This is a genomic window from Ferrimonas sediminicola (assembly GCF_005116715.1).
In the GTDB taxonomy this organism is placed as follows: Bacteria; Pseudomonadota; Gammaproteobacteria; order Enterobacterales; family Shewanellaceae; genus Ferrimonas; species Ferrimonas sediminicola.
The window spans coordinates 284,159-340,418 of sequence record NZ_SWCI01000003.1; the positions used below are offsets into that span (position 1 = coordinate 284,159).

56 protein-coding genes and 1 tRNA gene (2 of these 57 cut by a window edge) are annotated in these 56,260 nt (G+C 58.2%); 27 read left to right on the forward strand and 30 right to left on the reverse strand.

The annotated features are described in order from the left end of the window. The 9 genes from FCL40_RS07150 to FCL40_RS07190 form a co-directional block, all read left to right on the forward strand. A protein-coding gene (locus FCL40_RS07150) for a class II fumarate hydratase (protein WP_136852469.1) crosses the window boundary here: on the forward strand, positions 1-1,093 show its 3' portion. It extends 287 nt beyond the left edge of the window; the window shows 1,093 of its 1,380 coding nt (coding positions 288-1,380); its start codon lies beyond the left edge, outside the window; the stop codon is at positions 1,091-1,093. 869 nt (positions 1,094-1,962) lie between these two features. After that, positions 1,963-3,198: an iron hydrogenase large subunit HydA gene (gene hydA, locus FCL40_RS07155; protein ID WP_136852470.1), complete on the forward strand. Its 1,236-nt coding sequence runs from the start codon at positions 1,963-1,965 to the stop codon at positions 3,196-3,198. A 10-nt stretch (positions 3,199-3,208) separates the two neighbouring features. Further along, a complete protein-coding gene (gene hydB / locus FCL40_RS07160) occupies positions 3,209-3,526 on the forward strand; it encodes an iron hydrogenase small subunit HydB (RefSeq protein ID WP_136852471.1) in 318 nt (105 codons plus the stop codon). A gap of 13 nt (positions 3,527-3,539) precedes the next feature. Next, entirely contained in the window at positions 3,540-4,226 is a 687-nt protein-coding gene (locus FCL40_RS07165) for a cytochrome b/b6 domain-containing protein (RefSeq protein WP_136852472.1), read from the forward strand. An 87-nt stretch (positions 4,227-4,313) separates the two neighbouring features. Beyond that, positions 4,314-5,750: a [FeFe] hydrogenase H-cluster radical SAM maturase HydG gene (gene hydG / locus FCL40_RS07170; protein WP_136852473.1), complete on the forward strand. Its 1,437-nt coding sequence runs from the start codon at positions 4,314-4,316 to the stop codon at positions 5,748-5,750. Further along, entirely contained in the window at positions 5,750-6,388 is a 639-nt protein-coding gene (locus tag FCL40_RS18570; RefSeq protein WP_169307031.1) for a hypothetical protein, read from the forward strand. The genes hydG and FCL40_RS18570 overlap by 1 nt, the downstream gene beginning before the upstream one ends. Next, complete coding sequence (gene hydE / locus FCL40_RS07180; RefSeq protein WP_136852475.1) at positions 6,385-7,401, forward strand: [FeFe] hydrogenase H-cluster radical SAM maturase HydE; 1,017 nt, start codon at positions 6,385-6,387, stop codon at positions 7,399-7,401. Before FCL40_RS18570 ends, hydE begins: the two co-directional genes overlap by 4 nt. 1 nt (position 7,402) lies before the next feature. Beyond that, positions 7,403-8,644, forward strand: coding sequence for a [FeFe] hydrogenase H-cluster maturation GTPase HydF (hydF, locus tag FCL40_RS07185; protein ID WP_229360286.1), 1,242 nt, complete (start codon positions 7,403-7,405; stop codon positions 8,642-8,644). Positions 8,645-8,831: 187 nt separating this feature from the next. Then, positions 8,832-10,706, forward strand: coding sequence for a DUF262 domain-containing protein (locus FCL40_RS07190; RefSeq protein WP_136852476.1), 1,875 nt, complete (start codon positions 8,832-8,834; stop codon positions 10,704-10,706). 165 nt (positions 10,707-10,871) lie between these two features. Here FCL40_RS07190 and FCL40_RS07195 read toward each other — a convergent pair whose 3' ends face one another. Next, positions 10,872-11,813, reverse strand: coding sequence for a nuclease-related domain-containing protein (locus tag FCL40_RS07195; RefSeq protein WP_136852477.1), 942 nt, complete (start codon positions 11,811-11,813; stop codon positions 10,872-10,874). Between the two features lie 336 nt (positions 11,814-12,149). Between FCL40_RS07195 and FCL40_RS07200 the strand changes: the two genes are divergently transcribed. The 8 genes from FCL40_RS07200 to FCL40_RS07235 all read left to right on the forward strand — a co-directional run bounded on the left by FCL40_RS07200 (position 12,150) and on the right by FCL40_RS07235 (position 22,922). Next, complete coding sequence (locus FCL40_RS07200) at positions 12,150-13,499, forward strand: tyrosine-type recombinase/integrase (RefSeq protein WP_136852478.1); 1,350 nt, start codon at positions 12,150-12,152, stop codon at positions 13,497-13,499. Further along, positions 13,465-14,268: a hypothetical protein gene (locus FCL40_RS07205; protein ID WP_136852479.1), complete on the forward strand. Its 804-nt coding sequence runs from the start codon at positions 13,465-13,467 to the stop codon at positions 14,266-14,268. Before FCL40_RS07200 ends, FCL40_RS07205 begins: the two co-directional genes overlap by 35 nt. 71 nt (positions 14,269-14,339) lie before the next feature. Continuing rightward, complete coding sequence (locus FCL40_RS07210) at positions 14,340-14,576, forward strand: helix-turn-helix domain-containing protein (protein ID WP_136852480.1); 237 nt, start codon at positions 14,340-14,342, stop codon at positions 14,574-14,576. A 51-nt stretch (positions 14,577-14,627) separates the two neighbouring features. Next, a complete protein-coding gene (locus tag FCL40_RS18895) occupies positions 14,628-14,873 on the forward strand; it encodes a primase-helicase zinc-binding domain-containing protein (protein ID WP_407644144.1) in 246 nt (81 codons plus the stop codon). Between the two features lie 8 nt (positions 14,874-14,881). Further along, complete coding sequence (locus FCL40_RS07220) at positions 14,882-16,543, forward strand: AAA family ATPase (protein WP_136852482.1); 1,662 nt, start codon at positions 14,882-14,884, stop codon at positions 16,541-16,543. Positions 16,544-16,713: 170 nt separating this feature from the next. After that, positions 16,714-18,282 carry a class I SAM-dependent DNA methyltransferase gene (locus FCL40_RS07225; RefSeq protein WP_136852483.1) on the forward strand — a complete coding sequence of 523 codons (1,569 nt, stop codon included), beginning with the start codon at positions 16,714-16,716 and terminating at the stop codon, positions 18,280-18,282. Continuing rightward, positions 18,272-19,663 carry a restriction endonuclease subunit S gene (locus FCL40_RS07230; RefSeq protein ID WP_136852484.1) on the forward strand — a complete coding sequence of 464 codons (1,392 nt, stop codon included), beginning with the start codon at positions 18,272-18,274 and terminating at the stop codon, positions 19,661-19,663. The genes FCL40_RS07225 and FCL40_RS07230 overlap by 11 nt, the downstream gene beginning before the upstream one ends. 25 nt (positions 19,664-19,688) lie before the next feature. Then, positions 19,689-22,922, forward strand: a complete 3,234-nt coding sequence (locus FCL40_RS07235) for a type I restriction endonuclease subunit R (protein ID WP_136852485.1) — start codon at positions 19,689-19,691, stop codon at positions 22,920-22,922. A gap of 169 nt (positions 22,923-23,091) precedes the next feature. Here the strand turns inward: FCL40_RS07235 and FCL40_RS07240 are convergent, their stop codons facing one another. The 4 genes from FCL40_RS07240 to FCL40_RS07255 form a co-directional block, all read right to left on the reverse strand. Then, positions 23,092-23,289, reverse strand: a complete 198-nt coding sequence (locus tag FCL40_RS07240; RefSeq protein ID WP_136852486.1) for a hypothetical protein — start codon at positions 23,287-23,289, stop codon at positions 23,092-23,094. After that, positions 23,286-23,621: a hypothetical protein gene (locus FCL40_RS07245; RefSeq protein ID WP_169307032.1), complete on the reverse strand. Its 336-nt coding sequence runs from the start codon at positions 23,619-23,621 to the stop codon at positions 23,286-23,288. Before FCL40_RS07245 ends, FCL40_RS07240 begins: the two co-directional genes overlap by 4 nt. Before the next feature lie 269 nt (positions 23,622-23,890). After that, a tRNA-Arg gene (locus tag FCL40_RS07250) sits at positions 23,891-23,966 on the reverse strand. A 90-nt stretch (positions 23,967-24,056) separates the two neighbouring features. Next, entirely contained in the window at positions 24,057-24,965 is a 909-nt protein-coding gene (locus FCL40_RS07255) for a LysR family transcriptional regulator (RefSeq protein ID WP_136852488.1), read from the reverse strand. A 92-nt stretch (positions 24,966-25,057) separates the two neighbouring features. Here FCL40_RS07255 and FCL40_RS07260 point away from each other — a divergent pair, with 92 nt between their 5' ends. Beyond that, positions 25,058-25,657 carry a short chain dehydrogenase gene (locus tag FCL40_RS07260; RefSeq protein ID WP_136852489.1) on the forward strand — a complete coding sequence of 200 codons (600 nt, stop codon included), beginning with the start codon at positions 25,058-25,060 and terminating at the stop codon, positions 25,655-25,657. Positions 25,658-25,722: 65 nt separating this feature from the next. On the opposite strand, the gene FCL40_RS07265 is transcribed toward FCL40_RS07260, so the two are convergent. Next, positions 25,723-26,370, reverse strand: a complete 648-nt coding sequence (locus FCL40_RS07265) for an energy-coupling factor ABC transporter permease (protein ID WP_136852490.1) — start codon at positions 26,368-26,370, stop codon at positions 25,723-25,725. A 194-nt stretch (positions 26,371-26,564) separates the two neighbouring features. On the opposite strand from FCL40_RS07265, the gene FCL40_RS07270 reads away from it, so the two are divergent. Continuing rightward, positions 26,565-26,831 (forward strand): hypothetical protein, encoded by a 267-nt coding sequence (locus FCL40_RS07270; protein ID WP_136852491.1) that lies wholly within the window; start codon positions 26,565-26,567, stop codon positions 26,829-26,831. Between the two features lie 48 nt (positions 26,832-26,879). On the opposite strand, the gene pflA is transcribed toward FCL40_RS07270, so the two are convergent. After that, entirely contained in the window at positions 26,880-27,620 is a 741-nt protein-coding gene (gene pflA / locus FCL40_RS07275; protein WP_136852492.1) for a pyruvate formate lyase 1-activating protein, read from the reverse strand. Positions 27,621-27,714: 94 nt separating this feature from the next. Then, the gene (gene pflB / locus FCL40_RS07280) at positions 27,715-29,997 is read right to left on the reverse strand and encodes a formate C-acetyltransferase (protein ID WP_136852493.1); all 2,283 of its coding nucleotides are present in this window, start codon (positions 29,995-29,997) and stop codon (positions 27,715-27,717) included. Between the two features lie 689 nt (positions 29,998-30,686). Between pflB and FCL40_RS07285 the strand changes: the two genes are divergently transcribed. From FCL40_RS07285 to FCL40_RS07295, 3 genes are all read left to right on the forward strand, one after another. Further along, the gene (locus FCL40_RS07285; RefSeq protein WP_229360287.1) at positions 30,687-30,893 is read left to right on the forward strand and encodes a hypothetical protein; all 207 of its coding nucleotides are present in this window, start codon (positions 30,687-30,689) and stop codon (positions 30,891-30,893) included. A 1-nt stretch (position 30,894) separates the two neighbouring features. Continuing rightward, the gene (gene panF / locus FCL40_RS07290; protein WP_136852494.1) at positions 30,895-32,307 is read left to right on the forward strand and encodes a sodium/pantothenate symporter; all 1,413 of its coding nucleotides are present in this window, start codon (positions 30,895-30,897) and stop codon (positions 32,305-32,307) included. Between the two features lie 479 nt (positions 32,308-32,786). Beyond that, entirely contained in the window at positions 32,787-34,295 is a 1,509-nt protein-coding gene (locus tag FCL40_RS07295) for a DUF3360 family protein (protein ID WP_136852495.1), read from the forward strand. A gap of 67 nt (positions 34,296-34,362) precedes the next feature. Here the strand turns inward: FCL40_RS07295 and FCL40_RS07300 are convergent, their stop codons facing one another. The 5 genes from FCL40_RS07300 to FCL40_RS18830 form a co-directional block, all read right to left on the reverse strand. Continuing rightward, complete coding sequence (locus tag FCL40_RS07300; RefSeq protein ID WP_136852496.1) at positions 34,363-34,860, reverse strand: glycine cleavage system protein R; 498 nt, start codon at positions 34,858-34,860, stop codon at positions 34,363-34,365. Positions 34,861-35,117: 257 nt separating this feature from the next. After that, positions 35,118-35,444, reverse strand: a complete 327-nt coding sequence (locus FCL40_RS07305) for a helix-turn-helix domain-containing protein (RefSeq protein WP_136852497.1) — start codon at positions 35,442-35,444, stop codon at positions 35,118-35,120. Between the two features lie 336 nt (positions 35,445-35,780). After that, entirely contained in the window at positions 35,781-36,587 is an 807-nt protein-coding gene (xthA, locus tag FCL40_RS07310) for an exodeoxyribonuclease III (RefSeq protein WP_136852498.1), read from the reverse strand. 16 nt (positions 36,588-36,603) lie between these two features. After that, positions 36,604-36,903, reverse strand: a complete 300-nt coding sequence (locus tag FCL40_RS07315) for a YciI family protein (RefSeq protein WP_136852499.1) — start codon at positions 36,901-36,903, stop codon at positions 36,604-36,606. A gap of 31 nt (positions 36,904-36,934) precedes the next feature. Beyond that, a complete protein-coding gene (locus tag FCL40_RS18830) occupies positions 36,935-37,360 on the reverse strand; it encodes a tyrosine-type recombinase/integrase (protein WP_267873504.1) in 426 nt (141 codons plus the stop codon). Here FCL40_RS18830 and FCL40_RS07325 point away from each other — a divergent pair. The 5 genes from FCL40_RS07325 to FCL40_RS07345 all read left to right on the forward strand — a co-directional run bounded on the left by FCL40_RS07325 (position 37,242) and on the right by FCL40_RS07345 (position 39,580). Next, entirely contained in the window at positions 37,242-37,508 is a 267-nt protein-coding gene (locus FCL40_RS07325; protein ID WP_205729108.1) for a hypothetical protein, read from the forward strand. The two genes, FCL40_RS18830 and FCL40_RS07325, sit on opposite strands and share 119 nt — an antisense overlap. Positions 37,509-37,743: 235 nt before the next feature. Continuing rightward, on the forward strand, positions 37,744-38,052 hold the full coding sequence (locus FCL40_RS07330) for a hypothetical protein (protein ID WP_136852502.1): 309 nt from the start codon (positions 37,744-37,746) through the stop codon (positions 38,050-38,052). 9 nt (positions 38,053-38,061) lie between these two features. Continuing rightward, a complete protein-coding gene (locus FCL40_RS07335; RefSeq protein WP_136852503.1) occupies positions 38,062-38,295 on the forward strand; it encodes a hypothetical protein in 234 nt (77 codons plus the stop codon). A 366-nt stretch (positions 38,296-38,661) separates the two neighbouring features. Then, the gene (locus FCL40_RS07340) at positions 38,662-38,853 is read left to right on the forward strand and encodes a hypothetical protein (RefSeq protein WP_136852504.1); all 192 of its coding nucleotides are present in this window, start codon (positions 38,662-38,664) and stop codon (positions 38,851-38,853) included. A 13-nt stretch (positions 38,854-38,866) separates the two neighbouring features. Then, positions 38,867-39,580: a hypothetical protein gene (locus FCL40_RS07345; protein WP_136852505.1), complete on the forward strand. Its 714-nt coding sequence runs from the start codon at positions 38,867-38,869 to the stop codon at positions 39,578-39,580. A gap of 450 nt (positions 39,581-40,030) precedes the next feature. On the opposite strand, the gene FCL40_RS07350 is transcribed toward FCL40_RS07345, so the two are convergent. The 17 genes from FCL40_RS07350 to FCL40_RS07430 all read right to left on the reverse strand — a co-directional run. Further along, positions 40,031-40,399 (reverse strand): DUF2493 domain-containing protein, encoded by a 369-nt coding sequence (locus FCL40_RS07350; RefSeq protein WP_136852506.1) that lies wholly within the window; start codon positions 40,397-40,399, stop codon positions 40,031-40,033. A gap of 364 nt (positions 40,400-40,763) precedes the next feature. Continuing rightward, entirely contained in the window at positions 40,764-41,789 is a 1,026-nt protein-coding gene (locus FCL40_RS07355) for a tetratricopeptide repeat protein (RefSeq protein WP_169307033.1), read from the reverse strand. A 13-nt stretch (positions 41,790-41,802) separates the two neighbouring features. Beyond that, a complete protein-coding gene (locus FCL40_RS07360; RefSeq protein WP_136852508.1) occupies positions 41,803-42,780 on the reverse strand; it encodes a type II secretion system F family protein in 978 nt (325 codons plus the stop codon). A 2-nt stretch (positions 42,781-42,782) separates the two neighbouring features. Beyond that, positions 42,783-43,757, reverse strand: a complete 975-nt coding sequence (locus FCL40_RS07365; protein WP_136852509.1) for a type II secretion system F family protein — start codon at positions 43,755-43,757, stop codon at positions 42,783-42,785. A gap of 9 nt (positions 43,758-43,766) precedes the next feature. After that, entirely contained in the window at positions 43,767-45,092 is a 1,326-nt protein-coding gene (locus tag FCL40_RS07370; protein WP_136852510.1) for a CpaF family protein, read from the reverse strand. 3 nt (positions 45,093-45,095) lie between these two features. Beyond that, the gene (locus tag FCL40_RS07375; protein ID WP_136852511.1) at positions 45,096-46,352 is read right to left on the reverse strand and encodes an AAA family ATPase; all 1,257 of its coding nucleotides are present in this window, start codon (positions 46,350-46,352) and stop codon (positions 45,096-45,098) included. A 23-nt stretch (positions 46,353-46,375) separates the two neighbouring features. Further along, complete coding sequence (locus tag FCL40_RS07380) at positions 46,376-46,861, reverse strand: TadE/TadG family type IV pilus assembly protein (RefSeq protein WP_229360288.1); 486 nt, start codon at positions 46,859-46,861, stop codon at positions 46,376-46,378. Next, positions 46,858-47,316 (reverse strand): TadE/TadG family type IV pilus assembly protein, encoded by a 459-nt coding sequence (locus FCL40_RS07385; RefSeq protein ID WP_136852512.1) that lies wholly within the window; start codon positions 47,314-47,316, stop codon positions 46,858-46,860. The genes FCL40_RS07380 and FCL40_RS07385 overlap by 4 nt, the downstream gene beginning before the upstream one ends. Before the next feature lie 2 nt (positions 47,317-47,318). Beyond that, positions 47,319-48,659, reverse strand: a complete 1,341-nt coding sequence (locus FCL40_RS07390; protein ID WP_136852513.1) for a pilus assembly protein TadG-related protein — start codon at positions 48,657-48,659, stop codon at positions 47,319-47,321. A gap of 42 nt (positions 48,660-48,701) precedes the next feature. Next, on the reverse strand, positions 48,702-48,977 hold the full coding sequence (locus FCL40_RS07395) for a hypothetical protein (protein WP_136852514.1): 276 nt from the start codon (positions 48,975-48,977) through the stop codon (positions 48,702-48,704). A 10-nt stretch (positions 48,978-48,987) separates the two neighbouring features. Continuing rightward, a complete protein-coding gene (locus FCL40_RS07400) occupies positions 48,988-50,427 on the reverse strand; it encodes a type II and III secretion system protein family protein (protein ID WP_136852515.1) in 1,440 nt (479 codons plus the stop codon). Between the two features lie 30 nt (positions 50,428-50,457). Then, entirely contained in the window at positions 50,458-51,297 is an 840-nt protein-coding gene (gene cpaB / locus FCL40_RS07405; RefSeq protein WP_136852516.1) for a Flp pilus assembly protein CpaB, read from the reverse strand. 37 nt (positions 51,298-51,334) lie between these two features. After that, complete coding sequence (locus tag FCL40_RS07410; protein ID WP_136852517.1) at positions 51,335-52,645, reverse strand: AAA family ATPase; 1,311 nt, start codon at positions 52,643-52,645, stop codon at positions 51,335-51,337. 478 nt (positions 52,646-53,123) lie between these two features. Next, positions 53,124-53,660, reverse strand: coding sequence for an A24 family peptidase (locus FCL40_RS07415; RefSeq protein WP_136852518.1), 537 nt, complete (start codon positions 53,658-53,660; stop codon positions 53,124-53,126). Between the two features lie 90 nt (positions 53,661-53,750). After that, on the reverse strand, positions 53,751-53,948 hold the full coding sequence (locus FCL40_RS07420) for a Flp family type IVb pilin (protein WP_136852519.1): 198 nt from the start codon (positions 53,946-53,948) through the stop codon (positions 53,751-53,753). A 181-nt stretch (positions 53,949-54,129) separates the two neighbouring features. After that, positions 54,130-55,509: a L,D-transpeptidase family protein gene (locus FCL40_RS07425; protein ID WP_169307034.1), complete on the reverse strand. Its 1,380-nt coding sequence runs from the start codon at positions 55,507-55,509 to the stop codon at positions 54,130-54,132. After that, a protein-coding gene (locus tag FCL40_RS07430; protein ID WP_136852521.1) for a helix-turn-helix transcriptional regulator crosses the window boundary here: on the reverse strand, positions 55,509-56,260 show its 3' portion. The gene runs 22 nt beyond the window's last position; only the last 752 of its 774 coding nucleotides appear in the window; the start codon falls outside the window, past its right edge; it ends in the stop codon at positions 55,509-55,511. Before FCL40_RS07430 ends, FCL40_RS07425 begins: the two co-directional genes overlap by 1 nt.

Below are 56,260 nucleotides of genomic sequence, written 5' to 3' on the forward strand. Positions count from 1 at the left end.
GACCGGGTCCGGCACCAGCTCCAACATGAACGCCAACGAGGTGCTGGCCACCCTCGCCGGTCGTATCCTCGGCCGGCCGGTCAGCCCCAACGACCACGTCAACTGCGGCCAGAGCAGCAACGACATCATCCCCTCCGTTATCCACATCAGCGCCAGCCTCGAGGTTCGCGACGTCCTGTTGCCGGCGCTGACCCACCTTCAGCAAACGATTAACGACAAGGCGGCCAAGGTGGGACACCACATCAAGACCGGCCGCACCCATTTGATGGACGCCATGCCGGTGAGCTTGGGGCAAAGCTTGGGGGGCTGGGCCAGCCAGATTGAGCTGAGCAGGCAGCGGCTGCAGCAGGCGCTGCCTGGGCTGCAGGCCCTGGCCCAGGGGGGGACCGCCGTCGGCACCGGCATCAACGCCCACCCGCAGTTCGCCGAACGCTTTTGCCAGGCGCTCAACGCCGACAGCGGCATGGCGTTTCGCCCGGCGGACAACTTCTTCAGTCACATCGGCGCCCAGGAACAGGTGGTGGCCCTCTCCGGCCAGTTGAAGGCCACTGCGGTGGCGATAATGAAGATCGCCAACGACCTGCGCTGGATGAACTCTGGTCCACTGGCGGGACTGGGGGAGATCGAGCTGGAGGCGCTGCAGCCCGGATCCTCGATCATGCCCGGCAAGGTCAATCCGGTGGTGCCGGAGGCCGCCGCCATGGTGGCGGCCCAGGTGATGGGCAACGACACCGCCATCACCATTGGCGGCCAGTCCGGCAACTTCGAGCTCAACGTGATGTTGCCGCTGCTCGCCCACAATCTGCTGGAGAGCATCGCCCTGCTGGCCAACGTCAGCGGGCTGCTGGCCGACAAGGCCATCGCCGGTTTCAGGGTGAATCAGGGACAACTGCAGCAGGCCCTGGCCAGAAACCCAATACTGGTCACCGCCCTCAATCCGGTCATCGGCTACCTCAAGGCGGCGGAGATCGCCAAGCTGGCCTACCAGCAGGGGCGTCCGATCATCGAGGTGGCGGCCGAGCACACCGATCTGTCCACCGAGGAGCTGACCCGGCTGCTGGACCCGGCCAGGCTGACCCGGGGCGGCCTCTGACTCAGGTGGCCCGGGGCCGGTTACCGCTGCTGTTCCCCACTGACCCCCCGGTGGGGCTGGCCGCGCTGAGGCGGTTCGAGGCTGGCGTAAGGCCATTAATTTGGCCTCAGTTGGCCAATGGGGTGGAGCTGTGGTGAAAATAATGCGAATTTTGCCGGCGCCATTTTTTAAACCTGTTGATGTTCATTGTTACTGATCGAACTTTGCGTCCTCGAATTAAAAATTTCGGCAACATGACACCTTGTCGCCGGTGACCCTGTGGCGTGGACAAACAGGGGCGTATTTTTTCTTTTCATCTAGGGTTAATGGTGCCGCCGCTTTGCGGGGAGGGTTAATTACGCTCCGCCCGGCAACGGTGAGCCGAAGTGGCGAACCCCTGTCTGGCGCGGGTTTCGTGATCGTGATGGTTTCTGATAACCAAGGGGAATCGACCGATAACGGTTCAGGTATGACGTGCGGCTAAAATATAATGGTGCACAGTATAGGTATCTTATTATTTCGCACCTTGGTTGTTTGTTTTTTATTCGCCCGAGTGTTAATTCAGTGATCAGATTTATCTTGTTGTCGGATTCATAAATGGCCGAAACTTGGGCTCGATGCAGGTTCATTGCGCCAAGCGCAAAAAGAATCTGGCGATATTTGAAATTTCAATAAATGCAATAAATGCTTTGGGTCATAACTTTTAATAAAAGTTGTGAGATCTGGGTCCTCTTTATTTGTGAACTTGATTTAAAGCAAATTTCCACTGTGATCTTTTTCCTATATTCCCCGCCGTTTTTTCAGAACTACGTCTCACGGTGCTCTCAATAAGCCGAACGACATCGATTAACCGAGTTGCCGAGGGTCGTTAACAAGGAACGCAAATCCCTATGACTGCTACCACCTATCAACCCGGTGAGATCCAGGGTCTGATTGAGATCGACGCATCCAAGTGCAAAGGATGTGACGCCTGCAAGAAGTTCTGTCCCACCCAGGCCATTGTTGGCGCCTCAGGTGCGGCACACGCCATCGACAAGGACCGCTGCCTCAGCTGCGGCCAGTGCATGATCAACTGCCCCTTCGGTGCCATCAAAGAGACCCACAGCGCGCTGGACAGGGTTATCCGCAAGCTGGCGGACAAAGACACCACTGTGGTGGGCATCATCGCCCCGGCGGTGCGCGTTGCCATCGGCGAAGAGTTTGGCCTGGGCACCGGCGAGCTGGTGACCGGCAAGCTCTACGGCGCCATGAACAAGGCGGGCTTCAAGATCTTCGACTGTAACTTCGCCGCCGACCTCACCATCATGGAGGAGGGCAGTGAGTTCATCCACCGCCTGCACGCCACCGTGAAGGGTGAGGAGCACGCCGGCGCCCTGCCTCAGTTCACCTCCTGCTGTCCCGCTTGGGTCCGTTACCTGGAAGGCAACTTCCCGTCGCTGCTGCCCCACCTGTCCACCGCCAAGTCGCCTCAGCAGATGGCCGGTGCCGTGGCCAAGACCTACGGCGCCAAGGTGTACGACATGGAGCCGGAGAAGATCTTCACCATCGCCGTGATGCCCTGCACCGCCAAGAAGGTGGAGGCCTCCCGGCCCGAGTTTAACTCCGCCTGGCACTACAACCATGAGCATGGCGCTCACGCCGCCGAGTACCCGGATGTGGACGCGGTGCTGACCACCCGCGAGATGGCTCAGCTGCTGAAACTGCTGAAGATCGATCTGGCCACCACCCCGGCCTACGAAGGCGACAGCCTGTTTGCCCAGTACACCGGCGCTGGCACCATCTTCGGCACCACAGGTGGCGTAATGGAAGCGGCCCTGCGCACCGCCCACAAGGTGCTGACCGACACCGAGATGGCCAAGCTGGATTTGGAGCCGGTGCGCGGCCTGGAGGGGGTCAAGGAAGCCGAAATCACCCTGTTTGACAAGCAGCTGGGCCAGGAGGTCACCGTTAAGGTGGCGGTGGTTCACGACATGGGCAACAACATCGAGTCCATACTGCGTGACGTGGCGGCGGGCACCTCCCCCTACCACTTCATCGAGGTGATGAACTGCGCCGGCGGCTGCGTCAACGGCGGCGGCCAGCCCATTCAGGGCGGCGGTTCATCCTGGATTGGCAACATCGGATAAGGAGACTCTCATGACCAAGAAGACCCATCTGTTCGCCGAAGACAGCTTCTTCCTGTCTCGTCGCAAGTTCATGGCCGTGGGCGCCGCCTTCGTTGCCGCCATGGCCATCCCCATGAGCTGGTTTGCCAGCAAGCTGGCCCGTCGCAACGACTACATCAAGGCCCGCAGCGCCGGCCTGTACCGGGACGACGCCATCGCCAAGGTGCGCGTCAGCCACCGTAACCCGGCCATCGAGAAGTACTACAGCGAGTTTGGCGGCGAGCCCCTGGGCCACCTGTCCCATGAGCTGCTGCACACCCACTTCGTTGACCGCACCAAGCTGAGCTAAGGGAGAGACGACAATGCATCATGACCAACATGATATGAGGCCGATCCTCAAGCACCCCCTGAACGTTCGGGTGTTCCACTACATCCTGCTGATGAGCTTCCTGCCCCTGGCGGCCACCGGCCTGCTGCTGCTGTTCAAGCCGCTGATCGAAGAAGGCATGCAGCTGACCTACAACATCCACATCGTCGCCGGTGTGGTGATGACCCTGGACGCCGTGGCCTTCACCGTGATGGCCTTCGACCGGGTGGTGCTGTTCGTGGCCCGGGTATTCAGCCTGTCTGAGCGCGACCTCAAGTGGTTCATGGTCCTGGGCGGCTACCCGCAGAAGTTCCTGCTGGGCAAGAAGGTGCCCGTACCGCCGATGAACAAGTACAACTCCGGCCAGAAGCTGTTCGGTGCCTGTGTGCTGATTGGCGGCACCGCGCTGATCCTCTCCGGCCTGGTGCTGTGGCTGATCCCCCACGCCGCCCCCCGCGACGTGGTGTGGCTGCTTGGGATGGTTCACCTGGCCAGCGGCCTGCTGCTGACCGCCTTCCTGCCGGTGCACCTGGTCCTGGCGGTGTACCGCTTCGATGACTTCAAGGCGATGATGATCCACGGCAACGTGCCCTATCACGACGCGGCGGAGTACACCCCGCTGTGGGTGGAGCAGGAGATCGCCCCGGTGGCCACCAGCGGCGAAGAGCTGGCCCAGAAGTAAGCTCTTGCTTCCCCCTTAACTCAAACACAAGCAGCCCTCGCCAGGGGGCTGCTTTTAACGTCTGAAACCACCCGACTTGGACCCGACATGAGCACACATCACCATCCACTGAAGCAGCCTGTCTACGATCCTCAAACCAGCTTCATCTACGACGACGGCCTGTGGGCCATCATCGACCAGAGCGCCAACCCCAGCATCGAGCAGGTGAGGGCGGTGCTGGAGAAGGCCCGCCAATGCCAAGGCCTTACCCTGGAGGAGACCGCGGTTCTGCTGCAGAACACCCACCCGGAACTGGATGAGGAACTGTTTGCGGTGGCCAGGGAGATCAAGGACACCATCTACGGCAACCGCATCGTGCTGTTTGCCCCGCTGTACGTTTCCAACCACTGCGCCAACAGCTGCAGCTACTGTGGCTTCAATGCCGACAACCATCAGCTCAAGCGCAAGACCCTTAATACCGACGAGCTGCGCCGCGAGGTGGAGATCCTTCAGGATATGGGCCACAAGCGGATCCTGGCGGTCTACGGCGAGCACCCGCGCAACAGCGTTAAGGCGATTGTCGACAGCATCAACACCATGTACGACGTTAAACATGGCGACGGCGGCGAGATCCGCCGCATCAACGTCAACTGCGCCCCCATGAGCGTGGAAGATTTCCGCGTGCTCAAGAGTGCGGCCATCGGCACCTACCAGTGCTTCCAGGAGACCTACCACAAGGCCACCTACGAGAAGGTCCACCTCAAGGGCAAGAAGAAGGGGTTCAACTACCGGCTCTACGCCATGCACCGCGCCATGGAAGCGGGCATCGACGACGTGGGCATCGGCGTGCTGTTCGGCCTCTACGACCACAGGTTCGAGTTGCTGGCGATGCTGGCCCATGTGCAGGAGCTGGAGCAAAACTGCGGCGTCGGCCCCCACACCATCTCCTTCCCGCGCATCGAGCCGGCCCACGGCTCCGAGCTCAGCGAGCGCCCCCCCTATGAGGTCAACGACGACTGCTTCAAGCGCATCGTCGCCATCACCCGCCTGGCGGTGCCCTACACCGGTCTTATCATGAGCACCCGGGAGAGCGCCGCCATGCGCAAGGAGCTGCTGGAGCTGGGGGTTTCCCAGATCAGCGCCGGCTCCAGCACCGCTCCCGGCGGCTACCAGCAGGCCCAGGAACAGCAGTACGACATCGAGCAGTTCTCCTTAGGGGACCATCGCCCCATGGACGAGATCATCTACGAGCTGGTGACCGACTCCCACTCGGTGCCCTCTTTCTGCACCGGCTGCTACCGCAAGGGGCGCACCGGCGACCACTTCATCGGTCTGGCTAAGCAGCAGTTCATCGGCAAGTTCTGCCAGCCCAATGCCCTGATCACCTTCCGCGAGTACCTCAACGACTACGCCAGCGAGCGCACCCGCGAGGCGGGCAACGCCCTGATTGAGCGCGAGCTGTCGCGGATGAGCCCGGCCCGTGCGCGCAACGTGCGCACCTGCCTGGCCAAGACCGACGGCGGCGAGCGGGACATCTACCTGTGATGACTGCCATGATTCCACCGATGGCAATGCCCCACACCAGGGGCGTGCGCCCCAGCCCCGGCCTGGACCGGGTCGCCCTGCTGGCGGCCCTGGAGGAGGCCAGCGAGGTGGTGCTGCACGCCGCCGTCTACGACAACTTCGCCGGCTCGCCGGTGGAGGCGCTGCTGCGCCGTCGCCTGGCCGAGGGCAGCCTTAAGCGCCTTACCATCCTGTCGGTGTTACCTCCCAACTGCTGGCGTCAGGAGTTCTCCCTGGTGCTGCGTCAGGGGATGACCCCGGCACAGATCTCCCGGGTGTACGCCGCCTCGCGCCAGTGGTGTAACGACCTGGCCGAGGCGTTTCCCAATCAGGTGAAGTTAGTGCTCACCAGCGCCCTGCCGCTGCAGCCGCTGCTGTTGGTGGGCGACACCCTGTTTGTCGGCCACTATGCCCACAGCCCGGAGCCCGCTGCCCTGGGCCTGTGGCTGCAGCTGGACGCCTGCGCCCTGGGACTGGCCCCCGGCGCCCTGTGCCAATGGTTCAACCTGGGCCAGGTGCCCCGGCAGAGTGACCCTTGGGCCATCGCCCTGGGCCGCTATGTCGAGGAGTGCATCGCCGCCGCCAAGGTCAGCCCCCGGGCAGGGGAGTGCGGCCTGTGAGCCCGGTGATCGCCCCCGAATCGTTGTTCAGCGAGCGGCAGATCCTGGAGCTGCTGGGCGGCGGCGATGACGACTGGCTGTTCAGCCGCGCCCGCCTGGCCACCCAGCTGGCGTTCGGCGATCAGGTGTTTATGCGCGGCATCGTCGAGTTCTCCAACCACTGTCGCAACGACTGCCACTACTGCGGTTTGCGCAGCGGCAACCGCGAGCTGGGCCGTTACCGCCTCAGCCAGGCGCAGATCCTCGAGGCGGTGGACCAGGCGGCCGCCTTCGGCATGGGCACCCTGGTGCTGCAATCCGGCGATGACAACAAGTACCGCTGCGATGACATCAGCCAGCTGATCCATCAGATCAAGGCCAAACACAAGCTGGCGATCACCCTGTCCCTGGGGGATCGCAGCCTGGAGGAGCTTGCGCAGTGGCGCCAAGCCGGGGCGGATCGCTACCTGCTGAAGATGGAGACCTTCGACCGCCGGCTGTTCGCCGAGTCGCGTCCCAGGGCCAACTTCGATGAGCGCCTGGAGAGGCTCAGGGGGATCCAGGCCCTGGGCTATCAGACCGGCTGTGGCATCATCACCGACCTGCCAGGGATGACCGACGAAATCCTGGCCCGGGATATCATCCAGCTGACCCGGCTCAAACTGGACATGATCGCCTGCGGCCCCTTCGTGGCCCACCCGCAGACCCCCATGTCCCTGTCCGGCAACGGCAGCGTGCTTAAGAGCCACAGGGTCAGCGCCATCCTTCGGCTGATGAACCCCGGCGCCAACATCCCCGCCACCAGCTCCCTGGAGGCACTGGAGCCCGGCGCCCGCGCCCTGGCGCTGCTGAGGGGCTGCAACGTGGTGATGCCCTCGTTCACCCCGCAGAACGTGTTTTCCCAGTACGACATCTACCCCGGCAAGAACGCCGCCAAGGCGTTCCTGCGTGAGCGGCTGGAGGTCATACGCAACCAGATAAGACAGCACGGCCTGGAACCCTCCAGCGCCCGTGGTGATGCCAGGAGTCATTGACATGTGTACCGGAATGCAAAACGCCGCCGATGGCAACGCCCAGGCCACCCCCCGTGGCATGCGCTACCAGATCGCCCTGGTGGGCCGCCGCAACGTCGGCAAATCCTCGCTGCTTAACGCCATGACCGGCCAGCAGATCGCCATCGTCTCCGAGACCCGGGGCACCACCACCGACGCGGTGGCCAAGCCCTATGAACTGCTGCCCCTGGGGCCGGTGACCCTGTTCGACACCGCCGGCATCGACGATGAGGGGGATCTGGGCGCCCTGCGGGTGGGCGCAACCCACAAGGTGCTGTGCCGCGCCGACATGGCGATGCTGGTCGCCGACGAGCAGGGGCTGGGTGAGCACGAGCTGGCGCTGATTGAGCAGATGCGGTCGCTGGCGCTGCCGTTCCTGGTGGTGTTCAACAAGGGCGACAGCGGCGAGCCTGCCCGGGCAGACCTGGCGCTGTGCCAACAGCAGGGCCTGCCCCACCTCTGCGTGTCCGCCGCCACCGGCAGCAACATTTCGGCGCTGAAGCAGCGGCTGTATGAGCTGGCGCCGGAGGAGCTCAAAGCCGAGCCGGTGCTGGCGGGGGATCTCTACCGCCGCGGCGATCTGGTGCTGTGCGTGGTGCCCATCGACCTGGCCGCCCCCAAGGGGCGGATCATCCTGCCTCAGGTGCAGGTGTTGCGTGAAGCCCTGGACCGCAACGCCATGGCCGTGGTGGTCAAGGAGACCGAACTGGCCGATGCCCTGAAGCGCTTTACCGTCCCGCCCAGGCTGGTGATCACCGATGCCCAGGTGATCAAGTTCGTCGACCGGGTGGTGCCCAAATCGATCCCGCTGACCACCTTCTCCAGCTTGTTTGCCCGCTTCAAGGGCGATCTGCCGCCGATGGTGGCCGGGGCCGAGCGCTTCGACAGCCTGAAGGAGGGGGACAAGGTGCTGATCGCCGAGGCCTGCAGCCACAACGTGCAGGAGGACGACATAGGCCGGGTCAAGTTGCCCAACTGGATTCGCAAGTACACCGGCAAGAGCCTGCAGTTCGATGTGGTCTGCGGCCATGACTTCCCCGACAACCTGGAGGAATACGCCCTGGTGATCCACTGCGGCGCCTGCATGTTCAACCGCACCGAGATGCTGCGCCGGGTACGCGAGTGCCAGCGCCGCGGCGTGCCCATCACCAACTACGGCGTGGCGATCTCCAAGCTTCAGGGTGTCCTGCCCCGGGTGATCGCGCCGCTGATGGCCAACCCGTAATCGACCTCCCCGTCATCGGCCTTCGGGCCGGTGGCGGGGTTTTTCTCTCTCTGTCACCTCGTCCCTCTCGTTTGACCCTAGACGTGACCCGCCCACTACTCAAAGGGTAAGTCACCATGGTATAAGGCTTTATTGCAATGCCTCCGGCACCCCGAACACCGCCCCAGATCAGCCAGGACCCCGCACAATGAACAAGCAATCGCTCACCGACCTTTTCTCCAGCACCCTGTTCCACATTCCCGATTACCAGCGGGGCTACGCCTGGGAGAGGAAGCAGTGGCGGGATTTCGTCGACGACCTGGATGCGCTGGTGACCGACGACAACGTCCACTACCACTACACCGGCACCGTGGTGACCTACCAGGCCAGCAACGCCACCTCCACCTACGGGCGGCGACCGGCGAAGTCGGTGGACGTGGTGGACGGTCAGCAGCGCCTGACCACCACCTGCCTGTACCTGTCGGTGATCATCCGCGCCCTGATCGGCCAGGGGCGGACCGAGTATGAGCGGGACATCGCCGACTTCCTCTACGACGGCCTGCGCTGCAAGCTGACCCTCAACAACGACACCGCCGAGCTGTTCCACCGGCTGCTGTCCGAGGGGCGGCCGCTGAAGGCCCCGTCCACCCCGCACCAGCGGCGACTGTGCGACGCCACCGCCTATTTCCAGGCCCACGTCAACCGGCTGATGGCCGACGATGCCAGGGGCGTGGACTACCTGATCCAGCTGTTCGAGGCGATCACCGGCAAGCTGGTGTTCACCTCCTACACCATCGAGGAGGAGTGCGAGATCGGCATGACCTTCGAGCTGATGAACTCCCGGGGCAAGGAGCTGTCGGTGCTGGAGCTGTTGAAGAACTACCTGATGCACTGGATCGCCCGCAACGGCGCCGCCGACGAGCGCGAGGAGCTCACCAGCCGGGTGAACCTGGCCTGGCGCGACACCTACGGCTTTGTCGGCGACTCCGATGGCAACGAGGCCCAGTGCCTGCGCCTGGCCTGGACCCTCTACTGCCACCACCTGCCGAAGAACTGGAAGGGCTACGACGGCTTCAAGCTGCCCCAGTACATCCCGCTGAGGGAGTTTGCCGTCGATGGCCAGCCCGGCGGCGTCAAGACCAAGGCCGAAACCCTGGCCTTCATGCTGACCTTTGTCAAGGGGCTGCCCGAGGTGGCGCGCCACTACCAGGCTGTCATCAGCCCCAGGCCCCAGAACAGCGGCTCCGCCGCCGAGCTGGCCTGGCTGGAGCGGATCAACAACACCGGCAACATCGCCAACTTCCTGCCGCTGCTGGTGGCGGCCCGCGGCCGCTGGCTGGCGGGGACGGTGACCGAGGCCCAGTACATCGAGTTGTTGCAGGCGCTGGAGTGCTACGCCTACCGGGTGTTCCTGTTCGAGGGCAAGCGCAGCAACGCCGGCGGCTCCACCCTTTATCGCTGGGGTCATGAGCTGTTCAACCGGCCCCAGCTGGCGCTGGAGGCGATTGTCGCCAAGGTCCACGACTTGATCCGCTACTACGCCAGCGACAGCGCCTTTGCGGCACAGATGAGGGAGCCAGGCCATTGGTACCACTGGCGCCGGCTGCTGAAATACACCCTGTTCGAGTACGAGCAGCACCTGATGGCCGAGGAGGGCAAGGGCAGCAAGCCGAAGATCACCTGGCAGGAGCTGGCCAAGGACTCCACCATCGAGCACATCCTGCCCCAGACCCCGCCCCAGGGCTCCCACTGGCTCGAGGTGTGGAGCGATGAGGCGCGGGCCACCTACCTGCACGACCTGGGCAACCTGGTGCTGACCAAGGACAACGCCAGCTACTCCAATTTCGAGTTTCAGCGCAAGAAGGGCGCGCCCGGCGTCAGCCCCAGCTACAGCGACTCCTGCATCAAGCAGGAGCGCAAGCTGGCGGTCTACGACGACTGGACCCCGGAGACACTGGGTCATCGCCGTGACGGGCTGGAAGCCTGGATCCTCGGCCGCTGGCAGACCCGTCACTTCGATCTGGACACCGCCATGGACGATGAGCTGGAGGAGGAAGCACAGATGGGCGAGGCGGAGCTGTAAGGCTTGCAGGTGTCGATGGAAGTGGGGAGTTGTTCAGCCCCAGCATGCGGCCCAGCCGTCGACATTCTCAGACCAAGTTATGCTGATACCTGGTCATTTAATACCGTTGTCTCTGTTCCGCAGCTATTGCAGTGTCGGGTAAACAGCGCTGCGCGCTTACGGATCTTATTTTCCTGGCTGTGGCAGGCAGGGCATGGGCCTTTCATCGTGGTATTGGTCTGGCAGTTTTGGCAGATGACGAAGTAGCCATATCTGCCCCAGGCACCGGTTGGTTAGCTTGTCGCGCTCGCCACACTTGTTGCAGGCAATGCCTTCTGATGGTGCTTGAGCTTGGCTGGGCTCAGTCTGTTCTACCTTTGCTGTTTCCTGCTCTTGTGGCGCGGTTTCGTACTTTGGCTTTGGTTCGGTGACAGCTGGCTCGGTAGTTTCAGGTTGAATCGCGGTGTTTTTTTCACCGGCCTGAATTAACGGCTCATGGATGGACAGAAGGAAGTCGCTGATGGCTTTCATCTCCTTTTCGGAGAACACCGGCTTGGTTGTGATATAGCTTTTAAGGACCGAGTAGTTACATAGCTCTTTAAGTTTCTTACCCAGAAACTCATTCTTCACAACAGAGCTGCTAATCTCCTGAGGCATGCTCTCGCGTTGTAATACTGTGGTGCTTGATACTGAGCAGAGGTTGTCCCACTGTCGCATGCCAAAGTAGGTTTGTCGGCCAAGAATCTTAACCAGCATCTTGTCGACGTTATCGAATAGCAGGTTGCGCAGGTTCTTTTGCTGCAGGTCCAGTTGCTGCAGAGGGGACGGCATGCCTTGCCAGTTACCCTGGTAGCCTCGCGACCACTCGCCGTCTTTGTTGACTCTTACCTGGCCATAGATGCTCTTGGACTCGATCAGCACAAAGCCGAATCGGTGGACTAGCAGATGGTCAATTTGAGAGTATTCGCCTTTGTGGGAGAAGCGCAGGTCATTGATGACCAGAATGTCCGGGTTGTCGGCAAACTCGCGCTTTAGGTAGAAAGCCACCTCCTTTTCCTGCTGAGCACCAAACTGGCGCTGTTTGCTGAGGTGGTCCTGGTGGATACTGTCCCGCTCTTTCAAAATCATGCTGTGTATCCTTACTGCAACTGCTGTGTCGTCCTGGCATCAGAGGACAGTAAGTATCATTCAGAATGTTGGCGAGATAAAGGTGATTGCGAGTGCAATGTCGCGAAAAGTTTGTTTAGCGTTTTTAGAGGATTGGGGAAATGAGGAGGGGAAAGTGGCCTCCCCACGAGGACTGCCTTGTAGCATATTGATAGTTTTTGCTGTGCCTTGCCTGTTTTTTATGATGCTGGATAAGTTATTGAATTTCAACGGTCATGTTTGGTTTTGAATTGTCCTGTGATTGTCATATATTGATGGCCATGGACAGAAAAAGTTAGATCGGAGTTAGATCGGGTCATGGCAGTCAAGGTTATGAGGGACCCCATAAAGCTGACCAAGTCAGTTATTGCGGCCATTCAGCCAAAGGCGGATACCATTGAGTATAAGTTCGTCGAGCCGAGTAAGCTCAGGCTGCGGGTCGCCCCAAGTGGCACCAAGTCTTTTCGTGTGGTTAAACGGCTTCCGCGGGGGGGGCGCTTAGTTGACGAGCACATCGGTCGTTTCGGGGAAATGCCCCTGGACGACATACGGCGAAAGGCTCAGGGCGTGATTGCGCAGATCTCTAGTGGCATCGACCCTAAAGTTCACAGGGAGCAGCAAAAAGCGCTGAGTGAGTCAGTAAAGGCCAATGCGCGGGCATTCAGGGAATTGTGGTCGTCGTACCTGGCAGAGTTTGAACTTCGGGTGCGGGAAGGTAATCGCTCTCAGAAATCGTTGGATGATGCGGGTTCTATGTTCCGTACCCACATTGAGCCAGTGTTGGGTAATGTCCAGATTGGTTCCCTTTCACGTGAGTTGGTGCAGGGCTTTATGTCTGAATTGCGCCAGAACAAGTCCTACGCGGTTCACAACAAGGTTCTTAAGTATATTAACGCCGCCCTGAACCACGCGGTTAAGTGTGGCGATATCGACCACAACCCAGCTTACGGCATAAAAAAGGTCAGTGAAACGGCCCGCCAGCGGGTGATCTCTGATGATGAAATGAAGCAGCTTGCCAAGGCCCTGGAACTGGAGCCGCAGCATTACCGCGACGTGTTCTGGCTGTTGTTGTATACCGCCCAGCGGAAAAGCAATGTGTTTGCTATGCAGTGGCGGGACGTGGACTTGACGGCGGCCACTTGGTGCATCAAGGGTACCCAGACTAAGGGTAAGAGGGCTATTACGGTACCGCTGATTGAACCTGCTCTGGCCATCCTTAAGCGACGAAAAGAGGAGAGCGGCCCCGCAGACCGGTTTGTATTTCCGTCTCAGCGCAGTGCTTCGGGTCATCTTGTTGAAAAGGGCGGCAAAGGTAGTTTTTGGCACCGGGTCAAGGCGCGGGCTGGATTCGCTGGTTTGGCTGGGGAAGAAGGGTTGAGACTCCATGACCTGAGGCGGACCACTGGCAGTAAGATGGTTAACGACGGAGGGCGTATTCAACCTGTCCAGAAATTGATGGGACACAGCTCCATTGAGATTACCGCCAAGAATTATGCCCACCTCGAAGTAGAGGCGGTGCGAGGTGGTTTGGAAAGTGTTTACGCCAGAGCTGATAACGCCGGGGCGCTTAAACAGCAATTGATTGACAAGCTGGGGTCAATGACGGAGGAGCAGTTAAAGGTGCTGCTTACTAATGTTGATGGGAGCAATGGTGACAAAGAAAAATGATCAAAAGCTGGCGCCTAAGTCTGAAGAACCACAAGATCCAGTGGAGCAAATGTGGGCGTACTTCCGTGATCCAGAACAGACAGAGCCTATAAAAATAAATGGGACTTGGGTGGCCAAGGCCCTGCCAGATGAGCAGATGCTCGACGAAGAGGAGAATGGGATTCTGCCAGAAAAGAGGACGTTGGAAGAGCGCAACAGCATGTTGCAACTATGCCATCTTACCATGTTCATTGGTGAGCCTTTGTCGGAGGATCAGGCATTGTTCCTGATGGATGCGATCGAGAGAGAGTTGGCTGGAAAGCAACCGTTCCCTTACAAGCGGGGGCGCAAAGAGCGTGGATACCAGGAAAAGGGGCTTTATCGGGCGATCAAGCAGCGCGTGACCGAGATTATTCTTGAGCCGCTGGTAGTAAAGTACGCAAAGCGAGTCGCAGATAACCCGCGACAGGGGCGTATTTCGGCGGAAGATAGAAGTTATCTGCTGGAGGTTTTTCTGGACCAACCAGATGATGAGGTGTTGGCGCTTACCAATAAAATTCCATGGCATTTGGCGTATGTATTTAACGCTAATGAGCGCACCATTCGCAACTGGGAACGCGAAGAAGAGGGTCTACAGGTTGAAATGTCATGCCCGACTGATGGCTGGGACTTTGCAGGCCCGGCTGCGGACGCTATTTACGCGGACATCCGGGTGAAAGGTATCGACACACTGGATGAGTTGGCCGCTTACATCGCCGACGGCAATTGGAAAAAAATAAACCCTTTTTAATTTCCGTTTTTATGGTTTCACCCCTGGCAAATTAGCCTCAACGGTCAAGCGACGTAGAGGAGAATTTGCCTATGACCACTACCATCAACCCCAACCCACTGCTGAATGAACAGCAGGCTGCCGATTACCTCGATCTCCAACCAAACACCCTGGCGGTATGGCGCTGCCGGGGCCGTAATGACCTGCCTTACTGCAAAATCGGTCGAAATGTTCGCTACCGCAAGTCCGATCTTGATGACTTTTTGAACCGTGCCACTCGTTGCTTTGTGGAACAGTCCAACTTCAATTCCATGGGTTGTGAGGTGTAAGCAGCGATGGACATCCAAAACGTAACTGAGATTGCTCGTGGCCGTTGGCCCATGATCTTCGACCGACTGGGTATCAAGGTGCCGAAACGGGGGAAACACGGTCCCTGTCCACTATGTGGTGATGGCGTGGACCGTTTTCACTTTGACGACAAAGAAGGCAGGGGAACTTGGCATTGCCGCAAATGCGCCGATAAAAGCGCAGGAGATGGTTTGAGCATGGTCAGTCGTTACTTTGATGTGTCCTGCTATCACGCGGTGAGACTGGTGGTTTCGACCCTTGGACGACACGGAAAGTAAGGGGCTATATGGATCAATTATTGGAGGAGGTGGGCCGGAAGGTCCACCAACTGACTCAGTTCTCGACCATCTCCGAAACCGTGCCGTATCTTGAAAAGAAAGGCTTAACGGGGATGCCCTGGCAAGTAATAAGCGAGCCCGTCACCGTAGCAAAGGCCACCTTCCAGCCAGGAGATATGTTGGTGTCAATGGCTGACCTTAATACCGGGGAAGCGGTTAACATCCAACTGATCAACGCCAAGGGGGAAAAGCGGTTTCTGCCAAAAGGGCAGGTAAAAGGGGCGGGTTGCTGGTTGGAGTCTGATGGTGAGGTGGACCGTCTCTGGATCAGTGAGAGCATTGGGACTGGGCTGAGTGTACACCGTGTAGCTAAGGAGCCTGTGTTGGTGGCCTTTAGTGCTGGGAACATCAGCCAGTGCGTTACTGCCGCGAAATTGCGATATCCCAACAGTGTTGTGGTGATTGCCGCTGACAATGACAGTGACAAGAAGACCAATGTAGGGGTGGAGGTCGCAGAGGCTGTAGCGTCTGAACAACAGGTGCTGCTGTCGGTGCCACCGGAAGCGGGAGATTGGAACGATTACTTCTGTCGCCATGGCCAAGGTACTACCCTACAGGCTCTGATGGACGAGGTGAGACAGCCGCAGCCCATGGAGGTGACAGACGTTGCAAGAGCATTGTGGCGTTTCCCGTACTCTATCGGTTCGACGGGTTACGATTATCAATCTCGTTACCTGATCAAGGGGCAGCTTCCGGCTGACAGCTTCGGCGTTGTCTATGGGCCGTCAGGTCACTTTAAGAGCTTTATTGCACTTGCGCTGGCTTGCCATGTCGCTACTGGTCAGGACTGGAACGGTCACCGTACCCAGCGAAATAAGGTGATCTACGTGGCCGGAGAAGGGGGCACAGGGGTTCCTCGGCGAATCAAAGCGTGGGAGAGCAAATCCAGAAAGGGGGTAACAGTGTCGGATTTGGCGGTTATCTCCCAGCCGGTGTACCTAACAGAAGTCGGCCAGTTGGAGGCTTTAATCGATGCTGCGACCGACTTTGGGGGAGAGCAGGGCGTTGGGCTAATCATTCTGGACACCCTCGCTCGCTGCTTTGCCGGGGCCGATGAGAACAAGACCGCCGATATGAACCAGTTTATTGCCAAGTGTGACGAGCTACGTCGCCGGACCGGGGCCACCGTTTTGGTGGTTCACCACAGTGGCAAGGACGCCGAGAAAGGGGCCAGGGGGAGCTCGGCGCTTCGAGCGGCTGCCGACTTTGAGTTCTCGGTCAAACGCACGGAAGATGACCAATTGGCGGCTTGGCTGGCCTGCACCAAGATGAAGGACGATGGCGGCGCATCAGACATGGCATTCCCGTTGCGCGTGGTTGAACTGTTCACCGACAGTGACGGGGACCCTGTAACCAGCTTGGTGGTGAGTGATGAAGGGTACGTGCCAGAGACCCAGGATGAGGTCAAGGAGCCCCCCAGCAAGAACCAAACAGCCCTGTGGGAGGTGGTCCGGTCAAGACAACAACAGGGAGAGGACACCCATAGGTCAGTAGTTCGCGACGATCTAAAGAAAATGGGGCTCAACACCAATAACTTCTCTCGCTGGGTCACTGCCCTGCTAAACCGGGGCTCTATCCGATTAGAAGGCGACAAGCTGATCGCCATCTAGCCCACACCTCATTTCCTCACCTCATTCTGTGTATAGGCACCAGGGTGAGGTGAGGAGCCCGAACACCTTTCAGAACAGTTATTTAGCCAAAGTTCGATCCCACCTGCTGACAGCCCAGTTCCGCGTGGTAATATCTGGCGATTCACGTCACCGATTTAGAGACCCCCCACATGGCCAAAAAGCCAGCAGCCAAGCCCAGCAAGGGGTTTGAAGAGTCCCTTTGGGACAGTGCCAACAAGCTACGCGGCAGCGTCGAGTCCGCCGAATATAAGCATGTCGTTTTGAGCCTGATCTTCCTTAAGTTCATCAGCGACAAGTTCGAACGCCGCAAGGCGCAGGTGGTCGAGGAGTACGGTGCAGACTTCGTCGACATGGTGGACTTCTACGCCATGGAGAACGTCTTCTACCTGCCAGAGGAGAGCCGCTGGAGCCATATCCTCAAGCACGCCAAACAGGACAATCTGGCCCTGGTTATCGACACCGCCATGAGCACCGTCGAGAAGAGCAACAAGGCGCTGATGGGCGCTCTGCCTGACAACTATTTCTCTCGCCTGTCCTTGGACCAAAGCAAGCTTGCGGCCCTGATCGACACCATTAACAACATCGACACCATCGCCAACGACTGCCACCTGTCCGAAGAGGACGTGGTGGGCCGGGTCTATGAGTATTTTCTGGGCAAGTTTGCCGCCAGTGAGGGGCAACGGGGCGGCGAGTTCTACACCCCCAAGTGCGTGGTAACCTTGATCGCCGAAATGTTGGAACCCTACAAGGGCAAGATCTACGACCCCTGCTGCGGCTCCGGCGGCATGTTTGTTCAGTCGCTGAAGTTCATTGAAGCCCACCAGGGCAACCAAAAGAACGTCTCCATCTACGGCCAGGAGTACGCCAACACGACTCGCAAACTGGCCAAGATGAACCTGGCTATTCGCGGCATCGCGGGCAACTTGGGAGACGTGGCGGGTGACACCTTCTTTAAGGATCAGCACCCGGACCTTAAGGCCGACTACATCATGGCCAACCCGCCCTTTAACCAGAGCAAGTGGCGACAGGACGCCGAGTTGACCGACGATCCCCGCTGGGCTGAGTACGAAGTGCCACCAGTGGGTAATGCCAACTATGGCTGGATCATGCACATGATCTCCAAGCTCAGTGCTAAGGGAACTGCCGGTTTCGTGCTGGCCAACGGCTCCATGAGCTCCAACACCAACTCTGAGGGCACCATCCGCCAGCAGATCATCGAGGATGATCTTGTAGAGTGCATGATCGCCCTTCCTGGTCAGTTGTTCTATACCACCCAGATCCCGGTCTGCCTGTGGTTCCTGACCCGTGATAAATCCGCCAACGAAGCCAAGGGCTATCGCAAGCGCACAGGCGAAACCCTGTTTATCGACGCCCGTAATATGGGCTCCATGATCAGCCGTAAGCAGAAGGAATTGACCAGCGAGGACATCGCCGAGATCGCCCGTACTTACCATGCCTGGCGTGGTGAAGAGAAGGACGGCAAATACCAAGACAAGGCCGGTTACTGCAAATCCGCCAGCTTCGGCGACATCAAAGCCAATGATTTTGAGCTAAATCCTGGCCGCTATGTCGGTGCTGCTGAGGTCGAAGACGATGGCATTCCGTTGGAAACCAAGATGGCGGAGCTGACCGCCAAGCTGAGTGAGCAGTTTGCCGAGTCTGCGCAGCTGGAGCAGCAGATCAAAGCCAATCTAAAGGGGTTGGGCTATGAGCTTTAAGCTAACGACTCTGGGGGAGTATGCAAAAGTCCAAGGTGGCTTCGCTTATAAGAGTAAGGACTTCGAGGAGAATGGTCTCGCTGCGGTTTTAAAGATCAAGAATGTTCGATTCGGCAATGTTGATTATTCTGACGTCGCTTATATAAGTGATGACCTAGCCAAGAAAACTGAAGCATGGGCGACTAAAGAAGGTGACATTCTCATATCGATGACTGGTTCCGGTCCGAACGCGCCTCAGTCATTAGTCGGGCGCGTTGCAAGAGTCGGCGCCAATGAACCTCGAGCATGGATCAACCAACGTGTAGGGCGCATCGTCCCTTTAAATAATGACGAAATTCACCCAGATTTTCTGTTTTACGTCATGTCGCAACCATCTAGCCAAGAATTTCTGGTTCAAAATTCGTCCGGTAGTGCGAACCAGGCCAATATTAGCGGAAAAGTAATCGAACTATTGCCGTGTCCAAAGGTGGGGTACAAGGAAAGCGCGGCCATTGCTGCTTTGGTACGTAGTTTTGATGAAAAAATCACCCTAAACACCCAGACCAACCAGACCCTGGAACAGATGGCCCAGGCGCTGTTTAAAAGCTGGTTTGTGGACTTTGACCCGGTGATCGATAATGCTCTGGCGGCGGGCAACCCTATTCCAGAGCCACTGGCCGAGAGAGCCGCACTGCGACAAGCCCTGTTCGAAGGAGACAACCCGCCGCCTCGTCTACAAGAAGCTACCCGCCAGTTGTTCCCCGACAGCTTTGATCAGCACCCCGATCTTGGCTGGATTCCGGAAGGATGGGGAGGAGGGCACTTTGGCGAGCTGACAGACAATATTCGTGATAGTGCAAAACCGGACACTATCGCGGATGACGAACATTATGTTGGGCTAGAGCATGTCGACAGGAAATCGCTGTCATTAGCCCGCTGGGGCTATGGCCGCGACGTAGATAGTAATAAATCTCAATTTCAAAAGGGGGATGTGCTCTTTGGGAAGCTTCGGCCCTACTTCCATAAGGTTTGCATAGCCCCATTTGGCGGCGTTTGCTCAACTGACATTTTGGTGCTGAGAGCAAAAAACGAGCAATTGACGTCGTTTGTTAGGCTTTTGGCTTTTGATTCAGGTTTTGTTGAATATGCCAATATGAGAAGTACCGGCACAAGAATGCCTAGGGCTAGCTGGAAAGATATGGCCCAATACCCATTGGCAATTCCCTCGATTAAAGTCCTTGACCAGTTCAACGTTTTTATATCAAGCATATTGTCTCCGCTCGGAAATAATATTACTGAAAACGTCACACTTGCTACGCTTCGCGACACCCTGCTTCCTAAGCTACTTTCGGGTGAACTAGAACTGTCAAAAAACAAGCCCCAATTAGAAGACGTTTTTTAAGATAAACACCAAGGACAGGACGACCATGAAGAAGTTTGATGAAGCCCAGCTGGAAGCCGCCATAATCGCGCTACTGGGTGATCAGGGATATTCCCATACCCTCGGTACGCAGTTAACCCGCAAAGCTGATAGCGTGCTGCTGGAGGCCGATTTACGCACCTTCCTGATCCAGCGTTACGGCGATGTGGGACTGACCGAAGGTGAAATCCAATCGGTGATTCGTCAGCTTCTTTCCCTGCCCGCCAGTGATCTCTACGACAGCAACAAGCAGTTCTGCCAGTGGTTGTCGGACGGCTTCCTGCTAAAGCGGGAGGATCCCCAGCATAAGGATCTGCATATTCAACTGCTGGACTTTACCGGCCTGGAGCATTTGGGGGCCTTGGTTGACGCCGGTCTGAATAAGGTGGCCGAAAAGCTGCCCGGCTATAGCGACGACACCAACATCTACAGGTTGGTCAGCCAGATGGAGATCGAAGGTAAGGAAACCACCCGTATTCCCGACGCCATCCTCTATGTTAACGGGCTGCCGCTGGTGGTGTTCGAGTTTAAAAGTGCCATCCGCGAAAACGATGCCACCATCTTCGACGCCTGGAAGCAGCTTACCGTTCGATATCGGCGCGACATTCCCCAGCTGTTCGTATTCAACGCCCTGTGCGTCATCTCCGACGGAGTCAACAACAAGATGGGCAGCCTGTTTGCCCCGTACGACTTCTTCTACGCCTGGCGCAAGATCACCGGTGACGAGTCGGTCGAGAAGGACGGCATAGACTCCCTGCACACCATGGTTCAGGGGCTGTTCGACAAGGCAAGACTGCGGCTGGTGATGCGGGACTTCATCTTCTTCCCCGACGTCTCCAACAAAGAGGAGAAAATCGTCTGCCGTTACCCCCAGTTCTACGCCGTAAACAAGCTGTACCACAGCATCATGGCTGCTCAGCGACTCCCTGACGGCACCGGCGGTGATGGTAAGGGGGGAACCTACTTTGGGGCGACTGGATGCGGCAAGAGCTTCACCATGCAGTTCCTGTCGCGCCGGTTGATGAAAAGCCTAGCCTTTGAAAGCCCCACCATTGTGCTGATCACCGACCGAACTGATCTGGACGACCAGCTTTCCAAACAGTTCACCAACGCCAAGCGCTACGTCGGCGACAACATCATCGAGACGGTGGAAAGCCGGGCGGATCTCCGTACCAAGCTGATGGGGCGCAAGAGCGGCGGGGTCTTCCTGACCACCATCCACAAGTTCACCGAAGACACCGAACTGCTGACCGAACGCTGCAACGTCATCTGCATATCCGACGAGGCGCACCGTTCCCAGATCAACCTTGATCAGAAGCTGGTGATCACCGAAAAGGGCGTGCGCAAGACCTACGGCTTTGCCCATTACCTGCACCGTTCTCTTCCTAATGCCACCTACGTGGGCTTTACCGGCACCCCCATTGACGCCACTCTCGACGTGTTCGGGGACGTGGTGGACAGCTACACCATGAGCGAGTCGGTCAATGACGAGATCACCGTTCGCATCGTCTATGAAGGCCGGGCCGCCAAGGTGATTCTGGATGACGCCAAGCTGCAAGAGATCGACAAGTATTACCAGAACTGCGCCGAGGCGGGCAGCAACGAGCACCAAATCGAAGAGAGCAAAAAGGCGATGGCGTCCATGGGCTCGATCCTGGGCGACCCCGACCGAATTCAGGCTCTGGCCAAAGACTTCGTTCGCCACTATGAACAGCGTCTGGCGGAGGGCACATCGGTTAAGGGCAAGGCCATGTTTGTGTCGAGCAGCCGGGAGATCGCCTGGATGCTATACCAAGAGCTGCGGGAGTTGCGTCCCGAGTGGTTCGTGGTGAAAGAGTGCGAAGACGGAGCCAGCCTAAGCGAGAAGGAGCGTAAAAGCGTTAAACCCATAGAGCGGGTCAAGATGGTGATGACCCGTGGCAAGGATGATGAGAAAGCCCTCTACGAGCTGCTGGGCAGCAAGGAGTACCGCAAGGAGCTGGATCGCCAGTTCAAGAATGATAAGTCCAACTTCAAGATCGCCATCGTGGTAGATATGTGGCTCACCGGGTTTGACGTGCCCTTCCTCGACACTCTCTACATCGACAAGCCGGTTCAACAGCATAACCTGATCCAGACCATCTCTCGGGTGAACCGCAAGTTCGAGGGCAAAGAGAAGGGGCTGGTGGTGGACTACATCGGCATCAAACGGCAGATGAACCAGGCACTCGCCAAATTCTCCAGGGCCGACGGGGCCAACTTCGAGGACATCCGCCAGTCGGTGCTGGTGGTTAAGGACCATCTCAGCCTGCTGGGCCAACTAATGCACAAATTCGACGCCAGTGACTACTTCAGTGGTGAGCCACTGGCCCAACTGAACTGCCTTAACCGGGCCGCCGAGTTCGTCCTGAGCGTCGGAAAGCTGGAGAAGCGCTTCATGGCCTTGGTTAAGCGCTTAAAGGCCGCTTACGACGTTTGTGTGGGAAGCGAAGATCTCAGCCAGAAGGAGCGTGATCAGATCCATTTCTACCTGGCTGTACGCTCCATCGTCTTCAAGCTGACCAAGGGAGAAGCGCCGGACACAGCCCAGATGAACGCCAAGGTAAGGGAGATGATCGCCGAAGCCATTCGGGCCGACGGTGTGGAGGAGATCTTTAACCTGGGTGAGGAGGGAGCGGAAAAGATCGACATCTTCGACGACGATTACCTGGCCCGTCTAGACAAGCTCAAGTTGCCCAACACCAAGATCGAACTGCTCAAGAAAATGCTGGCCAAGGCGCTGGGGGACTTCAAACAAACCAACCAACATAAGGCCATCGAATTTGCCAAGAAATTCCGTGCTCTGGTCGACCTGTACAACGAACGCAAGGAAGAGGATGCCTTCACCGCCGAAGTCCACCAAGAGGCCGTAGACAGCTTCCTAGAGCTCATGGAGCAGCTGCGCAAGGAGATGGGGTCGTTCGAGGAACTGGGCATTACCATCGAGGAGAAAGCCTTCTACGACATCCTGAAGGCGGTGGCGACCAAGTACCAGTTCAGCTATGACGACAACCGGCTGCTGGACCTGGCGACCAAAGTGAAGGAGGTAGTGGACGATCAGACTCGTTACCCCGATTGGAACAACAAGGAAGACATTAAGGCCACTCTCAGAGTCCAGCTGATCATGCTGCTGTCCAAAAATGGTTACCCGCCGGTGACCCATGCCGAGGTTTATCAGCAGGTGTTCGAACAAGCCGAGAATTTCAAGGCTCACCGGGTCTAGTGGCTACTCCTCACCTCACTTTCTGTGTAAGGGGGAGGGGTGAGTGAGGAGCCGAACTAGCCGTATATCGCCCGTATTTTGCCTCGGTGAAAATGGGCCACATTGCAAAGGCATATATTGGAAGGCCACCGGGGGGCTTGCTCGTTGCAGCCTCCCCCCTCCCCCTAGGCTAAGCACGCAACATTGCCAGGACGGCGGCTTCATCTTCGGCGGATACTTGCGGCTGTTCACCCTCCAGTGGCATCGGGATTGGCCCATAAACGTCGGTCATTAGCCGGTTGATTTCCGCCATGGCCGCTCTCCATTCGTCTTCTTGCGGGTCCAGGCTCTTTTCTATCCGCTTTAGGCGCACTTCCAGTCGCTTCATTGCTTGCCCTCCACTTCCTCTTCCAGCTGGGTAAGACGCTGCTCCAGCTCGACCACCTCGCGGATCCGCTGTACAGAGGCCAGACCCTCGATCAGAGAGCGCCCAACGTCCGCTGGTAGCTCACCCTTAGCAATGGCCATCATGATTGACTGAGCGCCAGATAATGGGTCGTCTTGGTTGTAGTCGAACGGGGTGGGGGAGTAGGCAGACTTTGGGGGAGCGGCCACGTAGCGGCTGATCAGCGACAGGGCTGCCGGGTCACCCTCTCGGACCTTTTGCATTAGGGTCTGGTACACCAGCTGAACGTCGTCATCGGTAAATAGACGGGCCAACTGACGTCCGCGATCCTTGTACCCCCGCTTAGCTTTGGCGGCGGTATTCCCCGCAACGAATTGGCCATTACTTCCCTGCCCAGACATAACCCGGCCTCCAGAATATATGCTTATTCCAATATTTTATAATTGCGGGATTTTTTAGTACAGGTGCCAGTAACCATCAGGCTGCCCGTGGGTGGACGGCCAGTAAAAAAGTTAGATATTAGTTAGATCTGAAAGTCGACGTCTTGATAAGTCTTTGTTTTTGAAGGGCTGTGCGGTGGATATGGCCTCCCCACGAGGACTCGAACCTCGATCGGCCGCTTAGGAGGCGGCTGCTCTATCCTGTTGAGCTATGGGGAGTACGCCCTGCATTCTAGCCGGCTTTCCCGGCCGATGAAAACCCTTTTGATTTGTTTGAGGAAATTTTGTCCTCCCCTGTCGGCTTGTTGTTCAATTGGTGCCTTGCTGGCGCTGGGCGGCCAGCAGGTGGTCGATCAGGGCGCGCAGGGTGGGGTCGGTCAGCTTGCTGGCTGGGTAGACCAGGGAGACCTGAATTCGCGGCAGGCAGAACGGCTCCAGTATCGGCACCAGCTCGCCCCGGTCGATGGCGTCGTCCACCATGAAGTCGGGCAACTGGGCCACCCCCAGCCCGGCGGCGGCCAGCTGAGCCAGCACCGGACCCTGGTTCACCTCTACCTGTCCCTGCACGCTGATCTGCTGCTCCTTGCCGTTGTCGAGATAGCGCAGCCGCCCCGGTTGGCGGTTGGAGCCGTCGATGAGCATCTTGTGGTTAACCAGCTCTTTGGGGTGGCGGGGTGTGCCGTGTTCGGCCAGGTAGCCTGGGCTGGCGACGAAGCGCACCCCGATGGTGTGGTAGTCCCGGGCGATGAAGCTGGAGTCGGCCAACTGGCCCACCCGCAGCGCCAGGTCGAACCCCTCCTCAATCAGGTTGACGCAGCGGTTGATCATCACCCAGGAGAGGCGCACCTGTGGGTGCTGCTTCAGGAAGTCGGCGATGTGGTGCTGGATCCCCAGCTGATCGATGTTGTAGGCGCTGGTGATGCGCAGGTGGCCGGCAATGGCCTGGCGCCGCGCCAGGGTGGAGGACTCCAGGGCGTCGAGCCGGTCCAGCACCGCCTTGAACTCATCCTGGTAGAAGCGCCCCTCGGGGGTCAACTGCATCGCCCGGGTGGTGCGGTAGAGCAGGGTGCAGTCGAAGTGTTTCTCCAAGTCGGAGACCTGGCGGCTGACCGCCGACACCACTATGTTGAGCTGGCGGGCGGCGCCGGAGAAGCTCATCTGCTCCACCACCACCAGGAAGGTGCGCATCGCCTTGATCAGGTCTATTTTTCTTTCCATGAGAAAATTGATTTCATATTGAGGTTATTTTTCTATCTTGGGTCGGGGCCTATTCTGAGTCCAACACAGAGATACCGTGAAGGAGCTGAGTGATGAAAGTTTTGTTGATTGGTGCCAGCGGCACCATAGGTAAGGGCATTGCCGCCCGCCTGGAAGGTAAGCATGAGGTTGTCAGCGCCAACCACAAGGGCGGCGATGTCAGCGTGGATCTGGCCAACCCCGAGTCCATCCAGGCGATGCTGGCCCAGGTGGGCAAGGTGGACGCCATCATCAGTGCCGCCGGTGTGGCCGCCTTCGGCCCCCTGGCCGAGCAGAGCGACGCCGACTACGCCCTGGCGCTGCAGAACAAGCTGATGGGTCAGGTGAACCTGGTGCGCTACGGCGCCGAGTACCTGAACGACGGCGGCTCCATCACCCTGACCTCCGGCGTGCTGTCCCGTCAGCCCTTCCCCGGCACCGCCTCCATCTCCATGGTCAACGGTGCCCTGGAGAGCTTCGTCAAGGCCGCCGCCATGGAGCTGCCCAAGATTCGTCTCAATGCCGTGGCGCCGGTGTTCGTCAAGGAGACCATGGAGGCGATGGGCATGGACAGCAGCCAGGGGGTGTCCGCCCTGGATACCGCCAAGGCCTACGTCGCCGCCCTGGAGGGGCAGATGTCCGGTGAGACTCTGGATATCCCCGACTACCTGTAGCTTACCCAGCGAGCGAAGGCGGCCCATTGGCCGCCTTGTTGCGTTTGGAGGTAGAGCCGCAGCGGCTATTTCAGATACTGCTCCTCACGCCAGGTGGCCAGCCAGTGGGGTTTGTGGACCACCAGCAGGGTGGTGCTGAAGCCGTTGAGCATCGCCTCCGGGAAGAAGAACAGTGGCATCAGAATTAGGTAGTTGTCGCGGATGATGCTCCAGTCGTAGTCGCCGCTGTACCACAGGGCCAGCAACAGGGTGCGGGCCACGAAGCAGAGAATACCGTTGAGGAAACCATCGACGAAGATGTAGATCCACAGGTTGCGGGGCAGGGTGTTGTGACTGAGGGTGAGGATGGCAAAGCTCAGCAGCACCGGCGCAGCCACTCCCAGCAGGGCGAGGACTCCGGCCTGCTGCCAGTGTTCGATCCCCAGCAGGGTCAGGATCAGCAGGACGGCGCTGCCGACCAGGATGGCGTTGCGCCAGCCGAACACCAGGGTGGTGACGGTCAGGGCGACGAAGTGCAGCTCCAGCCCGTCATAGATGCCGGCCCGCAGTTGCCACAGGGCGGTGAGACCGACGATGGTGCCCAGGGTCAGGTGCAGCAGATAGCTGTGCTCGCGCATCGATTGCCACAGCTCGCCCCGTCGAATGCAGTGGATCATCAGCCAGATCCAGATTATCCAGGCCAGTCCTTCGGTGGGGGTGGGCAGTGCCATCATCAGCGGTGCGATCTCCTTGTTCCTTTGTTAAGGGTAACCCATTGAGCTAGCGGTTTCCTCCGTGGTCGAGCCTGGCCGTGCCCCGCAGGAAAGTGGTGACCACGCAGTCGGCATAGCGGGTCAGTTCGTCGGCCTCCGCAGGGGCGCAGGTCATCAGCACTTCGAAGTGGTGAGAGCTGCGCAGTGCTCCCTAGGTGACCGAGACCATTTACATCCTGCCCGGTTTTCCCAAGGCGCAGCTGCTGGAGGGGTCGCCTGGCTCTATCTGTTCCGCACCCTGGGCTTCCTGCTGGCCGGTGCTGAGAGGCGTCCTCAAGGGCCAGGTGATGTCAGTGTCCGGGGTCAACACCTTCCAGTGGCTGATCGCCTCCATCGCCATCTGTGCCCTGATCATGATCAGCGCCAGGGGTGGTGTGCCAAGCAGGCGGCGTAGCGGCAACCCCGAGGGCCGCCCTAAATAGAGAAAGGGAGCCGTCCGGCTCCCTTTTTGACTCTCTGGGGAAACTGTTTCAGTACTTTACCTTCAGCCCCTGGGCTTCGAAGATCCCCTTGATGCGCTCCATGGTGTCGCCGCTGGGGGGCTTGACCCCGTCCAACTGATACTCTTCACCGAGGGCGGTCCATTTGTGCTTGCCCAGTTCGTGGTAGGGCAGCAGCTCCACCAATTCGACGTTTTTCAGTGTGGCCACGTATTCGGCCAGCTCCTCGGCGGAGGCGTCGTCGTCGGTGTACCCGGGTACCACCACATAGCGGATCCAGGTGCGCTGGTTGCGCTTGGCCAGGTACTCGGCAAACTGCAGCGGGCGCTTGTTGGAGACGCCCACCAGGTTGCGATGCACATCGTCCTTAATCTGTTTCAGATCCAGCATCACCAGATCCGTGTTGTCCAGCAGGGTATCGATGACGGGTGTGTAGTGACGCACCATGCCGTTGGTATCCAGGCAGGTATCGATATCGTGCTCTTTGCAGCGACGGAACAGTTCGGCAACGAACTCCGGCTGCAGTATGGCTTCGCCGCCACTGGCGGTGACGCCGCCGCCGCTGGCTTCGAAGAAGTAGCGGTAGGAGTCTACCTGCTGCATCACCTCATCGACGGAAACGACCTTGCCGCCGTCAAGATCCCAGGTGTCTCGGTTGTGGCAATACTTGCAGCGCATCAGGCATCCTTGCATAAACACGATGAAGCGAATCCCCGGACCGTCAACGGTGCCACAGGATTCCCAGGAATGAATGCGACCTTCTACGCTCATTGTCTCTCCGAAATATCAGCCACAGGTGACTGAAAAAAGTAAAAGAGGCCCTGTCGATGACAGAGCCTCAATCTTAACCCGGTTTTAGTTCACCTTACATGGTTTCGGTGAAGGTACGGGTGATTACGTCTTGCTGCTGCTCCTTGGTCAGAGCGTTGAAGCGTACGGCGTAACCGGATACACGGATGGTCAGCTGAGGGTACTTCTCTGGGTTCTCAACCGCATCCAGCAGCATCTCACGGTTCATCACGTTGACGTTCAGGTGCTGTCCGCCTTCGCGAACCTGGGTGTTCTTGAAGTAACCGTCCATCAGGGCAGCCAGGTTGGAGCGACGACCGTCCTCATCCTTACCCAGGGCGCCAGGTACGATGGAGAAGGTATAGGAGATACCATCTTTTGCGTGGGCGAAGGGCAGTTTGGCTACGGAGGTCAGGGACGCAACCGCACCGGACTCATCACGACCGTGCATGGGGTTGGCACCAGGCGCAAAAGGCTGACCCGCACGACGACCGTCGGGGGTGTTACCAGTCTTCTTACCATATACCACGTTGGAGGTGATGGTCAGGATGGACTGAGTGGGGGTGGAGTTACGGTAAGTCTTCAGAGAACGGATCTTCTGCATGAAGCTCTCAACCAGCTCGCAGGCGATTTCGTCTACGCGTGGGTCGTTGTTACCGAACTTGGGATAGTCACCCTCGATCTCGAAGTCGGTGGCGATGCCGTCTTCATCACGGATGGTCTTAACCTTGGCGTACTTGATGGCAGCTAGGGAGTCGGCGGTGATGGACAGACCGGCGATACCACAGGCCATGGTGCGTTCAACATCGCGATCCATCAGGGCCAGCAGAGAAGCCTCGTAGGAGTACTTGTCGTGCATGTAGTGGATGATGTTCAGGGCAGCGACGTACTGCTTGGCCAGCCAGTCCATGAAGGTGTCCAGCTTGGCGTAAACGGTGTCGTAGTCCAGGTACTCGTCGGTGATCGCTTCCAGCTTAGGACCAATCTGCGCCTTGGACTTCTCGTCCACACCGCCGTTGATCGCGTACAGCAGGGTCTTGGCCAGGTTGGCACGGGCGCCGAAGAACTGCATGTGCTTACCCAGAACCTGAGGGGATACGCAGCAGGCGATGGCGTAGTCGTCGGACTCGAAGTCCTTACGCATCAGGTCATCGTTCTCGTACTGGATGGAGGAGGTATCGATGGACACCTTGGCGCAGTACTTCTTGAAGCCTTCTGGCAGACCGTCAGCCCACAGAACGGTGATGTTCGGCTCGGGGCTTGGACCCATGGTGTACAGGGTGTTCAGGAAGCGGAAGGAGTTCTTGGTCACCAGGGTACGGCCGTCCAGGCTCATACCAGCCATGGACTCGGTGGCCCAGATGGGGTCGCCGGAGAACAGCTGATCGTACTCGGGGGTACGCAGGAAGCGAACCATACGCAGCTTCATAACGAAGTGGTCGATCATCTCCTGAGCCTGCTCCTCGGTGATCACACCGTTCTTCAGGTCACGCTCGATGTAGATGTCCAGGAAGGTAGAGGTACGACCCAGGGACATGGCGGCGCCGTTCTGAGACTTAATGGCAGCCAGGTAGCCGAAGTAGGTCCACTGGATGGCTTCCTGAGCGGTCTCGGCAGGCTTGGAGATGTCGCAGCCGTACTTGGCAGCCATCTCTTTGATCTGGCCCAGGGCACGGTGCTGCTCGGCGATCTCTTCGCGCAGACGGATCACGTCTTCCAGGTTGTTGCCGGTCTCCAGGTCTTCCTGCAGGCTGTGGAACTGGTTCAGCTTGTCCTGCATCAGGAAGTCGATGCCGTACAGGGCAACACGGCGGTAGTCACCGATGATACGGCCACGGCCGTAGGCATCAGGCAGACCGGTGATTACGCCAGACTTACGGCAACGCAGGATGTCAGGGGTGTAAACATCGAAAACGCCAGCGTTGTGGGTCTTACGGTAGTCGGTGTAGATCTCCTTGGTCATGGGATCCAGTTCGCGGCCGTAGGCTGCGCAGGAACCCTCAACCATGCGGATACCGCCGTTGGGGATGATGGCACGCTTCAGAGGAGCTTCGGTTTGCAGACCTACGATGGTTTCCAGGTCTTTATTGATGTAACCGGCGTCGTGAGCGGTGATGGTGGAGATCTTGGAGGTATCGAAGTCAACAGGCGCATGAGTGGAGTTCTCGATGCGGATGCCTTCCATTACCTTGTCCCACAGCTCGTCGGTGGCCTTGGTAGCACCGGCTAGAAAGGACTCGTCGCCTTCATAAGGGGTGTAGTTCTTCTGGATGAAGTCACGAACGTTAACTTCGGATTTCCAGTCACCTGCCGCAAAGCCTTCCCAAGCCTTTGCAAACTGAGTCGTTTTCTCTGTCATAGTGTTTAACCTTTAACATAGTAAAGATGATACGTTTCGTCATCGACGGCACGTCGGGATGTCCCTTCTATGACGAAGCGATTTTACGGTTCCGCACTCCAACTATCCAAGCGCAGTACCGGCTGCAAAAATGCAAATCTCTTCTGGCTTACAGCCCACCATCTATTGAGCACAAAAGTATCGGTGGTCCAATATTAGCTTATCCCTAAGTATAGGTAGTGGCCGACTGTGCCATCGCCACTCCATCGCCAGATTGCTCTGTCCGTCACACTCCTGTTAACGGTGTTCAAAGCTCCGGGAATCCCGGAAGTTTGAAAGCGATTCAAGCCAATTGGTTTTACCATTGTTCCAAAGCGTAGCCCCCTTGCCAACTTTTCGGCCTAATCATGAACAGCTTTGTGAAGGGAGTCATAATCTGGAAATTGGTCTTGAACCCGATCGGGATTATTCTCTGGATTTTTGTGATCTGGATCTCTTGATGTTCGCCAAATACACAGGGGTTTGGCGAATTCGGTTTCTGTTGGTTAACGATTTGGAGTTTTGTATCATTGGGTGCTTTCGGGGCAGAGCGACCCCCTTCTTTTGCTGGTTTTTTCCGAGCGACGGCGCTCGGGAGATTTCCGTCCTGTCGATGAAGCCCGTTCCCCTGTATAACAACTGTAGAGAGTTGGCTTTTCAAGGATAGTTATTTGAATAATAAAAGGTTACATGAACAGTTGACCGTCAAGGCTCTTGGGTTGACCCTGGCCTATGTGCTGCTGTGGCTCGCCGGTCCCCTGCTGTTGGAGGGGGCCGGACTGTTTTGGGGACTGCCGCTGTGGTTCTGGTTCTCCTGCCTGATGGCGCCCTTCGGCCTGGTGCTGGCGGCCTATCTGATGTTGCTGAGGCGCCAGTGACATGAATCCCATACTGATCTCCATCCTGGCTTACTTGGGGGCCACACTGCTGGTGTCCCGGCTGGCCGCACGCCGGGACAGCGCTGGCCAGGAGTTTTCCCGTCGTCATTTCCTCGGTGGCCAGTTTATGGGCGGCGGCATCCTGGCGCTGTCGTTGGTGGCCACTTACACCAGTGCCAGCTCCTACATCGGCGGGCCGGGGGCGGCCTACAAGTTCGGTCTTGGCTGGGTGTTGCTGGCGGTGATTCAGGTGCCGGTGGCCCTGCTGACCCTGGGGGTGCTGGGGCCGAGGCTGTGGACCTTGGCCCGGGAGAGCGGGGCGGTGACCATACTCGACATCCTGCGGGACAGGTACCAGAACCGCTGGCTGCTGTGGTTGTCCGGCGCCAGCCTGGTGGCGGGCTTCCTGGGGATGATCGTGGTGCAGTTTACCAGCGGCGCCCGGTTGCTGAGCGTGGTGGCGCAGATCCCCTATGCCACCTCGTTGCTGCTGTTCGTGTCCACCGTGGTGATCTATACCCTGTGGGGCGGATTCAAGGCGGTGAGCTATACCGACGCCATCCAGGGGCTGGTGATGCTGGTGGGGATGTTTGCCCTGCTGATCGGCGTGGTGGGTCAGGGGGGCGGCCTGGCCAATCTGACCGGCCAGATGAGCCAGATCGACCCCGGGCTTATTGCTCCGCACGGGCCTGATGGTTTTATCTCCTGGCCCTTCCTGTTCTCCTTCTGGGTACTGGTCTGTTTCGGCACCATAGGGCTGCCGCACACGGTGATCCGGGTGATGGCGGCCAAAGATGGCCGGGCCATCGCCCGGGCCATGGTGCTGGGTACCCTGGTGACCGCCCTGGTGACCCTGATGCCCCACCTGGCCGGAGCCCTGGGGCGGCCGCTGGTGCCAGAGCTTGCCAGCCCAGATGAGATCATCCCCACCCTGATGGTGGAGCTGTTCTCTCCCTGGATGGCGGGGCTGATGCTGGCGGCTCCGGTGGCGGCGGTGATGTCCTCGGTGGATTCGATGCTGCTGCAGACCACCTCTACCCTGGTCCGGGATCTGGCGATGCAGGGGCGCAGCTTCAGTCAGACGCAGATGAAGTGGCTGACCCGGGTCACCACCCTGGTGGTGGCTCTGGCCTGTACCCTGATGGCGATGGACCCGCCGCAGATGATCATCTGGCTGAATATGGCCGCCTTCGGTGCCTTGCAGGTGGTGTTCCTGTGGCCGCTGGTGCTGGGGCTGTTCTGGTCCAGGGCCCGGGGAGAGGCGGCCCTGGCCGCCATGGTGGTTGGTCTGGTGACCTACCTGCCGCTGACCTTCCTGAAGATCAAGCTGCTGACGCTGCACGCCATTGTGCCGGCGTTGCTGGCCTCCCTGCTGGCGTTTGTGCTGGTTCAGGGTGTGGTCCAGCGTCGCTGAGGTGGTGCTCGGGAGTTAAAAAACCGGCGCCAGCGCCGGTTTTTTTATGTCACCGCTTTGTTGCGGCACACCCCACTCCCGCCTTCAGGCCAGCATGGTCTATGGTTATAGCTGGTCAACAGTTTGTTATGGATAATTCCAAGTTCATGGAATTGGGGAATCTTACTCAATATTGTTCAAGATCAATTAATTGGCTTGAGCCTCCCAAATGGGGCAATAAGCCAATTTTATCTTTTATAACCAGCACTTATCTGGTTTGTTAAAAAGACAGCTGAAGTAGCGTCACAATTCTTGTGATCGGGCTAACGTTTCGTCGTTTGACATCGATTCGGGGCTGAAGTTTAATTCGGGCGATTTCTTTTTAGTAAAATGGTCTTACCAATTTGCTCCGTGGCATGGGGTGAGGCGAAAACAATGTGGGGGCGGCCCACGGGTCTACACCACAGCTCCAAGGTGATTTTTAATCGAGGTTGATAAGCATGCGGGACGTAGAAAACTCGACTTACAGCGAGTTGCACAAGCCTAGCAGTGAATTTGACAGCCGTTCAGACTATCTGGACCACGAGCTGCAAATCATGAAGCCACGTCGCTGGGGTCTGAACCTTCCGGGTCGTGACTTCCGTTTTGAGTGGGAAGATCTGGTGCCAGCCATCGCCGGTACCATCGGCATTACCGTGATGTACTCTGCGGTGATGGCCGCCTGGGGTGCGGGCCTGACCGAAAGGTGGGAGCACGTTAACCTGGGCGCCGAGTGGGCCATCGAGGTGGTCCGCGTCGAGATGCTGATTCCCGCACTGCTGTTCTGTATCCTGGGTTCCGGTTTCCTGAATCCTCGAGCTAACCTGGCCGGTAACCACGGCCCGATGATCCCCCTGATCGGCGCCATCGCCCTGGCGGGTGCTCACCCTCTGGCCCTGGCCATCCTGCTGGGTGTGTTCGGTCTGCTGCTCAGTTACTTCAAGGGGGGATCGAAACTCGTTAACCTCACCGGTGAAGGGGTGGCCGGCGGATTGCTGGTGTACCTGGGCGCCATGGGCTCCATGGGGCAGATCGGTTCGCTGTTCACCTGGGCAGAAGGTCTGCAAGCCAAGCACGCCCTGGACTACAGCCTCAGCCACGTCGCCCTGATGATCCTGGCGGTGAACATCATCGTTTACTCCGTACTGGCTCGTCTGGGCAAGCGCTGGCTGGCCATTCCCCTGTGCTCCATCGCGGCCGTGGTGATCGCCTTCCTGTTCGGCGCCGGCCTGGACCTGGAGTTTGTCACCTCTCCCGGTCTGCCTAACCTGAACCCCTGGTACTGGTGGGGCTCCACCGAGACCGGTTGGCAGCTGGGCTTGCCCAATATGCAGCACTTCATCGCCTCTCTGCCCTTCGCCATCCTGGCGGTTGCCATGTGGTCTCCCGACTTCCTGGGTCACCGCATCTTCCAGGAGCTGAACTATCCCAAGGGCACCGACAAGGTTCTGATGGATGTGGACGACACCATGACCTGCTGCTCCATCCGTCAGATGGTCGGCACCGGCTTCGGTGGCGGTAACATTACCTCCTCCTGGGGTACTTACATGATCCCCGCGGCCATCGCCAAGCGTCCTATCCCCGCCGGTGCGATCCTTCTGGGTACCCTGTGCATCGTGGTTGCCATCATCGGCTACCCCATGGACATCACCGTATGGCGTCCCGTTATGTCCATCGCCCTGCTGGTAGGCGTGTTCCTGCCGCTGCTGGAAGCCGGCATGCAGATGGTGAAGGACACCAAGGACTCCCAGTCTGCCGGTATCTGTATCTTCGCCTCCATTGTGGTGAACCCGGTATTCGCCTGGGCCCTGACCATGCTGCTGGACAACAACGGCCTGATCGGCGACAAAGAGCGTGCCCAGAAGCTGTCCTTCATGGACCGCATGATCATTCCTGCCGGCGCGTTCATCATCTGTGTGGCTGCCATGCTGGCGGTTGGCATGTTGCCTGGCGTACCCGCCCTGCTGTAATCACAGCAAGCCCGATAAAAAACGCAGCCAACTGGCTGCGTTTTTTTATCTCTTTCCATTGGCGCGGCTAGGCCGCTTCGGCGCGGATGTTGCCTTCCAGGTCTTCAATTTTCTTCACCAGTACCCTGGCATCGATGTGGCTGGGTGCGGACAGTTCCAGGGATGCGGTAAACACGGTGCGTCCCAGGTCGGCGGCCGCCAGGCGGACGCTGTCAAAGCTGGTGATGTTGATGTCCATCTCCTGGATGGCGTTGGTGATGTCGCGGATGAGCCCCACACGGTCGTCGGCGTCCACATGCAGCGCCAGGGTGTGGTTGTGCTCCTCCTCCTGCGGCGGATCGTTGAAGATGCAGTGGAGCCGGTGGACCGCCTCGAAGCGCTCCTGCAGCTCCTTGATGTTGGAGTCGGGCAGGGTGATGTCCAGCATGATGGCCACCTGGCCCCCCATGTGGATCACCTTGCTGGCGGTCCAGACGCCATCCAGTTGGCGTGTTAATTTGGCCAGCAGGTTGAGCAGTCCGCTGCGGTCGGCACCGGTAACGGTTACTATGGTTCTGGTTTTCATCCGTCGCTCCTTGTCGTGTGGATCTCGGATCGCCGGGACGAACCTTGGAGCATTGGCCAGGGTCAGGCCCGGCGGCGGTGGGGGACTCCCTACCTGGTTATTACTCTAGCAGTTTCTGTTCAAGAAAGCCCCAGGCATTAGCCGCAGGAGCGCCTGGAAAGGGGAGTGCGGAAACGAAAATGCCACCCTGCTAAGGTGGCATTGAACGTCTGAGGCGGAGGAAGGCCGCCCGGAGAGTTGATGGCTGTGGCGTGAAGTCAGACGACGGCAGTCAAGCGATCTCTCACCTCTCTTCCTTTCTCGGTCAGGAAGGCCCGCTTGATGCGGTAATCCTGTTCGTCGATGCGAAGTTCAACCAGACCCAATCCCTGGCGTCCGGAATGCACCCGTTCAGACAGCAGTCTCGCATTGCGACTGGCGCTGGCTTGTGACATTTCGAATCGTTCTTGAAGATCCTTGATTGAGCACCCCTCTTCCTGGCAAACCTGCATGAACATCAGGCAGGTTTGAGGAGGAATCTCGGAGTACACATCTCGGAAGATCTCTACAGCGTCCATCAGTTTCGTAAGTTGAGCTTGTGCCATTGTTATATGTTTCCTCTGCTCAATGCTCTTTTGACAACGTTCGTTGTTCTTATAATAAATACGCGTTTAATTGGATGTTTCATGCGTATTGATATCAGCAGATATGCCCGATAGCCAGTTTAAAAAAATGAAAATTTGATCTGACGTACATCTTCACTGAAGTTCAAGCATTATGAAAACTTGATTCAATACAAAATTTAACACCCTGGTAACTGAGTAAAGGCGCAGAAACGCGCCTTCACCTTTGCCGGGTCGGCCGACTATGGCCATAAGTTGCGGTTATTAACTAATCAAAATTCCGCATATGCCTCAAATTTCCAGTCAAAATCCGGTTTTTCACTGGATACTGGTCCAGACGGGGGCGTGATCGGACGGTTTTTCGATTCCCCGCAGATCATAATCCACATCCGACTGAATTAACCTTTTCGTTAAGGGGGAGGAGGTTAGGATCACATCAATGCGTAACCCCCTGTTATCATCAAAGCCCCGCGAACGATAATCAAACCAACTGAAGCGGTCGTCAATTTCAGGATTCAGATATCTGAAGCTGTCAGTGAGACCCCAATTAACCAGTTTGCTTAACCATTCCCTTTCTTCCGGAAGAAAAGAACATTTACCGGTCTTCAGCCAGCGCTTGGCGTTGGTTTCACCGATGCCGATATCCAGGTCGGTGGGACTGATGTTGATGTCGCCCATGACCACAAGGTTATCATTGGGGGTGTGATGTTGGCTAAGATGGTTTAACAGGTCGGAGTAGAACTGCCTCTTAGCGGGAAACTTGGTTTCATGGTTGCGGTTCTCCCCCTGAGGGAAGTAGCCGTTGAGGACGCGAATCGCTTCGCCATTGGGGCCGTCGACAGTGGCCATGATCATCCGTTTCTGTGCGGCGCCATCATCCGTGCTCCAGCCTCTCTGTACCTCTCTGGGAGGGGTACGGGTGAGAAGGGCCACACCGTAGTGACCCTTCTGACCGTGGTGGACGACGTGGTAACCCATCTTCTCTACCTGTTCCAGGGGGAATTGGGGGTCGTCCACCTTGATCTCCTGCAGGCCGATCACATCGGGTTGATGCTTGTCGATCAGGGCCTGCAGTTGATGCAGCCGAGCCCGAATGCCATTGATATTAAATGACACGAACTTCATTGGGGCTTCCAAGGGGTTAGGGCAAAACCAGTTTGTAGGGCTTGATGATGGAGCGGGCATAGACGCCGGCGTCGATGTAGGGATCGGCATCGGCCCAGGCTTGGGCGGCTTCCAGGGAGTCGAAATCGGCAATGACCAGCGAGCCGGTAAAGCCGGCTTCACCGGGATCTTCGGCATCCACGGCGGGCAGCGGGCCGGCGGCAAACAGTCGGCCCTCCTCTTTCAGCTGCTGCAAACGAGCCAGGTGCGCCGGACGCGCTTCTTTGCGCAGCGGCAGGCTGTTCTCTACGTCCTCAGAATAAATCATATACCACATAGTATTCACCTTATTTTTTAGTGGGTTACATTTATGATTGATTGCCATGTACCATATTTGTACCAAAATCGCCGATTTTCAGTCCGAGTTTGCTAGCAACCTGCTGGCGGTGCTGTTGTGCATCTTGCGGGATCCACTTTCCGTAAGTCGTCCGGATCATGCCCCAATCTGCGTGCCCCATCTGGGTGGCAACGTACATCGGGTCCACACCGGCGGAGAGCAGCCAGCTAGCATAACTGTGTCGCGTCTGATACGGCACCCGGTAGCGTAACCCAGCTTTCCGGATAATGGCAGCCCAATTCTGGTTCTCGAAGAGTTGAGGGGAGCTAAAGTGCGCAATGGAACCGCGGGGGCCGCGGCGCAGGAAAACCCGGGAGCACACCCTCAGGCAGCTGTCGGCCCAGTCCAAGCAGCTGGTGCAGCAGCACAGGAAGATCCACTTCGCCCCGCAGATCACCGTCATCCCCTCCGGCAACCCGGAGTATGACCGCAGCGTGGCCCAAGAGGTGACCGATATACTCAGACGGGATCTCAGCGGCGTGCTGCTTGGGGATGAGGTGGCGTTGCGGGCCGATGCGGCCCTGACAGACAGGAGTGACACATGAGACAGATGCTGTCCGTGGGCGGCTTTATCTTCGCCCTCGCCAAGGACACCCCCTGACTCGCACCAGTGACGGGCGCGATAACCTCGACAGCACCATCGATCTGCTGCGCACCAGCGACACTGGCGCCAGTTGGGAGAGCTACCAAGGAGCGGCGTTTGATTTTGCCAACAATGCCCACACCTAAGCCTTCCCGGCGGGCCGCATCGAGATCCTGACCTACACCGCTTGGGCCAGCATGACTGAGCCCGGCTGGGTAATGGCCATCAACTCCAACAAGGTGGACGAAGGTGCGCTGCTGGTTGAGGGGATGACCGGCGAGGTGCTCACCGGCGCCGGTTCCGAGCTGCTGGCCGCCCAAGGGATCAAGGACGGGGTGCTGAGCCACGCCGCAAAGACCATCAGCGGCAGCTACCCGGTGCACAGTCAGCCGATCACCGTCAACGGCCAGGCCCGCCCGGGGTTGTGCGTCGATGACTCCGGGGTGCTGGATTTGAATGACGCCAGCCAGTGCCACCAGACCACCCTGCCACACGGCTGGGTTTAAGCAGTGACCATGGATTTGACGATGTTCTTCGCCCTGGATGAGGCTGGCCTACAGGTGCTGGCCACCCGCCCCCGGGTCAAGGCCCCCGCCAAGATGGCCGAGCTGGCCATCGCCACCGAGCAGTGGTGCTGGTTCGACGCCTACCAGGCGTGGCAGGCCGAGGCCGAAGCCCTGCTGGCCAGAGAGCCGCAGCAGGCCCGGGACCCGGACAGCGGCGAGTACCCGGCCGCGTTCTTTTCCTAGGTCATTTCCTATCTCTGCCAAATAATCCACACAGAGGCCCGTTTGCTGGATATATCATGAGTAATAAGCGTGAAAAAATTAAAAAATTCTTTCTGATATGTCTGATTGAGGAATGCTATAGGTCTATAGATACGCATCGTGATACGAGTCATACTCATGTGGCTGGTTGGTGAAAAATCATTTGACGAACAGTGGCGACAATGTTAGCGTTTGGCTGCCGTTTGGTTATTTTCTTTTGGTTTTTTGGGAGTTTCAAGGATGAGTGCTTCTATAAACAATGTTCACAAGGCAGTAATTTTCTGCCGAACCCTCCGTTGTTGATCCTCTTCTTGTTGCATCTTGGTTTCTTGTGAAATGGATTTTTGTATGAAAAAGTTAGTTGTTGCTTTTCTCTGCTCTATGAGCTTCTATTCAAGTGCCACTATTATCACTTATCGCTGTGATAATAGTTGTGTCACTACGATTGACTCTGTTACTGGTGAAGTTGTAGTAAAAGACTGTTGTGGCGGGCGAGTGACCGCTGTGTTTACTCAAGAAGGCGAAATCCCAAAGAAATAAACTGGAGTAAATGATGACAAAGGGAACAGCGATCATTTTTGTTTTGGCTATGGCTTGCTTTGGGGGCTATTATATATTTCATGATGGCCGTTCAATATCTTCAGATATAGAGGTGGCCATTAGTGAGTCGAGTTCCGGTGAGCGTAACTTGGCGTCAAAGGTTGCTGTTTCCATTACAGGAAGTAGTGGCAGTGTTGGAGTGTCAAATGATTCCGGAGACTACTCCGCAGTTCCTGGCCTAAACTTGGAAGTTGGTGATGTTAATGGTAAGCCAGAACGCCTAGAAGTGTCTGACAGTACAAAGTTCGAAGAAGCTATTTCTTCAACGATTGTCAAAGGCTCGATAAACCCGGCGGCGGTTTACCCAATTATCAGCGCTAAGAATTTTAATGAACTTCTTGATAGACTTGATGAAGCATCAGATAAAACGGAGGCTGCATCGGAGTTTGAATATAATGTTCAAGACTACATTTTATCGTCTGAATTTAACTCGTCCCTTCAGGATTCGAGAGTATCTTGTAATAACGATATTTGCATGGGGGAGTTTTCGTCGGTATCTGAAGATGAACTTAAGGAATTCCTTGATGGTTTTCTCAACGGTGATACTAGTCCTCTTCATGCTAATGGCGTAGTAAATGTTTATAACTTTACAACAGATGGTAGGCATGGCAGCAGAGTCTTCTTCAACTCTGATTCTAGTATTTCTGGAGTTGTGACTTATAGATGAGGTATATGTTTAAGTCTTTTTGAGAGGATTTGTGTGGGTTTTTATTTCTTGAATTTCGCATATGTTTGGTCGCATTTTTCTGCAATTTTACCAGCATGTATCTTCGAGTTGTATTTTTTGTGCTCACCTGATTTTTGGAGAAGTTAATTAATGGTTTTATATAAGTGTTCAGCGACATATTGTTTGTCTGAATCATTGTAATGGTTAGTGACTAGGCCAGAAGCTGATGCTCTAAATGTGGGCTGCGTTGTTGCCGACGCTCTCAATTGTAGAAGGCATTAGGTGCAGGGGTAGTGCGTAAGATGTTTAGAGTGCTTATTGATTGAAAATCAGTAAAAATAACCACTTGGTTTGTTGGTTTTGGTTAATCGTTTTATACGGATGCTCGTCAATAGCTTGAACTACATCGATTGTTCGACGGTCTCCAAAACCGATGGCTGTCAGGTGGGGCTAGTAGCGCACCCCCTTGACCGCCAGGCCTTTTGAGCGGGCCGCTTGGATGAGGTAGTGTGTGTCTGGGCTGCGCCCGTCCCAGAACGCTACCAGGGCACGACTGACATTGGTCATGAACTCGGTGCGCACGAACAGGGCGCGGTCGCCATGGAAGTCTGGTTCGTAGGGGGGGCGCTGCAAGGGAATGTTCCGCTCTTTGGCGTAGTGCTCGGTTAGGGTTTCGGTACCGGGCTCACCACCGGAGACGATGATCACGCCCTGGCTGTTGTGACGTGTCAGCAGGTAGGCGTCCAGCTTACTCGCCAGCAGCTCATAATCTTCGAAATCCAACCCGCCAGTGACGATCACCTGATAGGGGCCCAGCATTACATCATTCTCTCTTCAGTTGTCTGAGCTGGCGGGTCGTCTGGCGATCTTGGTGGATCTCTAAGTTATTGATTAACCGTGTACCATATATGTACCAAAAATATGGTACAGGGTGGCACACAATGGCAAAGCAATGAGACGGGCGATCTCGTAAGTTGCTGTTTTGGCTAGCAATGGCAATCAATGGCAAGTGTGGGGTCAGATTCAGAATAGATCATGTACCACATAGCCATATCCTTCCTTTTTGTGAAAATTAGTCCGATTATCATGGCTAGTCAGGGTGGAGTAAAGGGGCAGCTTCCGCCTCTGGGGAGAAATCTGAATCCGGGTCAGTCCCCAGGGCCGGGCCTGGGGACTGATGTGGTCACTGTTTGGTTGGCGAGGGCGCCTGGTCGGCGGAGATCTCCGCCTTGTAATTGGCTTCCATCAGCAGGCTGACGGGGCGATAGTGGTGGGTGGCGGCGGTGGCCTTTCCCTGCAGCTCGCTGAGTTTTTCCAGGTTATCCTGGGCCTTGGCAAAATAGGTGGGCGAGGCGTCGATGGCGCGCCAAAACAGCTCCTGGGCATCCTGATAACGCCCCTCCAGCATGGCGAAATAGCCAAGATCGTTGAGGGCGTCGGCCTCGGGCATCACTCGCTTCAGGGCCACCAGGGCGCGTTTGTAGTGCTTCATCCTGGCATAGACCAGCCCGAGGTTATTCCAGGCTCGCTTGAAGTCCGGTTGCTTCTGTACCGCCTGTCTCAGGTTGATCTCCGCCTGTCTCAGGTTGCCATCGAGATAGTAGGAGTAGCCGATGTTGGTCAGGACATTAGCCGCATCGGGGGCTCGGTCGAGCACCAGGCGGTAATACTCCCTGGCCTCGGGGTAGTTGCCGCCGAGATCCTTGAGAATTCCCAGGGCGTTGTAACATCTGAGCGGTGATGTGTCGTCCAGGGGATGCAGTGGCGTGCTGTCACCGACGATCACCTGTTGGGAGAGCGTCAGCAGCCTCATCTGGTCCAGATCCGCGGCCTTCTGCAGGTAGATCAGCGCCTGTGGGTTGTCTCCGGCGCTGAGTTTGTGCAGGCCCAGGGAGGTGAGAGCCTGGACGTTGTCCGGTTGCTGTGTCAGTACATCGGTGAACGCCATCAGGGCATAGTCGCTGTGGCCCAGCTGGGTCTGGACCTCCCCTATCTGCATCAGGATCTCCGCGTCCCCGGGCGTCTGCTCCAGCGCTTTCAGGTAGTAGGCCAGGGCATCGTCCAGTTGCCGTCTCTGCACCGCCGCCTGCGCCTTGGTGACCAACTGGGCGCTGCTCTCCTGTGCAGGCGGTTCTGGATTCGGTGCGCTGGCGCATCCGGTGAGTATCAGGGAGAGAGCCAGCGCCGGAATGAGTCGGATTGCTGTCATAGTTCGTCCTTGTTTAAAAAGCCACATCCCAAACCTCCATCAACTTCAGCATCGCCGGGCCAATGGCCACAATGAAGAAGGAGGGCCAGATGCAGAAGATCATGGGAAACATCATCTTTACTCCCAATTTCCCGGCCATCTCCTCCGCCGCCTGGATGCGCTTATCGCGGTACTCCTCGGAGTACACCCTCAGGGTTTCGGCGATGCCGGTGCCCAGGCGCATGCTCTGGGTAATGGAGCCGTTCAGCCCCTGGATATCCTCCAGGCCGGTACGGTCGGCGAACTCCTTCAGGGCCACGCTGACCTGCAAGCCGGCCCGGCACTTCTGGCATACCAGGTTCAGCTCCTCGGCCAGTTCGAAATGACTCAGGCGGATCTCGGTGGCCACCCGGTTCAGGGCCGCCAACAGCCCCAGGCCCGCCTCGCAGCAGACCACCAGCAGATCCAGGGCGTCGGGAAATCCCTGTTTGAGCTTCCTCATCCGCCTCGATGCCAGGTTGTCCAGGATCGCCGAGGGCAGGATGAAAGCGCCGCCCATCATCAGGGCGACCCCGTAGAACAGCATGATTCTCGAGGCGTCGGGAAACGCCTTGAGCAGGAGCATGGATCCGAAGGTCACGGCTATGAACAGCAGGATGCGACAGCCGTTGTAGACGGCCAGGGCGCTGTTGGAGTGAAAGCCGGCGTGAATCAGGCGTTTGCGGGTGTCATCGTTACCAAAGGTAAAGTGCCCGATAAGCTTCTGGTGCTTCTTGCCGGTCAGACCATGTTCGAGGGACTCGTCAAAGTCCTGGCCCATCGCCACCTGGGGGCCCTCCTGCATCTTGAGCTGGGCCAGGCGCTTGCGGGTGGGGGAGTAGAGACCACTGAGGAGCAGACCCACCCCGATGGCCAGGGTGACCCCGGCGGCGGCGGCAATGCCGTAGACCACGTACAGGGAGTAGGTGGGGTTGTTGAGCTGCTCGTTAATCAGGTTTAACAGGTATTCCATGTTTACACCTCAATCCGTATCAGCCGGCCAATCCAATAGGTCCCCAGCAGCATGCCCAGGGCGCCGTACACCAGCAATCTGTTGCCGTCGGGGGTGTCGGTGAGTTCCCTGGCGTAGTTGGGGGAGGTCAGGAACAGGAAGGCGAACAGCCCCAGGGGCATCAGCACCAGTACCCAGGCCGCCATCCGGCCTTCGGCGGACATCGACTTCACCTTGCGTTTAAAGGCGAAGCGTTGGCGGATGATCCGCGACAGGTTCTTCATGTTTTCCGCCAGGTTGCCCCCGGTCTCTTTCTGTACCTGGACGGCGGAGGAGAAGGCCATGGCGGAGACGGACGGCACCCGCTCGATGAACCTCAGCAGGGCCCGCTTGGTGTCCTTGCCGTAGTTGATGTCGGCAAACATCAGCTTGAATTCGAAGGCCAGCGGCCCCTCCATCTCCTCGTAGACCAGCTTGATGGAGTCTGAGAAGGCGTAACCGGCTTGGAGGCCGCGCCGCAGGATGTCCAGTGCTTCGGGAAACTGCGCCTCGATCTCCTCCATGCGCTTGTCGAAGTCCCGGTTCAGCTTCATGTGGAACAGGGTTATGGTCAGCACCGCACTGATGGCGCAGAACAGCAGGTCCTTGGTAAACAGCCAGCAGAGCAGGGTCAGCACCAGGGCGGTAAACAGGGCGATGGCCAGGTACTGGTGGCCCAGGTACTTTGAGCCGGACTGCTCCAGTTTGAACGACAGGTTCTGGATTAAGGGCAGGGTTTCCAGTTGCCGGCCCAGGGAGGAGGCTTTCTGCAGCCGGTTTCGTCTGAGCAGCGACAGGTCCTCTCCATCATCCCCTTTTTCCCTGGCCAACTGCTTCAGGCGCTCCTTGAGTACCCTGGTGTCACCGCGCTGGGGACGGTAGACCGGCAGGAACAGGGCTTGCGACAGCAGCAGCACGGCGGCGAAGACACAACCGAGGAAGATCAGTTCGATGCTCATGGCGGCCTCCTAGAGAATGTCCATGTTGTTGTCGACGCCAAACAGCTCGAAGGGCAGGACGATCCCCTTCTTGGCCAGGGTCTCGTGGAACCCCGGGATGACGCCACTGGCGCGATACTGGCCGAGAATCTGGCCATCCTCGCTGCGCCCCTGGCGCTGGAAGCCGAAGATCTCCGACATGGTGATGACGTCGCCCTCCATGCCGTTGATCTCGGTAATGGAGACGATGCGGCGCCGGCCATCCTCCTGACGCTCCAGCTGCACAACAATGTCGATGGCGGAGGCGATCTGGGTTCGGATGTTTTTGACCGGCACGTCGAAGCCGGCCATGCATACCATGTTTTCCAGCCGGCTCAGGGCATCCCGTGCCGAGTTTGCATGCAGGGTGGTCAGCGAGCCTTCGTGACCGGTGTTCATGGCGGTCAGCATATCCATCGCTTCTGCACCACGGACCTCGCCCACCACGATTCGGTCCGGACGCATCCGCAACGAGTTCTTCACCAGATCCCTCTGGGTGACCTCGCCCCGCCCCTCCAGGTTGGCCGGCCGGGTTTCCAGCCGGACAATATGGGGTTGTTGCAGCTGCAGTTCCGCCGAGTCTTCGATGGTGATGATCCGTTCATCCGCGGGGATGTAGCCGGAGAGGATATTCAGCAGGGTGGTCTTTCCGCTGCCGGTACCGCCGGAGACCAGGACATTGAGCTTGCCCATCACCACGGCGTTGAGGACGTCGGACATCGCCTGGGTCATGGAGCCGAAATGAACCAGTTGCTCGGCCGTCAGCTTATCTACGGTGAAACGGCGGATCGACATGCTGGGACCGTCCAGGGCCAGGGGGGGGATGATGGCGTTGACCCGGCTGCCATCCTTGAGCCGGGCATCCACCATAGGGCTGGACTCATCCACCCGGCGGCCGACGCCCGAAACGATTTTGTCGATGGTGTTGAGCAGGTGCTGGTCATCATTGAACTGCATCGGTACCCTGTCCAGCTTGCCGAAACGCTCGACGAAGATGTTGTTGTAGCTGTTGATCAGGATGTCGGAGATGGTGGGGTCCTCCAGCAGGGTTTCCAGCGGACCCAGCCCCATAACTTCATCGTTGATCTGCTTAATGATCTTCTCTCTGGAGCTGAGATTGATGGGGCGAGGGTTCTCGTAGAGGATCTCGTTGCATATCTTGGCGATCTGCTGCCGGGCTTCCGTTTCCGACACCGCCTCCAGTCGTGAGACATCCAGGAGCTGCATCAGGCGTTCATGCAGCTCCTTCTTGATGATGTTCTCCTGCTCGGTCAGCAGTTTCTTGCTGATGTCATTGCCGCTTTGAGTCACATCCATATCTTATCGTCTCCAGAGTTTGTCCCACAGGCTTGCCTTTTGACTGTCATCGTCCGGAGGCAGCAGGTCGTCGCATATCGCCTTGATGTCCTTGGTAATCGCTTCTTTGGCGGCAAACTCCGACAGTCGTTTTCCCTCATCCACACAGGCGCTGACCCGTTTGAAATCGTTGCGCACTGTGTACACAGAGTTGATCCCCACGGTCTCTTTGACATCGGCGAGGCTGATCTGGCTGCGAGAGGGGGTGTAACGGTTGAAGATGATGTGGATCCGCTCCTTGGGAATCCCCAACTGCATGGTGAAATAGCGAATCGCCGTTGCCGCATCCCTCAGGCAGGCGATGCTGTCCTGAATCACCAACAGAATGTGCTGGGCATCGGTAAGGATGGGCAGGGACCAGTGATCAGGCCCCCTGGACAGATCCACGGTCACCGAGCTGTAGTGGGTGCGGATCTTGAACATCAGTGTTGGCAGGTTTTGGAACTGGAAGCAGCCGCTGTCCATCTGGCTGAAGGGCAGGGTGGGTAGCAGGTGGATGTTGCCCATCTGGCTCATCAGGCCGGTGATGGCGGTGTCATCCAGATCCTCAACCTGGGTGAGGGCGTCGTGGAAGTAGTATTGCGGCTTGCTGTCCAGCAGCAGCATCTGACTGCCATGGAGATGGTCTCCGTCAAGCAGGGCGACGTTCCTGCTGCTGCTCCTCTGGGCCAACTCGTCGGCAATGGAGGCGGCCAGGAAGCTGGCGCCGGCGCCCCCCTTGGCGTTGACCACGGCGATGGTGGGAGCCAGGCTCATGCTGTCCGCCAGGCTGGTGGCCACCTTGTAGACGGCGTTGGTCAGCTCCTCAGGCTCGGCCTCCAGGGGAATGAAGTCATTGGCCCCGGACTGCATGGCGGTGCGCAGTACCTCGGGGGAGGCCTCTTTGCCCAGGATCAGCATGTTGTCGCAGCGCCCGGCAAAGTTCTGGATCAGGGTGATCGCCTGCCGGTCGTTGTTGGGCACCAGCAGAATCAGCAACTGGGTATGGCTCAGCACCTCCTGGTTGATCTGGTTGATGGGGAAGGAGTCCAGATTCAGGTTGGGGGTCGAGCGCAGCACCTCGACGAGAGCGGTCTGATCCGTCAGGTTGCCGGCGACCAGCAGGGCTTTCACCGGGACCGGCAGCGCCTTGGGGCCTTTCACCGGGCGGCCGCTCAGTACTTCGCTGCCCTCTGACTCATCCCAAGGCTGCTTGAACAGGGGGGTGTTCGATTTGTCCATAACTGACTACTCCTTTCCCTCAATCATGTGCATACGGTTACCCCGAAGCGGGTCCGGCCGAGGCTTTCCCTGGGCAGGGTGGTGACAAAATCTGGTGAATTGATCTGAAGAGTCAGACCTGGCACCACAAAGGTATGCTGGTAGTTGGTAATGGAGGCCCTCACCAGGTCGATCTGGTCGAATCTGGCCGCAGTGGTGCCATCAAACTGCAGATACTCTATGGTCAGGTTGGCCGCAGAGATGTCGGCGCCGATGGTCGTTCCGTCGAATAGGGCCAGATTCTTCAAGGCCTCCGGGGCGGCAGGGGGGCCCGACAGATCCGGCGCGCACACGGTGGCCAGCCTGGCCGCCCGTCGTGACGCCTCCGTGAGGACGTTGTAGGAGAACATCAGCCGCGACACCTCCAGACAGGCGAAGATGGCGACAAACACCACGGAGGCGACGATGGCAAACTCCACCGCGTAGACGCCTTTTTGCCTTCTCAACGAACGGATACCTGGGATCTTCATGGTATTGCCCTCATTGAGATGGAGGCGACCAGGGGAAAGCCGTAGTCCAGGGTCTGGCCATAGTTGCCCGCCAGGTCGCCGTTGAAGATGGGCACCCAGTTGTAGGTGGCGGTGATGGTGATCAGGTCGCCATTGAGGGTGATGTCGATGTTGTCGGCGGTCATGCCGCTGAGCAGTGGTGTAGTGCCGCCGACCTTACCATACAGGGCCAGGTCCCTGGCGGTGCTCACGGTTTCCGGCTTCAGGGTCTGGTCGCCTCCGGAGCCGAGGAGGGCCTGAGAGGCGACATAGCGAGAGGCATCCCTGATCAGCGAGTTCAGCTGGTTGTACTGGTACAGCAGCCGGCCGAGTTCGCCGACGGCGAAGAACAGCAGAAACAGCAGAGGCAGGGTGACCATCGCCTCGATGGCGGCCACTCCGCGCTGTTTGCTGGGCATCACAGGTCGCTTCGCCATGGTCAGGAGTCCTTGTTGTCCGGGTCCCGGTAGAGGACGATGGTGAAGGGGCCGTCGGTGGCGCTGGTGTCGTGGGTGGGGTTGCCGGTGCCGGTGCAATCATCCACGAACTCGCCGATGACGTAGGCCAGGTTGCCTTTCTGGATCACCTCCTGCATAAAGTAGAAGCAGGCGAATCCCTTGAACTCGATGTCGTCATTCTGGCCGTTGGCCAGGCCGTCGCAGTCACCGACGACCACGGCAAACTCACGGCGTTTGGCACCGCCGGTCTCGTCCCAGGCCTCGCCGGTGGCGGCGCAGCTGTTCTGGTATCGGGAGCCACCGTCGATGCTGTTGTCCACGTAGTTGTCGGCGTAATCGGAGTAGCGGTAGAGAGACGGGGTTGGGCCGGTGCCGTCCACCGGCATCCCGGTTGAGGAGTAGACGATGTTGTCGTTGTCATCGATATCCAGCTCTTCACCGACGCAGATATCCTTATCCCGGGGGTGGCGGGTTTCGTCGACTGTCGCGTTACTGTAGAGGCCAAGACGGGTGTTCATGCCGGTGGCCACCGGACCGACGTTGTTGCCGGGCTCGGTGGAAACGCCCTCGCTGCCGCCGAAGCAGTAGTTGGTGTCGCTGTTTTCTCCGGCCATGGCGGCGCGGATGTCGGCGGCGCCCGAGTTGTCCCCCAGACGGATCAGCTGGAAGTTGCCCGCCCCAATCTCTGAGTCCTGCTGACTGGAGATTTTCATCGACATGATGTTGCCCCTGGGATAGCCAAAGGGTTCGCCCGGAGTGTCCCCCTCGCAGACCATCATCGGCAGGACATTCTGAGCGCAGTTCACCAGGGGCAGGCTGGGACCAGCCACCGCCGAGGCACCGGTGTACTTGTCCATGTTGAGCACCTGTCCCAGGTAGGTGGCCAGCTGCACATCGAGGACCCGTACCCTGACGTACTGGGCACTGACGTCGGTGGTGACGATAAAGGGATCGGGCTGCAGAGAGAACTCCACGCTCACCTGTGGCGCCACCTGGTTCTGGGTGTAGGTGAGGCTGGCGGTATCGATATCCTCCCTCAGCTCACTGAAATCACTGTTGCTCAAGACGGAGATCAGGGTGGCGATCCCGTCCTGGCGGGCGGTGGTGTGATCATGCCCCTCCTTCACCAGGGAGATGGCGGCACTGAGTGCCGCGGCATCCACTGCGTTCTGCAGCCGGGTTTTGCTGAGGAGAAGGTGGCCGCCTTCCAGCGCCATCGCCGCCATGATCACTATGGTCAGCAGGGCAACGGTGACCAGAACCAGAATGGATCCACGCTGCCGCCGCTGTGAAGCTTTGGACTGGATGGCAATGCTCAACATGATTCGCTCCTATAGGATTCAGTCATTCAACGTGCCTGGTCGCTACTGGTCGCCTCCCCCGAGGGTTGCCTGCTTAAATTCGGTTCGGGCAGTTTCCGGCCGGTAGGTGGAGGTGCGATAGTTCTCCATGACCGCCACGCCGTACTGGCCATCCAGGCTGTTGACCCGTCCGGCGTTTCTGGCCACCGCATCGGGGTCCAGAATGCCCTGCTGCTTAATGTTTGAAGTGGCTGTGCCCAGCTCAAACTGAGACATCACGTCTCCGGCGCAGCCGCTGAGGAGGAGCGTGGCCAACACCGAGGTAATCACAATCTTCATTTCGCTCTCCTTAGAGTGAGTGACCGTATTTGTTCTGAGTGCCACCGGCGTCGGTTGCCGGCATCGGCTCCTGGGCTTCGGCCGCCGGATTGGGGTTGGTCTCCGGTCTGACGGATGCGTCTCGCTGGGAGAGTTCACCCAGCAGGTAGAAACCGACGTCGGAGGGGGCAACAAACCCATCGGTGGGCAGCACCAGGTCATCCCGAATGATGGGACGTACCAGCCTGGGGGTGACCAGGATCACCAGCTCGGTTTCACCGTTGCGATACTCCTGGCTGCTGAACAGCTGCCCCAGCACCGGGATCTCGCCCAGGCCCGGCAGCTCATCGATGCTCTCCCTCACCGTGTTGCTGAGCAGACCGGCGATGGCGATGGTCTGTCCGTCGCCCAGCTCCACGGTGGAGGCGGCGCTGCGTTTGATGATGGAGGGGGTTACCAGGGCGGTGGTGGAGCCCTGGGGAATGACCCCGACAGAGTTGGCGTTGCTCAGCTCACTGACCAGGACGTTGAGGTTGAGGTTGATGCGGCCGGAGTCCAGCACGGTCGGGACAAATTTCACCCCGACACCGAAGCTCTTGTATTCGATGGAGGTGCCGTCGCGACTGGGCACCGGAACCGGGAACTCCCCTCCGGAGAGGAACTCGGCCATCTGGCCGCTAAGGGCGGTCAGGTTGGGCTCGGCCAGCACCCTGGCCAGCCCCTGCTGCTTGGCGGCATCCAAGGCGAAGTTGAACAGGAAGTCACCGCTGACGTAAGAGCCGAAGAACCCCTTGTCGTTGATGATGCCGTCCCCTCCGAGGATACCACCGATAAAGTCGCTGCCCTCGGAGATGATCTGGAAGTCGGAGTCCAGCTGACGCGCCAGCTCGCGCTGCACCTCGGTGACCGTGACCTCCAGCATCACCTGATGGCCGCCGCCCACCGACATGATGTTGAGGACGCTGCTGGGGTTGCCCTTGGTGTCGGCGGCGATGGCATAACCCTCGGCCAGGTTCATGGCCATGGTCATCCGCTCGGTATTCGACACCTGGCCGCCAATCACCAGCTGTCCCTGGGAGCTGTGAACCTCGATGGGCTCCTCCGGCATAAAGCGGTACAGCTTCTCCTTCAGGCCGTTGAGGTCGTGGGTGATCTCGATGTCGATGATGTCCACCAGGCGATCATTCTCATCCCAGACCAGAATGTTGGTGCTGCCCAGCTGCTTGCCTAGGATGTAGAGCTCGGTGGGCTGCATGATCAGGATGTCGGCGATCTCCGGGTTTCCGACGGATACCCGTGCGGCCTCCTGCTTGATGGGCAGGGTACGGGACTTGTAGATGGGTACCGGGAAACTTTGTTGCTGCAGAGAGGTGGGCCCCCCCGCCTGTACCGGTGTCACCATCATCACCAGTGCCAGCACGATTCCCAGGCTGGGCAGGTGACGGAGAAGCGATGTGTGGGATGTTGCCATAGCGTCTCTTTCCTTCTTCGCTGTGGGCCGTCAGCTTTCGACACTGACGGTTTGCTGTGAAGTACCGCGAATCACTTCGATCTTGCGTTTGCTGGATTGCACCGGCCTTGGGGCGACAGGGACGGGATCCGGTGGTTTGGCCTCCACTTTCGGTTCTGCTTTGGCCTCTTCCGGCTCGGAGTTCAGCTGGGCCAGTTCCACCTGGCTGTCATCGGTGGGGTTGCGCAGAGCCAGCTGAATGTTGCCCAGGCTGCGGGCGCTCATCAGGACCTCTGCCTCCTCCAGCGACACCTCCAGGGTCACCGCCCTGACCACCAGCGGCTGGTTGGTCTGCTGATCGACCTTCTGGTCCACAGCCAGCACCTTGAGGTTGTTCAACACGACTTCGGTGATCGCTTCAGAGGAGGCACTGCGCTGATTGCCCACCCGATAGGTCACCAGGACATCCACCCGGTTACCCGGCAGCAGGAAGCCGGCGACCCCGACCACGTCGTTCACCCGGATGGTGACCGCACGTTTGTTGGGTTCGATCAGGCTGGCTAGGACACTGCCCTCACCCTTCAGGGCCAGCTTGTCCGGGTGGAGGATGTCGCCTCGCAGCATGGGAAACTTGGCCACCCTGTCCACCACCTTCTCCGTCTCGGTGATCGCCTTGTCGGGAATCAGTTCCTTGGGCAGAGGTTGTACGCTCAGGTGCCGCGCTTCGAGCACGGTGCCGGCAGGTACGTTTACCGCCATGGTGACCACCAGGGCCTGGCTGGGGTTGCCCTCTGCCGGCTGGCGCTGCTTGAGCCAGCTCTGGGCCAGCAGCACGGCACCGACGCCGAATAGCAGAGATAGCAGAACAAAAAACAGTGAACGGGTATTCATCTCTCCTCCTGGCCTGGCCTTGGCTGCCTAGAGACGCTTAACGGGCCGAACTGACAAAGTAGATCGACCACGCTCGCTCTATAAGCTGCTGGGTAACCACGGCGGGTAGCTCGTTGTAACTGATCTGGTCTGCCACAATGGAGAGCAGATCCCTAGGGTGACAGGGTAATAACGGCTTTCCTGTCCGGGCGTAGAGTGTATTTATCATCCAGTCACACACGCCGGAATCAAAATTAAGTTTCAACTCTTCGCAGTTTTGGCGCCAAATATCGATAAACTGATCTTTTTCTAGGGCGGAAAATTCAATTTTGTAACCAAGGCGTCTTAAAAAGGCATCGTCCACGAGTTCCTTGGGATCAAGGTTAGTCGAGAAAAGCAGTATCTGCTCGAAGGGCACATCGAAATGTTCTCCGCTGGGCAGGGAGAGAAAATCCCGGCTCTCTTCCATGGGCACAATCCAGCGGTTGAATATCTCCTTGGGAGTAATTTGTTGTCGTCCAAGGTCATCTATCAGCAGGATGCCATTATTGGCTTTCAGGCCGATAGGTGCGTGATAGGTGCGACTGTTGCTGTCGTAGTGGACGTTCAGCATATCCCGGTTTAACTCCCCGCCGACCACCAGCAGGGGGCGGCGGCAGCGGTGCCAGCGGGCATCGTGCCCTTCGCTGAGAAGCAGGGGGTTTTCCTGTTCGTCACTGTCGGTTTCATGCAGTTCATGGATCTGAGGGTCGAACACTTGGATGATGGCCTGGCCGATGCAGAGGGCATGAGGGATCAGCACATCGTCGCCGAGGACCAGGTTAAAGTGCCGACAGAGATAGCTTTTCCCGGTCCCGGGAGGGCCGTAGATCAGCACCGGCCTGCGGGAGTTTAGGGCCGGGCCGATCTCCTCCATCAGCCGGTGAGGCAATATCAGGGCGCCGAGAGCCCTCTCTATCCTGGGGCGGGTCATGGTCTGTCTGCGGCTGGATTGGTCCCGACAAACTTGCCAATACTGGTCCAGGGGAACGGGAACCGGGCCCAGGTAGCCGCTTTTCAGGAAGGCTGTTTCCGCCTGGGTTCGGCCGGTGTGGCTCAGGGTATAGCGCATCTGTCCATCTGAGGTGGTTTGCTTATTTTCGACCAGGCTTTCCTGTTTGCATTTATCCAGCAACTGTTGCACCAGATTGCCCGGCAGTGACAGCCTGTCTGACAGGGAATTGAGTGTCAGGACGTCGCCATCACTCAGGTGTTTGAGGACCAGACTTTGAAGAAGGGGTAATGAGATGCCCACATCAGCCAGGGAGACCGGTTTGTTTACACCGGGCTTTATCGGAGGCAAAGTGGAGGGATCTATCGCCTGGTTCATTTCAATTTCCTTTGCTGACAATGATGCCTTTAGTGAAATTAGCCCAATGGATTGAACTGGCCAATTGACTGACCCTGATATGCGGCTGCCTCAGGGTTGGTTTGAACCTTTAGTGGGGGGGGCAGGTGAGAATACTTCTGCCGCTGGCGGCACATTTTTATTAGCCTTGGCATGCCTGTTCTCTGCTGTTTACCGCATTCCCCAATCCCTCCGGATGGCGATCCATTCTGGAGGTGCTGTCTAAAGTTTCATGACCCGGTTCGTCACAGGACTCCCTCAACGTTAGCCGGTCTCACCATGGTTGATGGTGGAGCGGCCGGTTTCATCTTGAGCGGAACACTGTGGTGAGTCTGGTGGCATCGGCTTAACCCTCACTTATCCTTGGCAAAATCTGAGTCAATATAACAAGCCTAGACAAGGGGCTGAGTGTTCACCTTGTTCCCAGTTGCGTAGGCTGGTATCAGACTGCGGCTGGAATTCAGAGGCCGGGGAGCGTCAGCGGGGCCAGCATGATCACCAGCCAGCCTATGGCCAGTGCCGGGGCGTAGGGAACCTTGAGTCCGGCCGCTTCATCGGGGCTGGGTTTGAAGTAGGTGCGGGTTATCAGGCATTGGTAGTAGCGCTTCAAGCTGGCGAGGACACCGTGCCAGCCAACCTGGAAGAAGGCGAAGGAGAGGGTGGTGATGCCACCGGCGATGATCCCGAAACAGAGGTTCCAGAACACCATGTAGGGACCCAGTATGGCGCCAATGCCGATCATCAGCTTGACATCCCCTGCGCCGAGCACCCGTTTGGCGTAGAGAACAATCAACACTCCCCCCGCGACCAGGGCGCCGAGCAGGGAGGTCAGCAGCCCGCTCCAGCCCTCAAACAGGGTTTGCACAATGACCCCGCAGCTCAGGCTGGCCAGGAACAACCAGTTGGGGATGCGCTCGGTCTTCAGATCGGTGATGACCGCCACCAGAAACACGGCGGAGGTCAGCAGGTATTGGCATTGCAGCAGGGTTAAGTCCATGAAACCCCCTCTAGCAAAAGAGAGGAGCCTGGGCCTGGGGCCATGCTCCTCTCCATTATTATGATGAGTGTCCGAGGTACTCGCGGGCCATTATTGGCCGGTACAGGTACCGTCCCCATCGGCATCAACGGCGTCACACAGATTGACAATGGAGTCGGTTGCCTCGGTACCCAACTGGGTGAACGCGATCACCATGCCGCCGACCACCAGACTACCGGCAATGGCGTATTCCACTGCCGACAAGCCGCTCTCGTCATTCCAAAATTCTACAAGTGCTTTCTTGAACATAACTATATCTCCGCGCAGTTAGCTTGACAGCTGAATTTATCTTCCTGGAATGTGCCCGAGCGATAGGGTAAGAGGTTGCTCGACACTGAACTAAACTTAGTCGAGAAATTTTGCCCCCGCCTATCCTGAAGTTGCGAAAAATGTCACCGAAATGAACCTTGCGAGATAAATTTCTTTAATATCATGTGGATACGCGATTAAAAATGGCTGTTTTTTCAACTTGAATAAGGTTGTATATATCGGGAACTATGGTCGCCCCATGTTCTCCATGGGGCCAGGCGGGCATATAGACAATATACACATTGGCCGTTGTCCCAATTGACTGGGTCAGGGTAATCCCCTCAGATTGCGCCTGCTTGAGCCTCTGTCTATGTTGAGGCGGAATATTTCTTCCCAGATAATCGAGTAGGAGATCGATATCCTGTATACGGATACAACCATGACTCAGGGCGCGCTGTGAGCGGCGAAACAGCCTTTTCTCCGGGGTGTCGTGCAGGAAGATGGCGCGGCTGTTCACCAGGTTGAGCCTGGCCTTGCCCAGGGCGTTGTTGCTGCCGGGTCTCTGCCTTAGCTGGTAGGTCGATAGCAGGGTGCTCAACTCTCCGGCGGGCACCTTGTTCCAGGATAACGGCTCTGCCTGGGGAGTCCGCGGGTTAATCAGTTCGAACCCTTTGCGCTTCAGGCTGTGGGGATCCCGCTGGTAGGCGGGCAGCAATTCGCCGCGGATGATGCTCCATGGCGGTGTCCAACTGGGGTTCAGGGTGATCGAGGCGAAACGGCTGTTGAGCCTGGGGGTGGGCGTGTCTGGCGCTCCGACAATGACCGGCAGCACCAGCTGGATGCTCTGGTCCCTCAGTGCCAGCAACTGGTAGTGGGGCAGGTTGACCAGTATGGCGTCGCCGTTCATCTTGGCGGGCAGTTGCAGCCATTGGCGTAGGCTGAAACGAATGGCCGCCAAGCGCCGCTGGTTGTCCATCTGCAGGGCATCAATGGTGGCCGGGGAGAGGTGACCGCTGGCGGGCAGCTGCGTCCGGGATTGGAACCGCCGCAGGGCGTCAGTCAGCGGCGGGTCCCACACGGCGCGTTTTTCCAGCTGCGGGGGCAGGGTTTCTCCCAGCCTGGCGGCCAGGAGGCGGCGAAGCTTGACCAGGTCAGGGTGGGCCTGGCCCAGAGACAGGCCGGAGATGGCGGCAAAGTCGGGTCTGGGCAGGTTGGCCAGCTTTTGCTCCTGGGCAAGCGCTGCCCTCAGGCGCCTGAAGGCGTCGTAATCCGGAGTCTGGGCGCGTGCCCAGGCGGCCAGCTCCGGCCCGGAGTGCAGTCGACCCAGGGTGGCCAGTCCTGGGGCGGGATCGGTATCGCGGAGCTCGGCCTGGATCCGGACGAAACGCTCTGCGAGTGCCTGTGCCCTTTCCGGGGTTTGGGGCTGCTCGTCGCCGATTCCCAGATCCCACAGCAGCTGATACCAACTGTCAGACCACTCCTGAGCGCCGGGCGAGGGCCACGAAGGCTGGGCCTGCAGCGGCAGAGAGAGAGTCAGCAGCAGTAGCAGCAACCCTTTCATCATACCTCCTGGAGATGGGCGTCAGGATGGCGGCACTGGAGGTAGCGATGGAAGGCGTGGCTGTGTTTGCCCTTGCTGGCGTCCTGTTTGAACTCCGAGGGCGTGATCCCGTAATGCGCCTTGAATGCCCGGCAGAAGTGTGACGGGGTGGAGAACCCCAGCTTGTAGGCGACGGAAGCGATATTCAGTCCCTCATCCTGCAGGGCTTCCGGAGCCGCCTCCAGGCGTCGGCACACCAGATAGAGGCTGAATTTGAGTCCCAACTGTTGACGAAACAGGTGACACAGCCTGCTGTCACTGATGCCCGCTTCCTGGGCCAGTTGCTGCAGCGACAACGGCTGTTCGAACCGCTGCTCTATGCTGTCCAGCACGCACCGCAGCTTCTGGTGGGTGGGGCGCTGGCTGTGCCCGGGGGCATAGAAGTCGCTGTTGAGCAGCAGCTTCAGCTCAATCGCTTCCGAGGGGGAGAGTGGCAGGGTGAACACCTGGGCGATTCGCAGCGACAGGGCGAGCCTGAGCAGTGGGATGGTGAGCCTGGGCATCAGCCAGATCATCTGCCGCCGGGGTTGCTGCTGCCTGAGCTCCCGGGCACGGCTGACCTCGGCCGGACTCTGGGTATCGAACTCAATGAGACAGGGGTGGTCGCCATGATCAAGCTGATCGAAGGGCGTGGTGTCCACCGATACGGCATCGGCAAGCTGGCTGCGAATACGCTCCGAAGGGAGTTGGGCAAAGTGGGCAATCACCACTT

Excerpts from the sequence above, each read along its gene's own strand:
- pflB (WP_136852493.1), bottom strand. The coding sequence starts at position 29,997 with ATGACAGAGAAAACGACTCAGTTTGCAAAGGCTTGGGAAGGCTTTGCG.
- FCL40_RS07255 (WP_136852488.1), bottom strand. The coding sequence starts at position 24,965 with ATGGAAAGAAAAATAGACCTGATCAAGGCGATGCGCACCTTCCTGGTG.
- FCL40_RS07165 (WP_136852472.1), top strand. The coding sequence starts at position 3,540 with ATGCATCATGACCAACATGATATGAGGCCGATCCTCAAGCACCCCCTG.
- cpaB (WP_136852516.1), bottom strand. The coding sequence starts at position 51,297 with ATGAATACCCGTTCACTGTTTTTTGTTCTGCTATCTCTGCTATTCGGC.
- FCL40_RS07295 (WP_136852495.1), top strand. The coding sequence starts at position 32,787 with ATGCGGGACGTAGAAAACTCGACTTACAGCGAGTTGCACAAGCCTAGC.
- FCL40_RS07360 (WP_136852508.1), bottom strand. The coding sequence starts at position 42,780 with ATGGAATACCTGTTAAACCTGATTAACGAGCAGCTCAACAACCCCACC.
- xthA (WP_136852498.1), bottom strand. The coding sequence starts at position 36,587 with ATGAAGTTCGTGTCATTTAATATCAATGGCATTCGGGCTCGGCTGCAT.
- hydB (WP_136852471.1), top strand. The coding sequence starts at position 3,209 with ATGACCAAGAAGACCCATCTGTTCGCCGAAGACAGCTTCTTCCTGTCT.
- FCL40_RS07370 (WP_136852510.1), bottom strand. The coding sequence starts at position 45,092 with ATGGATGTGACTCAAAGCGGCAATGACATCAGCAAGAAACTGCTGACC.
- FCL40_RS07390 (WP_136852513.1), bottom strand. The coding sequence starts at position 48,659 with ATGTTGAGCATTGCCATCCAGTCCAAAGCTTCACAGCGGCGGCAGCGT.
- FCL40_RS07210 (WP_136852480.1), top strand. The coding sequence starts at position 14,340 with ATGACCACTACCATCAACCCCAACCCACTGCTGAATGAACAGCAGGCT.
- FCL40_RS07190 (WP_136852476.1), top strand. The coding sequence starts at position 8,832 with ATGAACAAGCAATCGCTCACCGACCTTTTCTCCAGCACCCTGTTCCAC.
- FCL40_RS07200 (WP_136852478.1), top strand. The coding sequence starts at position 12,150 with ATGGCAGTCAAGGTTATGAGGGACCCCATAAAGCTGACCAAGTCAGTT.
- FCL40_RS18895 (WP_407644144.1), top strand. The coding sequence starts at position 14,628 with ATGATCTTCGACCGACTGGGTATCAAGGTGCCGAAACGGGGGAAACAC.
- FCL40_RS07400 (WP_136852515.1), bottom strand. The coding sequence starts at position 50,427 with ATGGCAACATCCCACACATCGCTTCTCCGTCACCTGCCCAGCCTGGGA.
- FCL40_RS07195 (WP_136852477.1), bottom strand. The coding sequence starts at position 11,813 with ATGATTTTGAAAGAGCGGGACAGTATCCACCAGGACCACCTCAGCAAA.
- FCL40_RS07380 (WP_229360288.1), bottom strand. The coding sequence starts at position 46,861 with ATGAAGATCCCAGGTATCCGTTCGTTGAGAAGGCAAAAAGGCGTCTAC.
- FCL40_RS07345 (WP_136852505.1), top strand. The coding sequence starts at position 38,867 with ATGACAAAGGGAACAGCGATCATTTTTGTTTTGGCTATGGCTTGCTTT.
- FCL40_RS07230 (WP_136852484.1), top strand. The coding sequence starts at position 18,272 with ATGAGCTTTAAGCTAACGACTCTGGGGGAGTATGCAAAAGTCCAAGGT.
- FCL40_RS07265 (WP_136852490.1), bottom strand. The coding sequence starts at position 26,370 with ATGATGGCACTGCCCACCCCCACCGAAGGACTGGCCTGGATAATCTGG.
- FCL40_RS07205 (WP_136852479.1), top strand. The coding sequence starts at position 13,465 with ATGTTGATGGGAGCAATGGTGACAAAGAAAAATGATCAAAAGCTGGCG.
- hydG (WP_136852473.1), top strand. The coding sequence starts at position 4,314 with ATGAGCACACATCACCATCCACTGAAGCAGCCTGTCTACGATCCTCAA.
- FCL40_RS07375 (WP_136852511.1), bottom strand. The coding sequence starts at position 46,352 with ATGGACAAATCGAACACCCCCCTGTTCAAGCAGCCTTGGGATGAGTCA.
- FCL40_RS07220 (WP_136852482.1), top strand. The coding sequence starts at position 14,882 with ATGGATCAATTATTGGAGGAGGTGGGCCGGAAGGTCCACCAACTGACT.
- FCL40_RS07420 (WP_136852519.1), bottom strand. The coding sequence starts at position 53,948 with ATGTTCAAGAAAGCACTTGTAGAATTTTGGAATGACGAGAGCGGCTTG.
- FCL40_RS07330 (WP_136852502.1), top strand. The coding sequence starts at position 37,744 with ATGACTGAGCCCGGCTGGGTAATGGCCATCAACTCCAACAAGGTGGAC.
- FCL40_RS07335 (WP_136852503.1), top strand. The coding sequence starts at position 38,062 with ATGGATTTGACGATGTTCTTCGCCCTGGATGAGGCTGGCCTACAGGTG.
- FCL40_RS07305 (WP_136852497.1), bottom strand. The coding sequence starts at position 35,444 with ATGGCACAAGCTCAACTTACGAAACTGATGGACGCTGTAGAGATCTTC.
- pflA (WP_136852492.1), bottom strand. The coding sequence starts at position 27,620 with ATGAGCGTAGAAGGTCGCATTCATTCCTGGGAATCCTGTGGCACCGTT.
- FCL40_RS07425 (WP_169307034.1), bottom strand. The coding sequence starts at position 55,509 with ATGAAAGGGTTGCTGCTACTGCTGCTGACTCTCTCTCTGCCGCTGCAG.
- FCL40_RS07340 (WP_136852504.1), top strand. The coding sequence starts at position 38,662 with ATGAAAAAGTTAGTTGTTGCTTTTCTCTGCTCTATGAGCTTCTATTCA.
- FCL40_RS07350 (WP_136852506.1), bottom strand. The coding sequence starts at position 40,399 with ATGCTGGGCCCCTATCAGGTGATCGTCACTGGCGGGTTGGATTTCGAA.
- FCL40_RS07315 (WP_136852499.1), bottom strand. The coding sequence starts at position 36,903 with ATGTGGTATATGATTTATTCTGAGGACGTAGAGAACAGCCTGCCGCTG.
- FCL40_RS07240 (WP_136852486.1), bottom strand. The coding sequence starts at position 23,289 with ATGAAGCGACTGGAAGTGCGCCTAAAGCGGATAGAAAAGAGCCTGGAC.
- FCL40_RS07355 (WP_169307033.1), bottom strand. The coding sequence starts at position 41,789 with ATGACAGCAATCCGACTCATTCCGGCGCTGGCTCTCTCCCTGATACTC.
- FCL40_RS07260 (WP_136852489.1), top strand. The coding sequence starts at position 25,058 with ATGAAAGTTTTGTTGATTGGTGCCAGCGGCACCATAGGTAAGGGCATT.
- FCL40_RS07385 (WP_136852512.1), bottom strand. The coding sequence starts at position 47,316 with ATGGCGAAGCGACCTGTGATGCCCAGCAAACAGCGCGGAGTGGCCGCC.
- FCL40_RS07325 (WP_205729108.1), top strand. The coding sequence starts at position 37,242 with ATGGAACCGCGGGGGCCGCGGCGCAGGAAAACCCGGGAGCACACCCTC.
- FCL40_RS07410 (WP_136852517.1), bottom strand. The coding sequence starts at position 52,645 with ATGAACCAGGCGATAGATCCCTCCACTTTGCCTCCGATAAAGCCCGGT.
- FCL40_RS07365 (WP_136852509.1), bottom strand. The coding sequence starts at position 43,757 with ATGAGCATCGAACTGATCTTCCTCGGTTGTGTCTTCGCCGCCGTGCTG.
- panF (WP_136852494.1), top strand. The coding sequence starts at position 30,895 with ATGAATCCCATACTGATCTCCATCCTGGCTTACTTGGGGGCCACACTG.
- FCL40_RS07235 (WP_136852485.1), top strand. The coding sequence starts at position 19,689 with ATGAAGAAGTTTGATGAAGCCCAGCTGGAAGCCGCCATAATCGCGCTA.
- FCL40_RS07225 (WP_136852483.1), top strand. The coding sequence starts at position 16,714 with ATGGCCAAAAAGCCAGCAGCCAAGCCCAGCAAGGGGTTTGAAGAGTCC.
- FCL40_RS07300 (WP_136852496.1), bottom strand. The coding sequence starts at position 34,860 with ATGAAAACCAGAACCATAGTAACCGTTACCGGTGCCGACCGCAGCGGA.
- FCL40_RS07415 (WP_136852518.1), bottom strand. The coding sequence starts at position 53,660 with ATGGACTTAACCCTGCTGCAATGCCAATACCTGCTGACCTCCGCCGTG.
- FCL40_RS07395 (WP_136852514.1), bottom strand. The coding sequence starts at position 48,977 with ATGAAGATTGTGATTACCTCGGTGTTGGCCACGCTCCTCCTCAGCGGC.
- hydF (WP_229360286.1), top strand. The coding sequence starts at position 7,403 with ATGTGTACCGGAATGCAAAACGCCGCCGATGGCAACGCCCAGGCCACC.
- FCL40_RS18570 (WP_169307031.1), top strand. The coding sequence starts at position 5,750 with ATGACTGCCATGATTCCACCGATGGCAATGCCCCACACCAGGGGCGTG.
- hydA (WP_136852470.1), top strand. The coding sequence starts at position 1,963 with ATGACTGCTACCACCTATCAACCCGGTGAGATCCAGGGTCTGATTGAG.